We start from the raw sequence: 56,371 nt of genomic DNA, 5'->3' as shown, positions 1-56,371 counted from the left end.
TCGCATGGTCGGCGAACATGTTCTCGATGGTGGGCCAGGTGTGCCCGTAGCGCTCCACGGTCCCGCGGACCGCGTCCTGGCGCAGCAGTGTCCTGCGGGTCAGCGAGTTTTCGATGGGAAGGATCAGCTGTTCGCCTTCAAAGGCCCACAGTTCAATCTGCACGCCGGCGGAGGCTCCGAACTCGAACCCGCCGACAGGCTCCACCCGTGGCCGGTACAGGCGGAAAATCCGGCCCTGACGGTTGGGGGACAGCTCACCGTCTGCCACCAGGACGGACGTCTTCTTCTTGGCGTCAACCGTCATGGAGTAGAAGGGCTCGTCCCGGCACGCCTCGACCAGGGCGGCCCGGAGCTTCTTCCGGTCCTTCCAGTCCAGGGCCAGCACCGGCCGGTCGTTGTTGCCGCGGACCAGCAGGTACGAGAGGCCTGCGTTGGCCAGGACATTGCGCAGGAACAGCAGGTCTTCCACCATCGCCTGGTAAGGGGTCCGGGTGTCATTGATCAGGGCATAGCGGCCCTTGTGCCGGACGACGTCCGGCCGGTGGCTGAGCCGCTGCTCCGCCGCCGCCGACGTTATCTCGGCGTGAAATTGTTCCTCCACGGACGCCTGGCCGCCGTAGTAGACCTCGTCCTGGACCGGTGCTTCTGTAATGGTTGTCTCCGCGCTGCTGGAAGTGGGCATTCTTACCTGCATGATAGTCCTGCCGGAGTAACAGCAGGTTTCGGGAGGCGCTGGTGCCCCCGGTGGACGTGCGACGGCGGTCCGGCAGGGACTCAGATGCCCAGCGCCTCCCGCCAGGCGCGCAGGAAGGCGCCGCCCGCGTCGTCGTGGATCACCGTGGCCGCCAGCCCCAGGTCCGCCGCCGTCAGCACCGGGTAGGGCTTGGTGGGCACGCCGTCGGCAGGACGCACGTCCACATGCTTCACGGGGTGGTCGTTGTGGTGCAGCCAGTCGGCCATGGCATAGTCCGTGCGCGAATCGCCCACCGTCCGCCACGCCTGCGGCGTGATGCCTTGGGCTGCAAGCAGTTCGACCGCGCGGCTGGCGCCAAGGTCCTTCCCCAGGCGCACCGACTCGATGTCCGTGGAGATGATGGTGGGGTCCACGCGGTAGTCCACCTCGTCGTCGGAATTCGGTACGTGGTGGTCCAGCCTGACGACGCCCAGTCCGTGGCGGCTCATGAGTTCCATGGCCTCTGCGTCGAACAGCTTCTGCTCGGCCAGGTAGTCGGCGTTGGGGACGTCGATGTGCTGCTCCACGGAAACCATGGCCCGCTTGGTCTCATCGAAGAACATATGGGCGGCATAGTCCTCTGCCACGAGCCGGCGGACGTCGTCGCCGTACGCCGCCGGAACCGCAAGCTCCCGGTCCACGTGGATGGGGCCCGGCCCGGCGGAGGTGTAGCTGAACCAGACAGCGCCCTTTTCGCAGATGGCGTGGATGACCGTGCCTGCCGGAATCCCGGCGGCGATCATCGGCTCCATGACCTGCTCCCGGATGAAGGCATCGGAACGGCCGGTGTTGAAGATGACCGGTATCCCGGCCGCAGCAAGGGCGACGAGGTCAAGGATGATGTCCGGCTTGACGTCGCGGGTCAGCGGGCTTGCCACCGGCCCGTCCACGTCCAGCAGGAGCGCCAGCGGCGGTGCGGACGGCAGGCGGATTCCGGGCGCGGGCACGGCGGGGGACTCGGATGCTGTCATGGGTCCATTGTCTCAGCAGGAAGGTCCAGCCACGTGCTGCGGGGAGGTGGGGGCGGCATATGGTCACTGTTTGGCTACAACCTGGCAGCGGCCAGCCCTGCCACTTTCGCTGCGCCACCGCGGTGCCTACTGTGGCATGGTGATATTCAAAGCTGTGGGCGAGGGCCGCCCTTACCCCGACCATGGTTACAACACACCCAAGCAGTGGGCGTCCCTGCCGCCGCGCCCGGTGCGCCTGGACGAACTGGTAACCACCAAGCGCACCCTGGACCTGGAAGCGCTGCTGGCCGAGGATTCCACGTTTTTCGGTGACCTGTTCCCGCACGTGGTGCAGTACAAGGGGACCCTCTACCTCGAGGACGGGCTGCACAGGGCGGTCCGGACCGCCCTGCACCAGCGCACCGCGATCCACGCCCGGGTCCTGGTGCTCGATGGCTAGGAACCGGGCCAAGGACCCCACCGTCCTTCACGGCCACCATGTTGTTTCCGGCGCCGAGCTGCGCGCCGCCATGGAGGCGGCCAGGGACGCCGACGAGACCGCCCGGGTGCGCCGCCGCGTACTGCACACAGTGGTGCTGGTCCTGCTGATCGGTCTGATCGGCGCGGGCATTATTACTGCGATGGCCATCATCAATGGCCGGCTGAGAATTCCCACGGCGGAGCCTGCCCCCACGCCGGTTGCCTCGTGCCCCGCCACAATGTTCGACTACACGCCCAACGACAAGGTCAGCCTCAACGTCTTCAACTCCACCGGCCGGCCGGGGCTGGCCAAGTCCGTGGCGGATGAGTTCGCGGCACGCAAGTTCGCGGTGGGGAACGTTTCGAACATCAATGCCGGCTACCGGGGCGTCGCCGAGGTAGTGTCAGGGCCTGCCGGGCAGCCGGCGGCATTCACCGTGCAGCGGAACCTTCAGGGTTCGGACTACTTCGAGGACGGCCGGAGCGACGCCAGCGTCGACGTGATCCTGTCACAGGACTACAAGGCGCTCGTCCCGCCGGAACTGGTGGACCAGACACCCGGCAAGCTCAGCTGCCCCCGGGAGAACCGGCGCGTAGCGGACCCGGACAAACTGCCCGTCAGTCCGGCGGCACCCTCCTGAGGTCGCTGGGCCCTCAGCCGGCTACTGCCGGAAGCTGGGCCACGCGGATGGGCCGGCCGCCGTCGTCGAACCTTGCGCCGGCGCCAAGCTGGATGAACCGCACGGTCCTGGCTACGCGGGCTTCCAGCTCCGCCGGCTCGTCGCTGCCCCTCGCCGCGCTGGAGGACAGGGTGCCCAGGATCAACTGGGACTGCTGCCCGACATCCGCGACCGGCAGGTAGCCCTGCTCCATGCCGTCGGCAAGGATGCCCTGCAGCAGGACGCTGAGCTCACCCACGTGGTCCGAAAGCTTGGCAAAGGACGACGGCGACAGGACCGCGCCCATGGCCGGTCCCGGCGGGAGGTGGCGGCGGGAGAGGTCCACCACCTGGGCGCGGACGTACAGCGCCAGGCGTTCCACCGGGTTCTCGAGGCGTTGGAGCGACTCGCGCAGATCGGAAAGGAACTTCTCGGTCTCATCCAGGGCGTAGGAGATCAGGAGTTCTTCAATGTCCGCGTAGTAGTTGTAAACGGCGGTCCGGCCGATGCCTGCGTGCCGGGCCACGTCCGTCATGGTCAGTCCCGGAAGCCCGTGGGTAAACAGGAGCTCGCCGAAAGCGGTGAGGATGCGGCGCTGGGTCTCTGCACGTTGTTCGGCATTGCTGGCCGCTGAAATCCTGGGCATGCAGACACTTTACCGCGATGTGTCAGTAAAAGCCGCTAAACCGTGCAGCCGTCCGGGCCGCAGGCTTCGGCCTCGGACGAGTTGACCAGCACCAGGGGGTTGGCGTCCTGCCATGCCTGGTTGAGCGCAGCGGTGAACGTTTCTGTCGGCTGGGCGCCGGACAGGCCGAACTTCCGGTCGATCACGAAGAAGGGAACGCCGCTGATGCCGAGGGCGCGGGCTTCCTGGAAGTCGAGCCGGACCTCGTCTGAGTACTTGTCCGTGGTGAAAAGCTGCTCCACCTCGTCGGCCGGCAGGCCCAGGTCGCCGGCCAGGGCGGAAAGGTACCCGCGGCTGCCGATGTCCTTGCCGTGTTCGAAGTGGTCGCTGAGCAGTCGTTCCTTGGCCGCATCCTGCTGTCCATGGGCCGCGGCAAGGTGGATCAGGCGGTGCGCGGTGAAGCTGTTGGCCACCACCACTTTGTCGAAGTGGTAGTCCAGGCCTTCGCCCTTTGCCTGCGCTGCCACATGGTCGAACATCTGGGAGACCTGCCCCGCCGGCATGCCCTTGCGGCTGCTCAGGTACTGCAGCTCGGTGCCGTCGTAGTGTTCGGGCAGCGTGGGGTCCAGCTGGTAGCTGCGCCACACCACGTCCACGGATTCACTGTGCGGGAAGGCTGCCAGGGCTGCCTCGAACCGGCGCTTGCCGATGAAGCACCACGGGCAGGCAACGTCGGACCAAATCTCAATCTTCATGCATTCCATAACCGCCTGCCTGGCGCGGCCATTCCGGAAGGCGTTATGACATGGGGCACATTAAGAAGCCCTTGTGGAGCGGGCCGGTCCTGGGCGATAGTTCTGAAGTAGGTGAAGCAGACGCCAAGGAAATATCTAACGCCGCAGACCGACATGGCCTGCGGAGCCATGTGCCTGGCGGCTGGGGAGCTCGGGCCTCGTCCTCTGGAGGCCAGTTATGCGTATTGGACTTATCGCGGGACCCTGGATTCCCATTCCACCGGTCACTTACGGCGGCATTGAAAGAGTTGTGGACACCCTGGCACGGGGGTTCGCTGCCGCCGGACACCAGGTCGTGTTGGCAGCGCCTTCCGAAAGTACCTGTCCCGTGCCGCTGGTGCCCGGAATGCGGCCGGCATCCCGGGATGAGCTCGGCTTCACGATGTCTGAGCTAAGCCACGTCATCCGCGCGTACAAGGGACTGCAGGACGTGGACATCATCCATGACCACACGCTGGCCGGCCCTCTTTATGCACACCGGCCTCCCAAGGTACCCGTGGTCACCACCATCCATGGGCCGCTCCACCAGGAAGCTGAGGACCTGTACCGCGCCATGGCACCGGACGTCGCCATCGTGGCGATTTCACGGGACCAGGCATCCCATGCCCCGGAGGTCCCAGTGACCCAGGTCATCCACCATGGGATGGACGTTTCCGCTGTCCCAGTGGGGAGCGGGCGCGGCGGCTATTTGTGCTTCGTGGGCCGGGCCTGCGAGGACAAGGGCCTGCTGGAGGCGATTACCATCGCCCGGGAGGCCGGCCTGCACCTCAAGATCGCGGTCAAGATGCGGGAGCAGGAAGAGGTCCGTTATTTCCGGGAGGTCATTGAACCAATGCTCGGCCCCAACGAAGACTTTGTGGGTGAGGTGGACGATGCCGCCAAGTACCGGCTGATGGGGGATGCCATCGCCTTTCTGAACCCCATCCAGTGGTCAGAACCCTTCGGCCTGGTGATGATCGAGGCCCTGGCCACCGGCACCCCTGTCATCGGCACCCGCATCGGTTCCGCGCCGGAGATCATCAAGCACGGGCGGACAGGCTTCCTGGGCAAAACTGAAGAGTTGGCAGGTTTTGTCCCCGCGGCCGCAGAACTGGACAGGGCTGTCTGCCGGAGATCGGTGGAGGACCTGTTCAGCGCTGAACGGATGGTCGCCGAACACCTGGAACTCTACAGCGACCTTATTGAGGGGAGGATGCCTCCGGGGGTTCCGCATGGCACCCGGTTGCACCAGAATCGATAAGGGCAGAACCGCTGTTCCCGATCCCCCGGGACAGTTTCCCGTCCAGAAGGGAGTCCTTTTATGACCGCCTGGAACGAAGACATCGAGGCGGCCGGGTCTGAATCGGGCTCGGTCACGGTGCTGGAGGGTTCCTCCTTTTGTATCTCGGCCGCGAGCGGGGATATCAATCCCGAGGCAGGCACGAATGGCACCTTCTACCAGGACACGCGGATCCTTTCACGCTGGGTGCTGAGGATCAATGGCGCGGTGCGCGAACCACTCTCGGCCCAGCGCCCGCAGCCGTTCGAGGCCACCTTCGTGGGCCGGGCAAAGTGGCCCGGCGGCAAGTTCGACAGCCCGCTGGTGGTGCGCCAGGTGCGGCACATCGGTCCGGGCCTGCAGGACGACATCTCGCTGGAGAACTACGCGTCCGAACCGGTTGAGTGTGACATCGAACTGCTGGTCGACGCCGACCAGGCCGACCTGTTCGATGTGAAGGGCGGCCGGGCCACGGGAGCAGATGACACCACGCGGACGGTGTCGGAAGGCCGGCTGGTCATCGAAGCCGAAAGGCACGGCCAGCAGCGAGGTTCGGCCATCGGGGCGCGGGAGGCTGATGTCAGCACGGATGGACTGCGCTTCCACGTGACCGTCCCTGCCAGGGGCAAATGGGCCACGAGCGTAATCGTGGTGCCGCTGGTGAACGGGGAGGCACCCGAAAAGCCCTTCAAGGAAGGACAGCTGCCGCACCACCGTGAGGGCGTGCGCCGGCACCTGGCCTGGGAGGAGGGAACCCCGCGGATCAGCATCCAGGACTCCAGCCTCCAGGACCTTCTCAACCGCAGCCAAAGTGATCTCGGTGCCCTGCGCATCTTTGATGCGCACCACCCGGAGCGGGCCGCCGTCGCTGCGGGCGCGCCATGGTTCATGGCACTGTTTGGCCGGGACTCCCTGTTGACCTCCTATATGAGCATGATGGTCAATCCCAACCTGGCGCTGGGAACGCTGCAGACCCTGGCTGGAATCCAAGGGAAGAAAGTGGATCCGGATTCGGAGGAGGAACCGGGACGCATCCCGCACGAGGTCCGGCTGGGGGTCACCGCGGGACTCTCCCTCGGGGGGAGCGCCTACTACGGCACAGCAGATGCAACCCCGCTTTTCGTGGCGGTCCTGGGCGAACTGAGCCGGTGGGGGCTTTCCCGTGACAAGATCCAGCCGCTCCTTCCGCACGCCGACCGCGCGCTTGAGTGGATTGAGAAGTACGGCGACCGGGACGGCGACGGATTCGTCGAATATCTCCGCGCCAACGAGCACGGCCTGGTCAACCAGGGCTGGAAAGACTCCTGGGACGGCATCAATTTCGCTGACGGCACCATCGCCGAGGCTCCGATCGCCCTCTGCGAGGTCCAGGCCTACGTGTACTCGGCCTACTTGGGCAGGTCGCTGCTGGCCCACTGGGGCGGTGACTCGGCCCTGGAAATGCATTGGGCGGACAAAGCCGCCAAGTTCAAAGAGGAGTTCAACAAGAAGTTCTGGTTGCCGGACAAGGGTTATTTTGCCGTGGCACTGGACAAGGACAAGCGTCCGGTCGACGCCCTGACCTCCAACATCGGGCACTGCCTGTGGACGGGCATCGTGGACCAGGACAAAGCGGTGTCCGTCATGGAGCACCTGATGTCACCCCAGATGTTCACCGGGTGGGGCATCCGTACACTGGCCTCCGACATGGGCGCCTACAACCCGGTGAGCTACCACAACGGCTCCGTCTGGCCGCACGATACGGCGCTGGTGGCCACCGGCCTGATGCGCTATGGGTTCGTGGACGAAGCCAAGCGGGTGGCCCTGGGGATCTTTGATGCCGCCGCGCATTTCAACGGCCGGCTTCCGGAACTGTTCTGCGGCTTTGACCGCGGCGAGTTCTCCAGCCCGGTGCCGTACCCAACGGCCTGTTCGCCGCAGGCGTGGGCTGCGGCCGCCCCTGTCCAGCTCGCGCGGATCCTCCTGCGGTTCGACCCCGTCTTCACCCGCGGGGTGGTGCATCTGGCACCGATCCTCCCCGAAGTCGTGGGAACGTTCCGCGCGGAGAACGTGCTGCTGGATACCAGCCGGGTCACCATCACCGCCACCGGCACCAAGGGTGGCATTGACGGACTTCCGCCGGGGCTCAGGCTGCTGACCGAGCCGCGGCCGCCCCTGGCCTACCCGCCGAACGGAGCGCCGGCCGACTCGCGCGTCCCCGGGCTTCAGCAATCCACCAACTGATCTTCAGGGAAGGGGCCGCTCCAGCACGAAGTCGTGTTCCACGGTGCTGCCAAGCCGGAAGGACTTGGTGCCCACCTTGCGGAAACCGGACTTTTCGTAGAACCGGATGGCGCGGGCATTCTGGCTGTTGACCCCCAGCCAGGCTCCGGCGCCCCCGGAGGCCGCTGCGGCCTGCAGGCTGGCATGCATGAGCTCGGCTGCTGCTCCCAGCCCGTGGTAGTCCGGGTGGACGTAGCATTTGCTGATTTCCACCGACGGCAGCACCGTCAGCACCGAAGCCACGTCCGGGTCTGCCGCGGGCCGGTCCACCAGCAGGCTGTAGCCGTTGAGCTGCCCGTCCGCGTCGATGACCAGGACGGTGGTGTCCGGGTCCGCGAGGTAGCCCGCGAAGTGTTCTTCGCTGAGCGTGTTGGCCAGGTGCGCGGCAATGTCGGAAGGTGACGACGACGGCGGGCAGGCCAGCGGAAAGGTGACGGCCGCCAGCGCCGCGAGCAGGCCGGCGTCGTCCGCTGTTGCCTTGCGGATGGTGTGGGTCATTGGGTGTGCTTCGGGGTGCGGGTCAGGCGGTGATGGTGCGGATGGGGGAGCCGGCCAGCCAGGCGGTGACGTCCTCAAGGGCGCCGCCGTAGAACTGCCGGTAGCTTTCCTGGGTGACATAGCCCAGATGGGGCGAAAGCACGGTGTTCGGGGCCGCCAGGAGCGGGTGCCCGGCCTGCAGCGGTTCCTGGTCGAAGACGTCCAGGGCCGCGCCGCGGATCCAGCCTTCGTTCAGCGCCCTGATCAGTGCCTCCTGGTCCACCAGTGGGCCGCGTGCGGTGTTGATCAGGATGCCTTCGGGGCCCAGCAGCCGCAGCTCGGCCTCGCCCACTGTGTTCTCGGTCCTGGGGGAGAGCCGCAGGTGGAGGGTGGCGACGTCGGCCACCGTGAAAAGTTCCTCCTTGGACACCAGCCGCGCGCCGGCGTCGGCAGCCGCCTGGGCGGTGAGGTTCTGGCTCCACGCCACCACGTTCATCCCGAACGCCTGTCCGTAGGCCGCTATCCGCCTGCCGATCTTGCCCAGCCCCACGATGCCAAGTGTCTTCCCGGCCAGCTCCAGGCCCACGGTCGATTGCCATGTGCCTGCCCGGAGTGAGTTCTCCTCTGCGGGAAGGTGACGGGCGATGGCCAGCAAAAGCGCCCACGTGAGTTCCGGCGCGGCTGTGGGCGACCCGGGGGTGCCGCACACCGTCACACCATGGTCGGCGGCGGCTGCCAGGTCGATGGCGGCGTTGGCCATGCCGGTGGTGACCAGCAGCTCAAGGGCCGGTAACTTCTCGAACACCTCCCGCGGGAACGCCGTCCGCTCACGCATGGCGATCACGATGGTGGTGTCCGCCAGGGCTGAGATGAGGGCGTCCCGGGACGTGAAGGCCTCGCGGTATGACGTCACAATAACGCCCTCCGCTTCCAGGGCTGTGAAGTCGGCGAAGCCGTGGGCCACGTCCTGGTAATCGTCGAGGATGGCTAGGCGGTGCGTCATGGTTGTCCTTCGCAGTGTCCTACGTCCCGGGGTCAGGTTCATCGTATGGCAGGGCCGCGCGGGCGGGTGCCTGAAACCCCGGCAATGCGGAGCGTGATAGCAATGGGAGTGATGAATCCACGCCCATTCCCGATTTTGCCCCTGTGAGCGGCCGCGTCCTTTCCCGTATGCCGAAAAGCTGGGTCCTGCTGGCCTGCATCGGCCTGCTGGCTCTGAACCTCCGCGGCCCCTTCGTTGCCGTCGCGCCCCTGGTGGGCCCGATGCAGGCCGAACTGCACTTTTCGCCGGTCATGCTGGGCCTGTTGACCAGCATCCCGGTGCTCTGCTTTTCGCTGGCGGCGCCGCTTGCCTCCCTGGCCGCCCGGAAGTTCGGTGCCGAGTTCGCCGTGACGCTCACCATCCTGGGCGTCCTGGCAGGCGTGGTGGTCCGTTCCGCGGGAGGACCGGCATTGGTGGTGGCCGGCACCGTGGTGATCGGGGTGGCCATCACCATCGGCAACATTGCGGTGCCGTTGATCATCCGCCGCGATTTTGCTCCCCGCAGGCAGGGGACGGCAATGGGAATCTACACCGCGGCGCTGAACATCGGCTCCTTCCTGACCTCGGTGATCATGGCCCCGCTGGCGGCCGTGACGGGGTGGCGGCTGGCGCTGGCCGCTGTCGCCGTCCTTGCGGTTGCCGCTGTGGTGGTCTGGGTCCTGGCGGTAGGGCCGAGGACGGCATTCCTTGCCCAGGGGGACGACGGCGGCGACAAGCCCCTGCCGCGCGTGGCGGGTTCCGGCTGGACCACGTTCGGGCTCACGGCTGGTTTCGGCGGCCAGGCCTTCTCCTACTACGGCGTCACGGCGTGGCTGCCCAGCTACCTGCACGATGAGTTGGGCATGAACGCCGCGCAGGCCGGCGCCGCGTCCTCGATCTTCCAGATACTGGCCATTGTGGGCGGACTCGGTGTGCCTTTTGCCGCCAAGTACATGAGTACGACGACGGTGGCCGTCACCTTGGGAACGTTGTGGCTTGCCGTTCCGGTGGGGCTGCTGTTCCTGCCGCAGCTGTGGTGGCTGTGGTCCACTTCCGGTGGCATTGCCCAGGGCGGCGGCATCACGCTGATCTTCATCGCCATCATTAAGCTGGCCCGCGACCAGGCCTCGGCCGGCCGGATGTCCGCAACGGTCCAGGGCCTCGGCTACTGCCTCGCGGCGGTGGCCCCGCCGCTGGTGGGCTTCGTCCACGACAGCTCGGAGTCGTGGACACCCGCCCTGCTGGTCATCCTGGTGTCGGTGCTGACCTTCTTCGCCAGCACCACCCTGTCCGTGCGCAAGGTGCCGAAGGGCCGCTGAGCCGGGCCCCCGCCGCCGGACGTGCCCAACGCCCGCTCACTTATGGCGGCAAATACGAGGATGCCCGCCACTTTCCTGGGGAAAGTGAGCGGGCATCCGTGTGGTGCTCCGTCGCCGGGCCGGCGACCCGGATTTCGGGGGGCCTGTTGCGGAGGGCGTGCCGGCCCGGCGGACGGAAGTCTGGTTAGGCCGCGGCCAGCTCCTCCACGGTGGCCTTTTCGCGGGCCTCCGTCAGGTAGCGGGCGTAGGCGGGCAGGGTGAGGAAGGAGGGGAACTCACGGCTGAGGGTGACTTCCTCGAAGATGTCGCGGGCGTCCTCGAAGCGGTCGCCGTCGAAGCGTTCCAGCCGGGCGAATTCCTCGTCCAGCAGCTCCTCCACCCACTCGTGGCTGATGATCTCGCCCTGGTCGGTGATGGCCCGGGCGTAGATCCACTGCCACAGCTGGGACCGGGAAATTTCCGCGGTGGCGGCGTCCTCCATGAGGTTGTGGATGGCCACCGCCCCGTTGCCGCGCAGCCAGGACTCGATGTAGCGGATGCCTACCTCGATGTTGTTCCGGATGCCCTGCTCGGTGATGTTACCGGTGGTGGCGGCAACGTCGATCAGGGCGCGGTCGTCCGGGGTGACGTCCTCGCGGAGCCGGTCCAGCTGGTTGCTCTTGTCCCCGAGGACGCCGTCGAAAACCTCGCGGCACACCGGCACCAGATCGGGGTGGGCCACCCAGGAGCCGTCAAACCCGTCGTTGGCCTCACGGGTCTTGTCGGCGCGGACCTTCTCCAGGGCGTTGGCGTTGGCTTCGGGGTCCTTGCGGTTGGGGACGGCCGCGGCCATGCCGCCGATGGCCATGGCGCCGCGCTTGTGGCAGGCACGGACCAGCTGTTCGGTGTAGGCGCGCATGAAGGGCTGGGTCATGGTTACCTGGCCGCGGTCCGGCAGGACGAAGCGGGGGCCGCGGGTGCGGAAGTTCTTGATCAGGGAGAAGATGTAGTCCCAGCGGCCGGCGTTCAGGCCTGCGGCGTGGTCGCGCAGTTCGTAGAGGATCTCCTCCATTTCGAACGCTGCGGTGATGGTCTCGATCAGCACGGTGGCGCGGATGGTGCCCTGCGGGATGCCGAGCAGGTCCTGGGCCAGGATGAAGATGTCGTTCCACAGCCGGGCTTCGAGGTGGTTCTCGATCTTGGGCAGGTAGAAGTACGGTCCCTTGCCCTGGGCCAGCAGGCGGCGGGCGTTGTGGAAGAAGTACAGGCCGAAGTCCACGATGCCGCCGGCGATCGGCTGGCCGTCGATGAGCATGTGCTTTTCCGGCAGGTGCCAGCCGCGGGGCCGGACCACGATGGTGGGCAGGTCGCCGGCCGCCTTCAGCTTGTATTCCTTGCCCTCTTCGCTGGTGAAGTCGATCCGGCGTTCCAGGGCGTCGGTCAGGTTCAGCTGGCCCTTGATGACGTTCCGCCACGTGGGGGTGGAGGAGTCCTCCATGTCGGCCAGCCACACCTTGGCGCCGGAGTTCAGGGCGTTGATGGTCATTTTCTTGTCCACCGGCCCCGTGATTTCCACGCGGCGGTCCTCCAGCCCGGGGGCCGGGGGAGCGACGCGCCAGGATGGATCGTTGCGGATGTGCTCGGTCTCCCGCAGGAACCGGGGGTCGGCGCCGGCGGCGATGTCAGCCCGCCGCGCACGCCGTGCCTGCAGCAGCTCCTGCCTCCGCTCCGCGGTGGCCCGGTGCAGCTTCGCGATGAACGTCAGTGCGTCCGGCGTGAGCACCTGGTCCTGCCGGCAGATCGGCTGAGCGGTCAGGGTAATGCCATTGAGCGTAAAGCTATCGGTGAAGCTGTTCATTTCAGTCTCCTTAAAGACGAAAGGGAAGTTCGACGGCGGGTAGCGGCAGGTGGGTGAGCAAGGCACAAGGCCGAAGGAGCCGGGAACGCGGCAGCCTGCGTAAAGGGGCCCTATGCCCGCCCCCGACCGAGTTCTACGAGGTCATGGGGCGGGCGTGGGTATAGCAGGCAGAGCATTGCCGCTCCGAAGGCGAAGGTGACCGGTCCGCCGTCGAACGCTAAGCGTTAGTGGAACTGGCCCTCTTCGGTGGATCCCACGAGGGCGAGGGTCGACGCGTTCGGGTTGAGCGCCGTGGAGATGGTGTCGAAGTAGCCGGTGCCGACTTCGCGCTGGTGCTTGGTTGCGGTGTAGCCGCGGGACTCGGAGGCGAATTCCTTTTCCTGGAGTTCGACGTAGGCGCTCATGCCTTCACGGGCGTAGCCGTGGGCGAGGTCGAACATCGAGTAGTTCAGGGCGTGGAAGCCGGCCAGGGTGATGAACTGGAACGTGAAGCCCATGGCGCCGAGTTCACGCTGGAACTTGGCGATGGTGTCGTCGTCCAGGTGCTTGCGCCAGTTGAAGGACGGCGAGCAGTTGTAGGAAAGCATCTGGTCCGGGAACTCGGCCTTGACGGCTTCGGCGAACTTGCGGGCCAGGGCGAGGTCCGGGGTGCCGGTCTCCATCCAGATGAGGTCGGAGTACGGGGCGTAGGCCTTGGCGCGGGCGATGCAGGGTTCGATGCCGTTGCGGACCTTGTAGAAGCCCTCGGGGGTGCGCTCGCCGGTGATGAATTCCTGGTCCCGCTCGTCGACGTCGGAGGTGATCAGGGTGGCGGCCTCGGCGTCGGTGCGGGCGATGACGACGGTGGGGGTCCCGGCGACGTCTGCTGCCAGGCGGGCCGCGTTCAGGGTGCGGACGTGCTGCTGGGTGGGGATCAGCACCTTGCCGCCCAGGTGGCCGCACTTCTTTTCGGAGGCGAGCTGGTCCTCCCAGTGAACGCCAGAGGCGCCGGCCTGGATCATGGACTTCATGAGCTCGTACGCGTTCAGCGGGCCGCCGAAGCCGGCCTCGGCATCGGCAACGATGGGGACCAGCCAGTCCTCGACGGACTGGATGCCTTCGGAGAATTCGATCTGGTCGGCGCGGAGCAGGGCGTTGTTGATGCGGCGGACCACGGTGGGGACCGAGTTGGCGGGGTAGAGCGACTGGTCCGGGTAGGTGTGGCCGGAATTGTTGGCGTCCGCAGCGACCTGCCAGCCGGAGAGGTAGATGGCGCGGAGTCCGGCCTTGACCTGCTGGACGGCCTGGTTGCCGGTGAGGGCGCCGAGGGCGTTGGTGTAGCCGCCCGTTTTGTGCTCCTCGGTAAGCTGCTTCCACAGCTTTTCCGATCCGCGCCGGGCCAGGGTGTGCTCTTCGGAGACGCGGCCGCGGAGGCGGACGACGTCGGAAGCTGAGTAGTCCCGGGTCACACCTTCCCAGCGGGGGTTGGCGGCCCACTCGAGCTCCAGGGCGGCGGCCTGCTCTTCGGGCGTCTGCTGGGTGGGCTCAAATGCTGCAGTCATCGTTGATCTCCTTGATTGAGCTCCGGATGGAGTAGGTGGGAACCGCGCCGTTGAGGCTCCCACCGGCTTATCCGGTGCGGTGTTTCTTTCCGTGATCACTACTTTTCAGCACTTTCAACCCCCTTTCTAGATGAAAAGTATGGAAAGAAATGCGTTTCTTCACGTATTCTTCAGAAATGTCGCCTTCAAGCTGGAACAGGGACGTTTCCCAGCCACCGTCCACCGCCGCCGCGCCCGAACTCGACGTCTTCGCACTGGGCCGGCGCGTCCGCCACCTGCGCAAGCAAGCCGGTTTCACGCTCGATGACCTGAGCGCCGCCGTCGGGACCGCCCCCAGCCAGCTCAGTCTGATCGAGAACGGCAAGCGCGAGCCAAAACTGACACTGCTGCAGCACCTGGCGGGCGCCCTGAATGTCAGCATCGACCAGCTGCTAGGGGCCGAGCCGCCCAGCCGCCGCGCTGCCCTGGAAATTGAGCTGGAACGGTACCAGCGCGGGCCTCTGTACGAGTCGCTGAACCTGCCCAAAATCCGCATCAGTTCGCGGCTCCCGCTGGATGTCCTGGAGGCCCAGGTGGGCCTGCTGCACGAGCTCGAACGGAAGATGAACGAGCAGGTGGCCACCCCGGAGGAAGCCCGCCGCGCCAATGGTGAACTGCGGGCCATGATGCGGGAGCGCGGGAACTATTTCCCGGAGTACGAGGCCGAGGCCCAAAAGGTCCTCAAGGAGGTGGGCTACACCACCGGTCCGCTGAGCCAGCACGTCATCGCGGACATCGCGGCGCACCTCGGTTTCACCCTGCACCACGTGGGGGATTTGCCGCACTCCACCCGCTCCGTGACCGACTTGAAGAACCGCAAAATTTATCTGACGCAGAGCCAGCGGCAGGACCACGACCCCCGCTCGGTGCTGCTGCAGGCCCTGGGGCACTACGTCCTGGGCCACGAAACGCCAAAGAACTACGGCGACTTCCTGGCCCAGCGGGTGGCCACCAACTATTTCGCCGCCGCCCTGCTCCTGCCCGAGCAGGCCACCGTCGAATTTCTGCAAAAAGCCAAAGCGGCCAAGGAAATCGCGGTGGAGGACATCCGGGATGCCTTCGCCGTCTCCTACGAGACCGCGGCGCACCGCTTCACCAACCTGGCCACCAAGCACCTGGGCATCACGACGCATTTCCAGAAGACCCACCAGAGCGGCATCATCTACAAGGCCTATGAGAACGACGGCGTGAACTTTCCCCAGGACCACACCGGCGCCATCGAAGGCCAGCCGTCGTGCAAGGCGTGGACGTCCCGGGCCGTGTTCGATGTGCCGGACAAGTTCAGCGCCTACAGCCAGTACACGGATACGCCGTCGGGCACGTACTGGTGCACTGCCCGGACCGAGCGGTCCGCCAGCGGAGAGTTCTCCCTGAGCATTGGCGTGCCATACCAGCATGTGAAGTGGTTCCGCGGGCGGGAGACCAGCGCGCGGGCCACCTCCAACTGCCCCGATCCCACCTGCTGCAAGCGGCCGCCTGCCGAGTTGACCAAACAGTGGGCCGGCAACGCCTGGCCCTCGGCCCGCGCCCACTCGCACCTGCTCGCCGCCATGCCGCCGGGAGCCTTCCCCGGCGTGGACGAGACCGAGGTGTACAGCTTCCTGCAGGCACACTCCGGCTCCTAGGCGTTTGGGTTCATGCCGCCAAAGGTGGTGGGCCGTTGGGACGTTGAAGGGGCGTTTGTCAGCCGTGCAGTGTGCGGTACGCATCCGCGGCAGCGGGGTGCAGGGGGACTCCGGCGGTGTTGATGAGGCTTTCCGCGCTGAGGAACTGGACGCCGAGGCTGGACTGCGGAATGAGTTCGCCGGCGTTGTGCACCAGCAACTGGACCGTCCGCTCCACAGTGGCGTTGTCCAAATCCCGGCGGCACAGGAGCAGGTTGGGCGCGCCCACCGTCCACACTGCCGGAACGCCAGGGTAGCTCCCTTCGGGAATCAGGACCCGGTCATACATCCCGCCGTACCGCCGGCGCAGTTCCGGCAGCAGGCCGGCCAAATCCAGGAGTCCCAGCTCCACGTCCTGCTGGGCGGCCGCGATGGCGGCGGTGGGAACACCGCCGGACCAGAACAGGGCATCCACGATCCCGGCCCTCAGGGCTGCGATGCCGTCGTTCAGGCCCAGGTTTTCGACGGCGGCAGTTCCGGCGGATGGTGCGGCGGCAGCCGCTGAGGTGCCAAGCCCGGCGGCTTCCAGGAGCCGGGGCGTGGTCAGGGACGTGCCCGAGCCGGGCTGTCCCACGGCAACCCGGCGGCCCGCCAGCCCGGTGATGTCCCGGATGCCGCTGTCCTTCCGCACCACGCAGTGGACGTAGTTTTCGTAGACCTTCCCGATCGCGGCGATTTCCGCGGTGCCCGCATCCGGCTGGACTGCAGCGTCTGCCAGGGCTACGGCAAAGGCGGCCTGCCCGGACCGCAGTTCCGCGAGGTTGTCCAGGCTTCCGCCGGTGGCCACGGCGCTTGCATGGTGCGCCACGCCGTGCCGTTCCAGGGCCGCCGCCAGGAGCGTGGAGAATTCAAGGTAGAAGCCGCCCGGCTCCCCACCGGCCACGACAAGGTTTTCCGGCCGGTCACCCGCGGTGCAGGCGCTGAGGGCAGGCGGCAGGAACGCTGCGAGTCCGACGGCGAACGCTGACTTGAGCACGGTACGCCGCGGCGGTTGCGCGGCAGGACGGCCGGGGGCAGGTGATTCAGGCACGGGCACCCCCTTGGGCTGCACCCGGAGTCATCCGGTTATCAGGCGCGGGGAACTCGATCCGGGCGGACAGCCCTTGCGGGGCTGCTTCGGCCAGCACCAGACGGCCACCGTTGGCGGCGGCAAGCTCACCCGCGATGGTCATGCCCAGCCCGGTCCCCGGAACGGAAGAATGCCGTGGGGACCGCCAGAACCTGGTGGCAGCTGAGGCGCGCTCTGACGCGGAAAGTCCTGGGCCGTCGTCGTAAATGTCCACAACCACCGCCCCTGCCTCCGGCCGCACCGCCGCGGTAACCGTGGCCCCGGGTGCGTACTTGATGGCGTTGTTGAGGAGTTCACCGGCCATCTGGGCCAGCTCCGCCGGGTGGCAGGGCACCAGCACAGGCGGCTGCGGCGGCGGGGCCAGGACCAGCCGGCAGCCGGCCTGTTCCGCCAAGGGTGCTGCCCGTTCAATCTCCCCCTCAAGGATGGGGAGGGGATCCACCGGTTCCGCAGGCGAAAGGTCACCGGGACTTCCGGCCGCCCGCAGGTACCCCTCGGACGCCCGGTGCTCGGCCGCCGCGAGCTTCAGCACTCCGTCCAGGATCTCCTCCACCCGGTCGAGCTCCGCCATGGCCCGTTCCGCGGCATCGTGCTCGCGGGCGGTCTTCAGCTCCAGCTGGAGCAGGTCCAGCCGGAGCCGGAGTGCCCCCACGGGGTTCCGCAGCTGGTGCGAGGTGTCCGCGATCAGCTGCCGCTGCGCCGCCATGCTGGCGCTCACGGTGGCCGCCATCGCAGTGAAGGAGCGGCTCAGTTGCCGCAGCTCCGGCGGGCCCTGTTCGGGGAGGCGTTCCGTGCGCCCGCTCGCCTCCAGTTCGTGCACGGCCGCATCCAGCCGCAGGACGGGGCGCAGGACCCAGCCGGTGACCCGTGCGGCCCCCACCAGCAGGAACGCGGCCAAGGCAAGGGCGGCGAGACCCACGGCGAGCCAGCGTTCACGGAGCTTCTGCTGTGCTGCGTCGGCGTGGACGTCCAGCACCACGGCGCCCAGGACCTGGCTGGCGCTGCCGAACGGCCGGAAGATGACGCGGGAACCAGACCCAAAGGGCTCCACGGGTTCCAGGGACGTGCCGCTGACGTTCAGCCTGGCGAGGGACAATGCGTTCTGCACGTCCCCCCGGTTCACGTCCAGGCCGCCGGACGCCAGGGTTTGCTGCTGCACCCGGACCACGATGCCCTCGCCGTAGAGACCGGAATAGGTATCCATCTCCCGCTGCAGCCGGGCGGTGTCCCCGTCCCCGTTGGCGTCAAAGGCCACCTGGGCCAGCCGGTTCAGGGAGGCCGCCCGGTTGATCTGGAGTTCCTGGGTCAGCTCGCGGGACGCGGAACCCAGGATGGTTCCGGAGATCAGGAAGACCACCACCAGGCACAGCACGCTGAGGACGCCCAGCACCCGCAGCCTCATGCGGAAGCCGCCTCCACCCGGTAGCCCACCCCGCGGACGTTGATGATGAAACCCGGCTTCTGCAGCTTCGCCCGCAGGCCCGTCAGGTGGACGTCCAGTGACCGCGATGATGCCAGGAAGGCGTCGCCCCACAGCGCATCCAGGATCTGCTCGCGGGTCACCACCGAGCCTGCGTGGCGCGCCAGGAGCGCAAGGAGCTCAAACTCCGTGGCGGTCAGGGGAAGGGGCACGCCTGCCCTGGAGGCCGTGCGCCGACTCAGGTCAACGGCAACGTCCCCCAGCGTGATGGTGTCCCCGTGCGGAACGCCGGCGGCGCGACCGGCCCGCCGCGTCACCGCTTCGATCCGGGCCAGCAACTCCACCAGCTTCACCGGCTTGACAAGGTAGTCGTCGGCGCCGGAGCGGAGCCCGAGCACCACGCTGCGTTCGTCGTCGCGCGCGGTGAGGATAAGGATGGGGACATCCGTCACCTGGCGGAGCTTGCGCAGCACCTCCAGCCCGTCCATGTCCGGCAGCCCCAGGTCCAGGAGGACCACCTGGAAGTTGCGGTGGGAGAGCAGTGCGTCAGCGCCCCGGGAGAGGCGCTTCGGGTGGTGCCCGGCGCTTTCGACGGCGGCTGTCAGGGCACCGGCCATGGCGTCGTCGTCCTCGACGATCAGCACGTCCATTGCCATCTTCCCTGCCGCGTTTCCTGTGGTGCCCGGTTCATCCCCGCCTTTGGAGACTACCGCCTGCAGGGAGCTTTTGCCCGACGGCGGTGGGCCGGGAAGTGGCGCCCGGATGCCCGGGGCATTTCCTAAGGAAGTGTTAGGAATGTGCCGCGCGCGTTGGCTGTGCGGTGGATCACCCATACCGTGGTTGAGGCCCTCCGGCGTTGGAGGCCGCTGTCACCACAAGGAGGAACTCACCGATGAGCACCCAACAAACCGCGCCCCTCTCGGAGGCCGCCCAGACCCGGCGGGCCGTGGGCAACATCCTGAAAGGTTCGGCCGGCAACCTTGTGGAGTGGTACGACCTCTACGTCTACACCGTCTTCGCCGCCTATTTCCAGGCGCATTTCTTCAACTCCAAGGACGACCTGCAGGCGGGCCTTGAGGCCATGGCTGTCTTCTCCACCTCGTTCCTCATGCGGCCCATCGGCGCCTGGTTCTTCGGCCGGTACGCGGACCGCAAGGGCCGCAAGGCTGCCCTGACGCTGAGCGTGACAATGATGTCCGCCGGCTCGTTCGCCATTGCCGTGCTGCCGACGCAGGATGTCATCGGTCTCTGGGCCATGATCCTGCTGGTGATCATCCGTGTGATCCAGGGCTTCTCGGTGGGTGGCGAGTACGGAACCAGCGCCACCTACATGTCCGAGGCCGCCACCAGCAAGCGCCGCGGCTTCTTCTCCAGCTTCCAATACGTCACCCTGATCGGCGGCCAGATGCTGGCCCTGCTGGTTTTGGTGGTCCTGCAGAACGTCATGCCCAAGGGCGACCTGGGCGAGTGGGGCTGGCGCATCCCGTTCGCGATCGGTGGCGTGGCCGCCCTGGTAGTGCTGTGGCTGCGCCGCTCCATGGAGGAAACCGTCTCCGCCGAGCAGATTGAGGCTGCCAAGACTCCCGCCGTCGCCGGCCAGGCCCAGCCGGGCACCATGAAGCTGCTGTTCACCAGCTACTGGAAGCCGCTGCTGGTCTGCATCGGCATCACCCTGGGCGGCACCGTGGCGTTCTACACCTACACCAACTTCATCCTGAAGTTCATGAACGATACCTCCGGCATCGCCAAGACCGACACCTCCGGGATCAACTTCTGGGCCCTGTTCATCTTCATGCTGCTGCAGCCTGTCTACGGCATCATCTCGGACAAGGTGGGCCGCAAGCCGCTGCTGCTGTGGTTCGGCATTACCGGCGTGCTTTTCACCTGGCCCCTGCTTTCCACGCTTGCCGGCACCAAGGATCCGTTCACCGCGTTCCTGCTGATGATGGGCGGACTGGTGATCGTGGGAGGCTACACCTCCATCAACGCCCTGGTGAAGGCTGAACTCTTCCCCGCCTCCATCCGCGCTCTCGGCGTCGGCTTGGGCTACGCGATTGCCAATTCCCTCTTCGGCGGCACGGTTCCGCTGATCGGCGCCGCGTTCCAGAAGGCGGAGCGGGAGGACCTCTTCTTCACCTACGTGACCATCTCCATTGCCATCTCCCTGGTGGTCTACATCTTCGCCCTGAAGAACAAGAAGGCCACGCACCTCGACGCCGAGCAGGGCCACGCCTGGTCCCAGGCGCCGCAGGCCAACGGCAAGGACAAGGACGCGCTGGGCGTCTAGTCCGCACGGCGCCTCGGTGCCTGTAAAGCAAAGGAGGCGTTCGACGCCGGCTGCCGGGCCGCCGTCGAACGCCTCCTTTTCCCTCAAAAGGGAGACCCTAGCGGCGGGTACTCCGCCGGACGGCCAGGAAACCGTGGATGGCGAACAAGCGCGGGAGCACCAGGTACACCGCCGTGGGAACCACCACCATGGTCAGCCCCATGGCGCGGAAAATGGGGTGCCAGTTTTCCGTCAAGGGAGCGGAGGCCATCATGCCGATAGCGACAAGCGGGAAAATCGCCAGCCAGGTGATAGCGGCCCGGACGTGGATCGACGGCGGAGCGGGCGGCGCAGGCAGCGCTGCGGGCTCCGACGCGGCTGGTGCGGCCGGCTGGGCGATTAAGGGGGCTGCAGGCTGTGAAACCGTGTCCATGAAAAACTCCAACTAGTTAGTTGCTTTTGCTTGCATCGACAATAAACGGAGGTTTCTGCGATTGCAACTACCTGGTTGGAATTGCGTAGACTTATGTCATGGCATGGAACACGGAGCGGACCAGGGAGCTGCTGCTGGCTGCTGCCACCGAGGAGTTCAGCGCCAAGGGCCTGGCAGGCGCCCGCGTGGACCGGATCGCCGCCGCGGCAGGCGTGAACAAGGAACGCATCTACCAGTACTTCGGCAAGAAGGATGAGCTGTTCGACGCCGTCCTGGCTGCCGAGATGGTCCGGGTGATGACCGAGGTGCCCATTACCGGGAGCGGACCGGAGGCGTTCGGGGAATACGCCGGCCGGCTCTTCGACCGGCACACCACGGACGGCGTCCTGCCCAGGCTCCTGTTCTGGGAGGGCCTGGAGCGGGGCGGGGAAACCGTCAGCCGGGCCACCCGGTCCGATCACTGCGCCATCAAGGTGGGGCAGGTCCTGGACGTCCTGCCCGGGATCGACCGCACGGACGCCGCGGACCTGCTGATCACCGTCATTACCCTTTGTGACGGCTGGCCCGTGCTGCCCCAGATCGACACCCTCCTGGCCGGCAGCAGCGCGGACCGCACCACCCGGCGTCGTGCGTTCATTGTGCGGACCGCAACCCTGCTCGCTGAAGCCGTGGCCGCTGAAGCCAAGCCGGCGCCTGAGGCCGCCCTGAACTAGCGGACTATATTGGGCCATGTCAGCACACCACCACAATCGCGGGAGTCTGCACCCATGGCCAAGGAACTTGCCACCCAGCTCATCGAACAACTCCACGCTGCCGGCGTGCAGCGGATCTACGGGATTGTGGGCGACAGCCTCAACCCGATCGTGGACGCCGTCCGCCAGACTGGAGGCTCCGCGAAGGGCGGTATCGACTGGGTGCACGTCCGCCACGAGGAAGCCGCCGCCTTTGCCGCTGCTGCCGAAGCCCAGCTCACCGGCAAGCTCGCGGTCTGCGCGGGATCCTGCGGGCCGGGCAACCTGCACCTGATCAACGGGCTGTATGACGCCAATCGTTCCGGAGCCCCAGTGCTGGCCATCGCCTCTCACATTCCCAGCAAGCAAATCGGCAGCACCTTCTTCCAGGAAACCCACCCGGACCGGCTCTTCAATGAATGCTCGGTCTACTCGGAGCTCGTCAGCACCGCCGAGCAGGCGCCGCGCGTCATGCACAGCGCCATCCAGCACGCGCTGGGGCTTGGGGGAGTCGCCGTCGTGACCCTCCCCGGCGACATCGCCGGGCTTGAGGCCACGGCGCCCACGCCCCTGCCCGCCACCTTCCGGCGTGCGAGCCTGGTCCCGGACCCTGCCAGCGTCCAGGCCCTCGCAGATGCCATTAACGACGCCGGCAAGGTCGCCATTTTCGCCGGCGCAGGCGTTGAGGGGGCCCACAGTGAACTGATGGCGCTGGCCGACCTGGCCAAGGCGCCGGTGGGGCACTCACTGCGGGGCAAGGACTTTGTCCAGTACGACAACCCGTTCGATATCGGCATGACCGGCCTGCTGGGCTACGGGGCCGCGGCGGAGGGCATCGAGGACGCTGACCTGCTGATCCTCCTGGGTACCGACTTCCCCTACGACCAGTTCCTCCCGGACACCCGCACAGCACAGGTGGACCGGGCGGCGGAGCGCCTGGGCCGGCGGACCGACGTCGATATTTCCGTCCACGGTGACGTGCTGCCCACGCTGCGGGCCCTGCTGCCGCTGGTGAAGGCCAAGAAGAGCCGGCGGTTCCTGGACCAGATGCTGAAGAAGCACGACAGGCTCATGAACAAGGCCGTGGGCGCCTACACGCGAAAGGTGGAAAAGAAGCAGCCCATCCACCCGGAGTATGCGGCGTCGCTGCTGGACCAGGTGGCCGCGGAGGACGCGATCTTCACCGCGGATACCGGCATGTGCAACGTCTGGACCGCGCGCTACATCAACCCGCTGGGCACCCGCCGGCTGATCGGGTCCTTCCTGCACGGTTCCATGGCCAACGCCCTCCCGCATGCCATCGGCGCGCAGCTGGCCTACCCCGGGCGCCAGGTCATCTCGGTGTCCGGCGACGGCGGCCTGTCCATGCTGCTGGGGGAGCTCATCACCGCGGCCGCCTATAAGCTGCCGCTCAACGTGGTGGTGTTCAACAACTCCACCCTGGGCATGGTCAAGCTGGAGATGCTGGTGGACGGGCTGCCCGACTTCGGCGTGGACGTGCCCGACGCCAACTACGCGCAGGTTGCCAAAGCCTTGGGTTTCCATGCCGTCCGGGTCACGGATCCGACGCAGATCGAGGCGGCATACCGGGAGGCGTTCGCCCACCCCGGCCCGTCCCTGGTGGAGCTCATCACCGATCCCAAGGCCCTGTCCATTCCGCCCAAAATCTCCGGCTCCCAGGTCATCGGGTTCGCCACCGCGATGTCCAAGGTGGTCCTCAACCGCGGCGCAGGCGAGGCCGTGAGCATGGCGCGGAGCAACCTGCGCAACATCCCCCGCCGCTAGGCCCTCCACACGCGCCATCACCTGCCGCCCATAAAACCGGAACGCGTCTGCAGTAAGTGCAGGCGCGTTCCGGTTTCAGGTGCTGACAGTGATGGGGCGTTGTTCCGGCGAATGCGACGGCGGGCGGCGGCTTAGCCCTTCAGCGCGCCATCCAGCAACGCCCGCAGCTCCTCGAAGTGCCGCTCGGTGGCCTCAGGGTGGAAGGCCGAGGTGTCGGCCATGGTGTAGCCGTGCGGGGCGCCTTCGTAGATTTCGTTGGACGCCTCAAGCCCCGCCTCACTGAGTGTTTCGCCCAGGCGGGCGACCGCCGCGGGGGCCATGCTCGGGTCATGGTCTGCGTGGCCGAACACGAACCGCGCCTTCGCATTAGCAAGGCCCAGGTGCGGGCTGTCCGGATCGTCCGTGACAAGGCCGCCGGCGTGGAAGCCGCCGCAGGCTGCCACCACGTCAGGGTGGGAGGTGGCAGTGCGGACGGCGAGCCGGGCGCCCATGCAGTAACCGGTGGTGCCGATGGGACCCGGGGCCACATCGTCGAGCCCCCGCAGCGCGGACACCCACGCATCAATGTCCGGCAGCGCCTTGTCGGACGTGAGGCGGCCAACGCGCGGGAAGGCAGCCTTGCCCGCGGCTTCCCGGCCTTCCTGCGTGGACATGTCTACGGCAGGGGCGAGCTCGGCCGCCTTGCCTTCACGGTAGAAAACGTTCGGTGCCAGTACTACGTAACCCCAGTCGGCGATGCGCTGCGCCATCTCCTGGATGCGGGGGCGCAAGCCGAAGGCGTCCATGTAGAGGATGACGCCGGGAAAAGGGCCGGTTCCGGTGGACGGGCGGGCTACAAGGGCTTCTGCGGTGCCGTCTGCGGCAGGGATCTCGATGGACATGGGGACACCCTACCGGAGCCGCCCGGGAGCCATACTCAGGAGTAGTAACGGCCCAAGGTGTCGGCCTTGAAGTCGAAGAAGCTGCCGGACTCGATGGCCAACCGGGCGTCATCCACCATCTTCACAACGAACCGCTCGTTGTGGATGGAGATCAGGGTGGCGGAGACCATCTCCTTGGCCTTATAGAGGTGGTGGATGTACGCCCTGGAATAGTTGGCGCACGCATAGCAGTCGCAGCCTTCCTGCAGCGGACCGAAATCGCGCTTGTACTTGGCGCCGGAGAGGTTGAACCGGCCGTACGGGGTGTAAAAGGCGGAGTTGCGGGCAACCCGGGTGGGGGAGACACAGTCGAAAGTGTCGGCGCCGTTTTCGATGGCCGTGAAGATGTCGTCCGGCTCGGAGATGCCCAGCAGGTGGCGCGGCTTGTCCTCCGGCAGCTCTTCGTTGCACCAACGGACGATGGTGCCCAGGTTTTCCTTCTCCAGCGCCCCGCCGATGCCGAACCCGTCGAACGGCATGGCTCCCAGGTCGCGGCAGGCCTTCCGGCGCAGGTCCTCGTACTGGGCGCCCTGGATCACGCCGAACAGCGCCTGGTAAGGCTTCCCGGCGCGTTCCTCCGTCAGGCGGAAGTGTTCCTCGATGCATCGCTCCGCCCACAGCCGGGTGCGTTCCAGCGATTCCTCCTGGTACCGCCGGGAGTTCTGCAGCGTGGTCAGCTCATCGAACGCGAACATGATGTCCGCACCGATCCGGTGCTGGACCTGCATGGAGATCTCGGGGGAGAAGCGGTGGCGGTCCCCGTTCCGGTGGGACTTGAACCAAACGCCGTCGTCATCGATGTGGGCCAGCCGCTCCTTGCCGGGGGCCACAGCATCATCCGGTCCGGACGCGTCCACGGACTTCATGTCGATGACCTTCTTGAACCCCGAGCCCAGGCTCATCACCTGGAATCCGCCGGAGTCCGTGAACGTCGGACCGGACCAGTTCATGAACGCTCCCAGGCCGCCTGCTTCGTCCAAAACGTCCGGGCCCGGCTGCAGGTACAGGTGGTAGGCGTTGGCCAGCAGGGCCTGGGCGCCCAGGTCCGCCATGGACTCCGGGAGCACGGCCTTGACTGTCGCCTTGGTCCCGACCGCGATGAACGCCGGCGTCTGGATCTCACCATGCGGGGTGGCGATGGTGCCGGTGCGGCCCAGGAATTCCCCGCCGTTGTCGGCTACCTGGGCGTCCGTGGGCGGGCAGGAGTCTGCCAGGCGCGTGCCTACCGTGAAGGAAAACTGGGACCGGGTTTCAGGCAGGGCGAAGGCAGGGTTGGCTGGCACCGTATAAGTCTGCCAGCAATCAGTGTGGCCCTAACAAACGGGCATGCGCTGTCAGCTGGCCGGTTCCGAGGCGGGGTAGTTCCTGGACCGCCATGAATCCCAGGCGGACCGGACGGCCTCGAAGGCGGCCGCGCCAAGGTCGTACGTGGAAGCAATGACCAGCGACCCTTCGCCCTCCGCGCGGACGTCCTTGAGGGCAGGGTGGTCGGCCACCACCAACAGTCCTTCGCCGTGCTCCGCGTAGCTGTGCACCGTTAGTCCCACCTGGTGGCTGGTCCGGTACCAGACCTTGCCGCTGATCTCCTCGCCGGTATCCAGGGTCACCTGGTACGGCTCGCCGGGGGCAGGAAGATCGGCGAGGCCCAGCTTCCCGATCGCGGAGCCTTCGCCCTCGGTCAGGTGCAGGAACAGGGTGTGCCGCTTGCCGTGCGGGTGCCGCTCCAGGGCGAAGCGGAGCTGCTGCAGGAAGGTCAGCCAGCCCTGGGTGATGTCCTCGTCCCAGGCGGCCCACTCGGAGTCGTGGTCCACGGCCCCGCGGGTCACGCTGACCTGGGTCCCGCCGGCCACCGGATGCAGTTCAAAGGTGTCCCCGCCGTGGACGGTCAGGCTGGTGTGGTCTGCGGATTCCTCCACGTCGCTGGAAAAGTAGATCTCCTTGATCTCGGATTCCAGGTCCTCGGCCTGCCATCCGTGCCACTGCGCCACCTTGGACGGCTCGCGCAGCATGGTCCAGACCTGCGGAGCGTCGGCGTTGATCACTACGCTGAGATTGTTCGTCATAGCCCCGAATGTACGCCCCGGACACCGCCCCGGGTAGGGGTCATTTCCCCGCCCGGAAGATCATCCCGGGGTCAGGAGCGGACGGCCTCCAGCTCGTTGCTGATGCGCCGCTCCAGCTCGGACATCCCAATGGTTTCGGAGCCGCCGTGGGCCCGCAGGAAGAGCAGGGATTCCAGCCGCAGCAGCCGCCATTCACGCTCGGCGTCATGGTTGGAGTTGTCGATGGAGCGGAAAATCTCTTTGTCATACAGGTTGGGTTCGTTGAGCGAGCGCTGCCGCACCTTGGCCGCCATCCTCGCCTTGAACGGATCCGTTTCCTGGTTTTCCGGGGTGCGGATCAGTTTCTCGTAGACTCCCGCGCGCTCGTCCTGGCCGTCCTGCCGGCAAATGTAGCTGGCCAGCGCCAGTGCTGCCTCAATGGAGCTCCACCGGCCCGGGTTCCCGTCATAGGGCAGCACGGTGAGCAGGTCCGCCACTGACAGTGCGCCCTCGGCGTCCTTGAGCGTGACGAACAGTTCGTGGGCGAGGTCGCTGAGGTCCTTCAGGCAGCTTCCGGACTTGAAATTGACGCCCTTGGACAGCCGGTCGGCCAGGAGCAGGACGCCCTCGGCATCCGCGTGCGCCTCAGCTGCCGCTTCCACGACGGATTCGGGGGTGCCGTCCGGCACCGGGATGAGCGCCAGTTCCTCCTCGCTGGGCCCGGTCACCGCGGGCGGTACCGGGGGCAGGGGAGGTACGACGACGGCGGGAGCCACCGCGACGGGACCGGTCCCCGCGCCGGGCTGCTCCTTCGTGCCACTGCCGGGTGCACCGGCTTCCCCTGGTGGTATGGCCTCCGGAAGGGCTGCCGGCAACGGAAGCTGCGTGACGTCGTCGTGCGTTCCGTCCACGACGGTGACCATGGTGCCGATGGCGATCCTCAGGGTTCCGCCGCCCGAGAGGCTGGCCAGTACCAGTGCCGGGGAGCCGAAGTCGTCGTGCTCAAGCTCCACCTGGTCGATTTCGGCGGTGCGCCGGCCGTCGGGGAGGAGGATGTGGCTGCCGGTGGTCAGAGATCCAGCCTGCTGTTCACGGTGGTGCCTGGCGGCTGGTGATTCGGTCATGGGAGTCCTTAAGTTCTCTTGCGGTCCGCCCTACAGTCTACAAAGGCGGGCACTCAAAACCGGGGACCCCCACGTCCCGGCGGGGTGGTTAGAAGCCCACGCCCGCGAATGCCAGGGCCTGCCGGATGAGCCCGCCGCGGCCGCCGGAAAACTCCATCTGGACGCCCGGGCTGAGGACTTCCTCCGGGGTCATCCACGTCAGTTCCAGGGCGTCCTGGCGGGGCTCGCACTCGCCCGTCACGGGGATGACGTAGGCCAGGGACACGGCGTGTTGCCGCTCGTCGGTGAAGCCGGTCTGGGACGGGGCGGGGAAGTATTCGGCCACTGTGAACGGGACGGGGCTGAGAGGAAGCTGCGGGAACGCCAGGGGGCCAAGGTCTTTTTCCATGTGCCGGAGGAGGGCGGCACGGATGGTTTCGCGGTAGATGACGCGGCCGGACACCAGGGAGCGCACCATGGTTCCATCCGCGTCCGCCTGCAGCAGCGTGCCCACTTCGTTGACGTACCCCAGCGGGTCCAGCCGCACCGGAACGGCCTCCACGTACACCATTGGCAGCCGCCCCCGCGCCTCAAAGAGGTCTTCTTCGGAGAGCCAGCCGGGATTCGGGTCAGGTGTGCGCACGTTCATGCTTAAGTTCTACCCCATGGGGCGCCGCTGGGAGATCCACACCGTGGCGGGCGCGTTGGGGCTGAGGGCATCCGGATTGGCCACGTGGAGGGTGCTGCCGAAGGCCTCCTCGGTCACGCTGGCTGGGAACCCCGCAGCGGTGAGCCGCTCCTGCAACGGCCCCAGGCCGCCGTCGTACTCAAACCCCAATCCGGACCGCGACGGTCCGGACGCCGGCCGCACCAGGAGGACGCCGCCGTTCTTGGCCGTGAAGTCGGCCGTTTCGTCATTGTCCGGGACGGGGCGGGGCCGGGCGCCGACATGCAGCAGCGTGCGGACGGCACCCTCCGGGTCGGGCGTGTACCAGACCGCGACGACGGCCAGGGCGGGATCGGCGTCGGCGCACTGCGCGGTGTGGGAGGCCTTGTCCGCCAGGAAGCTGAACCCGTCCGGGGCGCTGATCCGGCAGGCTTCGCCGTGGTCGGCGGTGACCAGCTCCGCCGGCTGCGTTCCTTCCGCCGGCGCCCCCTCGTGCCGTGCCCCGTCCTCCCGGGACCCCTCTTCAAGCGCCGACAGGTTGGTGCGGCGGGCAAACTCGGCCACGTCTCCCACCTCCACGCCAAGCACCGTCCGGCCGTCCTGCGCCGAGCCCGCCTCCGTGCCGTGCAGCGCCAGGCGGCCTGACGCCGAGTCGAACACCTGCCACCCGCCGTCGTCCTCTGTCTGGACCATCCCCAGCGCGGTGAGGAGCTGCTTCCAGGACCCGGTACGGGACGTGAAATGGACGGGACGGGCTCGGAGCATGGCGTTGTCCTTGGTGTGGGGGACGGCGGTCTGTAGGGCCATGATGCCATCTGGAGCCTCAACCCACATGGGGCTTGTGGCCTGTGATCTTCCGGGCAGAATGGGGCCATGGCCGTTGAACTCGAGGAACTGCTGGTGCCTGATGCCGCTGCCTGGCGTGCCTGGCTGGAGGAGAACGCCGCTACCCGTCCCGGCGTCTGGCTTGTCCTTTCCAAAAAGGGCGGCACAGCGACCGGCCTTGACTACCAGGCGGCCCTGGACGAGGCGCTGTGCTTTGGCTGGATTGACGGCCAGGGCCGGCGCCGCGACGCGGAAACGATGTTCGTGCGCATGACGCCCCGGCGCCCCAGGAGCATGTGGTCCGCCCGGAACGTGGGACACATCGCCCGGCTGGAGACGGAGGGAAAGATGACCGACGCCGGCAGGGCGGCTGTGGAGGCAGCAAAGGCTGATGGGCGCTGGGACGCAGCCTACGGCGGCCAGGCGGACGTGGAGGTCCCGGCAGACCTGGCGGCGGCGGTCGCCGCGGACGCCGCGGCGCAGGCGACGTTCGACGTCCTCACCAAGACCAACCTGTTCTCCCTGGTCTACCGCACCAATTCGGCGAAGCAGGCAGCAACCCGGGAGCGGCGGATCCGGGAGTTCGTGGCCATGCTGGCGCGAGGGGAAACGCCGTATCCGCAAAAGAGGCGGCCCGCAGCCATGGACCAGGAAACCGCTCCATGACGTGCCGGGTTGGGCGCCGCGGGCCGGGCGGGTAAAATTGACGGTTCACTTGCGCTGGTGCCGTTCCCCAACCCGGGGGACGGCACTTGTGCGTTCAGCAACGGATGGACGCCGCCATGCCCCCACGCCTTCCCGATACCCTGACCGCCGCACTGCGGCGCCGCCCCTTCTTCTGGCTGGCGGCTGCCCTGGCCGTGCTGGCGATGGCGGTTTCGCTGGTGCTGGGGGGCAACCTCCGGCAGGGCAACGGACCGGCCGGACCGGCTCAGGGCACCGGCGAACCCGGCGCCGGGGCCACCGGGCCGTCGACGGCTGAGGCGCCATCTGCTGACGGCCCGGACTACCGGCCCGCCTACCACCTGACTCCGGACCAGCGCTGGATGAATGATCCCCAGCGGCCGTTCTTCCTGGACGGGGTCTGGCACTACTACTACCTCTACAACGCCGACTACCCGGAGGGGAATGGCACCGAGTGGTTCCACGCCACCAGCACGGATTTGGTGCACTGGAAGAACGAGGGAGTTGCCATTCCCAAGTTCCGCAACGGCCTGGGCGACGTCGAGACCGGATCCGCAGTGGTGGACACGGAGGGGACCGCCGGATTCGGGAAGGGAGCCGTGATTGCGGTCCTCACCCAGCAGCACGACGGCGTCCAGCGGCAGTCCCTGTTCTACTCCATGGACAAGGGCTACAGCTTCGAAAGCTATGGACAGAACCCGGTGATGGAGAATCCCGGTGCCAGGGACTGGCGGGACCCCCGCATCGTGCGGGATGAGGCAAACAACCAGTGGCTGATGCTGCTGGCCGAGGACCACAAGATCGGCTTCTACACGTCCAGGGACCTGAAACAGTGGTCCTACGTTTCCGGGTTTGAGCAGGATGGCCTGGGCACCCTGGAGTGCCCCGATTTCTTCCAGATGGACGTCGACGGCGACCCTGCCAGGCGCACCTGGGTCCTGGCCGCCAGCGCCAACGGTTCGGCCGAGGGCCGCACCACTGGCCTGGCGTACTGGACGGGCAGCTTTGACGGCAAGGCCTTCACGCCGGACGGCGGCCACCAGTGGCTCGACGGCGGCGCGGACTTCTATGCGGCGGTCACCTGGGACGACCCCCGGCTGTCCGACGGGCAGCGCAAGGCATCCCGGCATGCGATTGGCTGGCTGAACAACTGGGCCTACGCCCGGCAGTTGCCTACTGAGGGCTGGTTCGGCGCGGCGTCCGTGGTGCGGGACATCCGGCTGGCGTCCGACGGCGGCCGGCCCGCCCTGAAGTCCACCCCCACCTCCGCGCTGCAGTCGCTGGAAGGGGAACCGTCCCAGGTGCCGGGCGGCGGGCTGTCTGACGGGAGGGCACTTCCCGTGCCGGACAGCGGGGCTTTCAAGGCCGACGTCGAATTCGAAAAGCCTGCCGAGGGCACCGGCGAGGCCCGGCTGCTCCTGCAGAACGGCGGTACAACGTACGCAACGGTCGGCTATGACTTCAGCTCCGGCCGGGCGTTCGTGCTCCGGGACGGCGACGCCGCCGCCACTGGCGCGGCCCAAGGCGGCGGCCAGGCGGTGGATGGGGCTTACCGGCAGGCACGTTCCGTAGACGTGCAGCCCGGCGGGGACAGCGTCCGCCTCACCGTGTACGTGGACCGGTCCTCCGTGGAAGTCTTCGTGGACGGACACACGCTGACCTCCCTGGTGTTTCCGCCTGCCGGGCATCGGGAAGCGCGGCTGGCCGCGGACGGTCCGGTCAGGCTCAAGGGCGGGACCATCACCCCGCTCGCCGGCATCCGCTAAAGCGTTGGGGGAGCGTCGGCAGGAGGGCGTGAGGCGCTGACCGACGCCGCCGCTTCCAGCGTCGTCCATGCCTGGATCTGGGTCGCGAGCTCCACCGATGCGCCCGGCGGATAAGTTGCGCCCGCAGGCTGGGCCGCGTGCATGGAGAAGATGCTTTTACCCGCTTTCCGGGCGCCCGCTTCGCCGCTGCCCACGGCGCGGCGGCCGGACCAGAACGCCTCCGCCGTGTCTGTCACCAGGCGTGCAGCAGCAGCCCGGGTGGCTTCCGGGAGCCGGGTATCCGCTGCGGCGAGCGCCAGGTAACGGCACAGGATGCCGGTGAAGAGGCCGCCGTCGCCCGTACCCTCGCAGCGGAGCATGCTTCCCTGCACTCCGCTTCCAGCCTGCACCGTCAACAGCCGCTGCACGGCCTCCACCAGCACCGCCGCCCGGGCCAGGTTCGCCTCCCCGCCCACTTCGAGGAGCGCACCCAGCACGGGTCCCTGGTTGTAGGTGTATACGGCCCGCTCGATCACCACGTCGCCGGCCTGGTCCAGGCGCGCACCGTCCAGGTACAGCCCCTGCTCGGGGTCGAAGAGGGTGGCGTCCAGCCAGTCCAGGAGTGCCTGCGCCCTGTCGCGCCGGCCGGTGCGGGCATAGAACAGGGCCACCGGAGCGGTGGCAGGAGTGTTCTTGAAGTCCCGCTTTTTGTTCCAGAACGTGCCGCCCCCAAGATCGTCGGTGCAGGCGGCGTCGAACTGCAGCGCCAGGGATGCGCGGACCGCAGCGTTGCGGCGGCGGCCCGGGCGCCGCGTCTCCTCAGCCAGCCTGTCCAGCCGGAGGGTTGCCAGCGCCAGCCAGGCCATGTCGTCGTAGTAGCTGTTCACGAACCTGAGGGCGTTGCGGAGCCTGATGCCGGTGACCAGCCGGGAGGCCAGGTGCCCCGCGCTGGGGTGGTCCGGACCGTTGAACCGGGCTGCGGGTGTGGCTCCGCCGCCAAGCTCCCGCCGGCCGGTGTCCACCAGGCAGTCCACGTAGTGCGCCTGCCACCAATAGTGCCAGGGCAGGACCAGGCCGGCGGCCGGCCGGGCGCGCCGGAGCGCTGCGTGCCACTTTCCCGGCAGCTGGGCCATGGCCTCTGCATCCTGCCCTGCGGGAGGCGCGCCCTGTACCGGGGGACGTTTCCCCTGCCACAGCACGGCGCCCAGGTGGGTTCCCGGCAGGAACACCAGTTTCCGGCCGAACAGTGCGGTTACCGACTGGGCGGCGTGGTCCGCCCTGTGCTGCCAGGTGGTCAGTGGAGTGCCCGTGGACGTCATGCCGTCCACCCTAACCGGGGCGCTGCTGTCCGGCGTGGGGCCGAAGGCGCGGCACCGTGCAGGTTCCCCTTATTTCAGTTAACATTCATTAACTGTTGCTCGAGGCCGCGCCGCGGCATGGGGACACGCATCAAGGAGGATGTATGGAGATCAAAGGCAGCGTCGCACTGGTGACGGGCGGCGCCTCGGGACTGGGCGCGGCCACCGCACGGAAGTTGTTCGACGGCGGCGCCTCGGTGGTGCTGGTTGACCTGCCTTCCTCCAACGGGCAGGCGCTGGCGGATGAACTCAACGGCCGTGCCAAAGCCGGCCAGTCCGCCGTCTTCGCCCCCGCTGACGTAACCAGCGAGACCGACGTACGGGCCGCCGTCGGAACCGCCGCGGGCCTCGGGCCGCTGCGCATCGTGGTGAACTGCGCCGGGATCGCCACCCCCGGCAAGGTGTTGGGACGCGACGGCGTGCTGTCCCTGGATGCGTTCAGCCGTGTCGTCCAGGTCAACCTGATAGGGACTTTCAATGTCCTGCGGCTGGCGGCCGAGTCCATGGTGGCCACCGAGCCCGCCGCTACACCGCTGGGCGGCCCCGAACGCGGCGTCATCATCAACACGGCCTCCGTGGCGGCCTTCGACGGCCAGATCGGCCAGCCCGCATACTCCGCCTCCAAGGGCGCCGTGGCCGCCATGACGCTGCCCATCGCCCGCGAGCTGGCGCGCTCGCTGGTCCGCGTGGTCACCATCGCGCCGGGCATTTTCGAGACGCCCATGATGGCCGGACTGCCGCAGGAGGCGCAGGATTCGCTGGGCGCGCAGGTGCCGCACCCCTCCCGGCTGGGCAAACCCGAGGAGTATGCCAACCTGGTGGCACACATCGTGGACAACGCCATGCTGAACGGCGAAACCATCCGCCTCGACGGCGCCATCCGGATGGGACCGAAATGAGCGTGCCTGACCTGTCGCAGCTGCCGGCGGCGGATTTTTTCGCCGTCGAATCGATGCTGGGCCAGGATGAGCGGAACAAGCTGGCCGAACTCCGGGATTTCCTTGCCGCGGAGGTGGCACCATATGCCGCGGACTGGTGGAACAAGGCCGAGTTCCCGGCCCACATCCTGCCCAAGCTGGCCGCACTGGAGCTGAGCACGCCGGTCCACCGCGGCTACAGCCACCTCTTCGCCGGGCTGGTCATCGCGGAGATAACCCGGGTGGACACGTCCCTTGCCACGTTCTTCCTGGTCCACCACGATCTCTTCGTCGAGTCCCTGCATACCTTCGGCACGGACGACCAGAAGCAGCGGCTGCTCGCCGACGCCTCGGAGCTGCGCACCACCGGCGCCTTCGCCCTCACCGAACCCCTGCATGGATCGGACGTGGCCGGCGGCATGGAGACGCGGGCCCGGCGGATCTCGTCCAGCACCGGGGAAGCGGACGACGGCGGCGACACCTGGGTGCTCAACGGCGCCAAGCGGTGGATCGGCAACGGGACGTTCTGCGACTACATGCTGGTGTGGGCCCGGGACGAGGCGGACGGCTCCGTGCGCGGCTTCATTGTCGACGCCACGCTGCCGGGCGTCAGCCGGAGCAAAATCGAAAACAAGATCGCGCTGCGCACCGTCCAGAACGCAGACATCACGTTCAAGGACGTCAGGGTCCGTGAAGCGGACCGGTTCGGCGGGATCAACAGCTTCGAGGACACCAAGGAACTGCTCCGCAGCTCACGGATCATGGTGGCCTGGCAGGCGGTGGGGCAGCAGATGGCGGCGTTCGACGTCGCCCGCCAATACGCCGTGGAACGCCACCAGTTCGGCCGCCCGCTGGCGCACTTCCAGCTGATCCAGCAGCAGCTGGTGACCATGCTGGGCAACGCCGTGGCCAGCATGGCCATGATGGCCGGGCTCGCCAGGCTCCAGGAGCAAGGCGCCGCCGACATGCCGCAGGTGGCCCTGGCCAAGTCCTACCTCAGCGCCCGGATGCGGGAAACCGTGGCGCTGGGCCGGTCCATCCTGGGCGGGAACGGCATCGTGACGGATTACCGGATGGCCAAGATTTTCGCCGACGCCGAGGCCATCTACACCTATGAGGGCTCGTTCGAGGTGAACTCCCTGATCGTGGGCCGCGCCGTCACCGGGATATCAGCCATTTCCTAACCTTCCGGGACGCTAAGCGGGGTAGGGCTCTTTCTCGCCGGCCTCCACCCGGATATCCAGGCTGTTGTTCTTCACCGGCATGGGGCAGGTTCCGTAGGGGGTGAAGGCGCTGGGGTAGTTGATGGCGCGGTTGAAGTCCAGGACCACGGAGCCGTCCGGGCGGGGCCTGGGGACGGAAAGTTTGCGCCAGTCGTCGGTGGTGTCGCCGTTGGTCTCGTCGTGGAAGGTAATGGTCAGGGCACCCAGTTTCTCCTCCTCCGCCTGCAGCCGGAACTCGTGGCTGCTGTCGGGGAGGCGGAACACCACCTCGCCCACGCTACGGTGCACGCCGTCCACCAGCGGGTTCGCGGTGCCGATCGGCACGTCCATCGGCTCCGGATAGGCCTCGAACCGGCCCGTCACTTCCCAGTCCGGGTTGTAGGGGTAGGTGGGAACGCCGTCGAAGCCGGTGACAACCGGTGACGCAGCGTCCCGGGTGCGGATCGCGTACCGGCCGCCGCGCATCGCCAGTTCCACCACCACCTGGTCCCCGTCCGGGCCGCCGAACTGCACCCACATCAGCGATTCCTCATCCGCCAGGGCGGCGGCTACGGTGCCGTCCACCTTTTCGCCCGTTGCCACCAGCGTGAGGCCGTCGGACGGGACTGCGGTGAGGAACGCCGTCGTGCCTGTTGCGTCCGTGGACCACAGGCCCGGGGCAAGCTCCAGGGCGGCAGGTGAGTCCGCAAGCCACTGGAAGGAGGTGAGGGTCAGCCAGCCGTGCCGGGCCGCGAGGGCCTTGTCCCGATTGGCGCGGAAGCGCTGCCAGCGCTCAACTTTGGCGGCCGTGGTGGTGGTCATGGTTCCTTCCGGTTACGTTGTGCCCACGCTACAACCGCCCCCGGGGTGTGTTCATTCCGCCCGGGCCCGACATCTTTTGAGACGGATTCGGTACTGCACGGCACCGGGGGTAGCATCTTTAGCTAGTAACGTGGCTCACAGTATCCAGCGCAGTGTACGAGCCAAGTCCGAACCCCTCGAAAGATTGTTTCAATGGCTCACACTGCAACACCTCCCGAAACCGATCTTGCCTCCGAACTGCGCGCGGATGTCCGGCGCGTCTCCACCCTGCTGGGCGAGTCCCTGGTCCGCCAGCATGGACCGGAACTCCTTGACCTTGTAGAGCAGGTCCGGCTCCTGACGAAGGAATCCAAGGAAGCTGCCCGCGGCGGCGCCCATGCCACGGGGCCCTGGAGCGCGCACGACGTCGTTGCCCAGGTCCGCGAACTCCTCGGCTCCCTGCCCATCGAGCAGGCAACCGACCTGGTGCGCGCCTTTGCGTTCTACTTCCACCTCGCCAACGCAGCCGAACAGGTCCACCGCGTCCGCGGCCTGCGCACCCGCGCCGAGAAGGACGGCTGGTTGGCGAAGACCGTGGCGGACATTGCCGCGCAGGCCGGGCCGGATGTGCTGCAGGAAGTGGTCAACGGCCTGGACGTGCGGCCCATTTTCACCGCGCATCCCACCGAAGCTTCCCGCCGGTCCGTCCTGGACAAGATCCGCAAGCTCTCCGATGTCCTCTCCCAGCCGTCGGCCGAGGGATCCACGGCGCGGCGCCGCCAGGACCGGCAGCTGGCCGAAATCATCGACCAGATGTGGCAGACCGATGAGCTGCGCCAGGTCCGGCCCACCCCTGTGGACGAGGCCCGGAACGCCATCTACTACCTGGGCGGCATCCTCACCGACGCCATGCCGCAAATGCTGTCCGAGCTCTCCGAGCTGCTGGGCGAGCACGGCGTCACCCTGGCCTCCAAGGACGCGCCCATCCGTTTCGGCTCCTGGATTGGCGGCGACCGCGACGGCAACCCGAACGTCACCGCCGCCGTCACGCGGGAAATCCTGCAGATCCAGAACCAGAGCGCCATCCGGATCAGCATCGGCATGATCGACGAGCTGATCTCCATCCTGTCCAACTCCACGGCCCTCGCCGGGGCGGATGAAGGTCTGCTGCAGTCCATTGACGAGGACCTTAAGAAGCTGCCGGGCCTGGACAAGCGCGTCCTGGAGCTGAACGCCCAGGAGCCCTACCGCCTGAAGCTCACCTGCATCAAGGCAAAGTTGATCAACACCGGCAAGCGCGTGGCGGTGAACTCCAACCACGAGCATGGCCGCGACTACAGCGGGACCGATGAGCTCCTGGCGGACCTGCACCTGCTGGAACTGTCGCTTCGCAACCACTCCGCAGCCCTGGCCGCGGACGGCTCCCTGGCCCGAGTGCGCCGCGCCATCGCCTCGTTCGGCCTGCACCTCGCCACCCTGGACATCCGCGAACACGCAGACCACCACCACGATGCCGTGGGCCAGCTGATGGACCGGATCGGCGGTCCCGGACTGCGCTACGCCGAGCTGAGCCGCCGGGAACGTTTCGAGGTGCTGGGCTCCGAGCTCGCCTCACGCCGTCCGCTGTCCGGCCACCCGATCAAGCTCGACGGCGCCGCCGACGGCACGTACGACGTCTTCCGTGAAATCCGCCGGGCCCTGCGCATGTACGGCCCGGACGTCATCGAGACCTACATCATCTCCATGACCCGCGGCGCCGACGACGTCCTGGCAGCAGCCGTGCTGGCCCGCGAAGCCGGCCTCATCAACCTGTTCGGCGACAAGCCCTACGCCAAGCTCGGGTTCGCGCCGCTGCTGGAAACGGTGGAGGAGCTCCGGGCCTCCGCCGAGATCATTGACCAGCTGCTGTCCGATCCCTCCTACCGCGAACTGGTGCGGCTGCGCGGGGACATCCAGGAAGTCATGCTGGGTTATTCGGACTCCAACAAGGAATCCGGCGTGATGACCAGCCAGTGGGAGATCCACAAGACCCAGCGCAAGCTGCGCGACGTTGCCGCCAAGCACGGCGTGCGCGTCCGCCTCTTCCACGGCCGCGGCGGTTCCGTGGGCCGCGGCGGCGGTCCCACCTACGACGCCATCCTGGCCCAGCCCAACGGCGTCCTGGAAGGCGAGATCAAGTTCACCGAGCAGGGCGAGGTCATCTCGGACAAGTACTCCCTGCCCGAGCTGGCGCGCGAAAACCTGGAGCTGTCGCTGGCCGCGGTGCTCCAGGGGTCGGCCCTGCACCGGGACCCGCGGACCTCCGAGGACCAGCGGGAACGCTACGGCCACGTCATGGAGGCCATCTCCGATGCCGCCTTCGACCGGTACCGGAAACTGATCGACCACCCGGACCTGCCTGCCTACTTCATGGCCTCCACTCCCGTGGAGCAGCTCGGTTCCCTGAACATCGGCTCCCGCCCGTCCAAGCGCCCGGATTCCGGCGCGGGACTGGGTGGCCTGCGCGCCATCCCGTGGGTGTTCGGCTGGACCCAGTCCCGGCAGATCGTGCCCGGCTGGTTCGGCGTGGGCTCCGGGCTCAAGGCCGCACGCGAGGCAGGCCATTCCGCCCAGTTGGTGGAGATGATGGACCACTGGCACTTCTTCCGCTCCGTGCTGTCAAACGTGGAAATGACGCTCGCCAAGACGGACATGGACATCGCCGGCTACTACGTGTCCACCCTGGTCCCGGAGGAACTGCACCACCTGTTCCGCACCATCCGGGAAGAGTATGAGCTCACGGTGGCGGAGGTCCGGAAGCTCACCGGCGAGAACATCCTCCTGGACGCGCAGCCAACCCTGAAGCGCTCCCTGGAAATCCGCGACCAGTACCTGGACCCCATCAGCTACCTGCAGGTGGAACTCCTTCGCCGCATCCGCACTGAAGCCGGCATCAGCGGGGCGGAAATCGACGAACGCCTCCAGCGCGCCATGCTCATCACCGTCAACGGCGTGGCGGCCGGCCTCCGCAACACCGGCTAATTCCTCCTGTTGCCCTATCACTTATGGTCCCTAACAGCCCCTGTTAGGGACCATAAGTGATGGCGCATCGCGGTTTGGATAGGGTTGGGGGCATGCCTTCCTTCCAGACCCGCCTCAAGATCACCGGGCTGCGGCCGGGCAATCCGCCCGAAGCCGTCATGGATACTGCAGTGGAGGTGTTGGGTACCCGGCACCACGTGGAGGCGCACCAGCTCCAGATTGCCGGCGGCGTGCCGCAGCTGAACCTGCGCTTCCTCGTCGAAGCCAGCGAGTACAGCGGCGAGAACAGGCAGGCGGTGGAATCGGCAGCAATGATGCGCGACGCCGTCGAACGCGTTGCGCTGACGGGAACCCTCAGTGTGCTGCGGCGCAGCCGGGGCAAGTGGCTGCCCGTCTAGCCTGCGTCCGGGATGGGCTCATCCTCCACCGGAGAGCGGTCGCCGCGGCGCCGGGTGACAAGGATGCCCACCAGTGCTCCGATCACGAGCCCCACGGCCACGCCGATCAGGGAGCTGGCCCAGAACGGCAACTTGGTGGTTGAGCCTGTGAAGTAGCCCAGCCCCACCAGCCAGCACGACCACAGCACCGCCCCCAGGCCGGCGCACAGGCTGAAGCCGGGAACGGAGACGTTGGCGATGCCGGACGCCGCCGAGGTGGCAAGCCGGCCGCCGGGAATGAACCGGGCACCGATGATGGTCCCGTAGGTGGACGAGCGTCCCGCCTTGGCCAGGGCCGCATGGATCCCGGCATGGACCCGGCGCCCCCACTTCCAACGGTCCAGGACATGGCTTAGCCGCCTGCGGAACAGGTGGAACACCACCATGTCGCCCAGCCAGGACGCCAAAGCCGCGAGCACCAGCACCAGGAAGACGTTGGCCTTGCCGTCCGCGGAGAGCGCGCCGCCGGTAATCACCACCATTTCGGACGGGATGGGCGGGAAGATCGCGTCGCCGATGACCAGCGGGATGACCCAGAAATAGAGGGCCGTCCCCCAGCTGTCAACGCCGCCGAAGTCCATTGCCACAAGGTACCGCACTTGGGAAACTGGCGGCATGCGGATCACGGTTCTGCACGGTGACATTACGCAGCGGCGGGTGGATGCGGTGGTAAACGCCGCGAACGCCTCGCTGCTGGGTGGCGGGGGAGTCGACGGGGCGCTGCACAGGGCCGCCGGGCCGGAGCTGCTGGCCGCGTGCCGGGAGCTGCGCGCCACCGGGCTGCCGCATGGGCTCCAGACCGGTGCGGCGGTGGCAACACCCGCATTCGGGCTTCCGGCCCGCTGGGTGATCCATACGGTGGGTCCCAACCGCCATGCCGGGCAGACCAACCGCGCGCTCCTGGTGTCCTGCTTCAGCGAAAGCCTGCGGCTGGCCGACGCTCTGGGTGCGCAGGATGTGGCGTTTCCCGCGGTGGGCGGCGGGGCGTACGGGTGGAGTGCGATGCACGTGGCGCAGGCAGCGCTCGACGCGTTGACGGGCTTCCGGGCCTCGCATCCGTCCACGGGGCTGGAGCTGGTGGAGTTCGTGCTGCATACCGCAGAGATGGAGTCGGTGTTCAGGGACGTGCTCGGGCCGCTTCGCTGAGTTCCAGGCTGCTGCGGTACTCCACGGGCTTACCCGAAATCGGGTCCACGAACCGGATACCCCGGGCCAGCAACTGGAGCGGTTTGGCATAGTCGTCCGGGGCCTTGTCCAGCAGGTCAGGGTAAAAGGCGTCGTTCACGATCCCCAGGCCCAGCGAGGCCATATGGACCCGTAGTTGGTGGGTCTTGCCGGTGTGGGGTTCCAGCCGGTACCTGGCGAGGCGCTGCCCCGTACCATCGGCTCCGGTGTCGATCGCACCGGTACCGTTGGCGCCCGCCGGTGTGCCGCCGTCGAACGTTTCCAGCCGTTCAATCCTGGTTTCCGCGTTCGGCTCCCCGTCCACCACTTCCGCCAGCAGATAGCTGCGCGACTTGGTCATCCGGTTCCGGACCACAACGGGAAAGTCGACGGCGGGGTGCCCCGGCGCAGGCTCGGCCGCCGAGACGCATTCGTATTCCTTCTGCACCTGCCGCTTCTCGAACAGGACCTGGTACTTGCCGCGCGTCTGCGGATTGGTGGAGAAGAGCAGGACGCCGGCCGTCATGCGGTCCAGCCGGTGCATGGGGATCAGGTCCGGCAGGTCCAGCTGGTTCCGCAGGCGCACCAGGGCCGATTCCTGGATGTACGTTCCGCCCGGCGTGGTGGGCAGGAAGTGCGGCTTATCCACCACCAGCAGGTGCTCGTCCCGGTGCAGGATGCGGAGCTCTACCGGCAGCCGGGTCTCCGCCGGCAGCGTGCGGTAGTACCAGATGAAGGTGTGGTCCTGCAGCGGGGTGCTGCGGTCGAGGGGGACGCCGCCCTCTCCAACGATCTCGCCGGCGTCGAACCTGTCCTCGATGCCCCGCGGATCAATGTGCCCCCAGCGGTGCATCATGTAGTCCATGGCGGTGTCCCAGGGACCCTCATCCGGAAGCCGCAGCCGGGTGGCGTTGACCCCGTCGCGGACGGGGAGGGGGGATTGCATCACCGGTCCATTCTACCGGCGGTGCATCCGCCGCCTCCCGCCGCCCGCACGCGCCCAGCATCCGACGATTAAAAAGTTCTTGACAATAAAAGTTGTCGGTGGGCAGACTGGAAGCATGCAGGACATCGCAGTGATCGAGGACCCGGCCGCCGCCGAGGCAACGCTGGACCCCATCCGCACCCGGATTCTGCGCGAACTGGTCCAGCCGGCTTCGGCCACACAGCTGGCCGTGCGGGTCGGCCTGCCGCGGCAGAAGGTCAACTACCACCTCAAAGCGCTGGAGCGGCACGGGCTGGTGGAATTAGTGGAAGAGCGGCGCAAGGGCAACGTGACCGAGCGGGTCCTGCAGGCCACGGCCGCCTCCTACCTCATCTCACCTGCAGCGCTGGCGTCAGTGTCCCCCGACCCGCGGCGGTTCGCGGACCGGTTCTCGGCCTTTTGGCTGCTGGCGCTCGCGGGCCGGATGGTCCAGGAGGTGGGCAAGCTCATCGCCGGCGCCGCCGTTGCCCGGCAGAAGCTGGCCACCTTCGCCATCGACGGCGACATCACCTTCCGCACGGCCGCCGACCGGGCCGCGTTCGCCGAGGAACTTGGCGTGGAAATCACCCGGCTGGTGGACAAGTACCACGACGGCGCCCCGTCCCCAGGCGGGCGGCGGCACCGGCTCGTGGTGGCGCTGCATCCCGCCCTCAAGGAAACCGGCGCCCCCAAGGCAACCAAGGAATCAGAACCAGGCAAGGAGCAGGACACATGAGCGACAAGCGAAACTTTGAGATCGTCTACGACACCGAGCTGCCCGGCACCCCGGAGCGGGCATGGGAGGCTGTGACCAACGGAACGCCCGCCTGGATGTTCCCCACTGACCAGTGGCCGGCCGTCAGGACGGTGGAGGAATACCCCACCCACCTGGTATCGCGGATGGAGGGGCCGGACGGCTGGTTCAACCAGTTGGAGCACGTCCTGGAGCCGTTGGACGGCGGCCGTGCCCGGCTCCATTACGTCCACAGCGGGATCTTCGCGGACAACTGGGACCAGCAATACGACGGCGCCAGCCGCCACACCGCGTTCTACCTGCACACGCTGGGCCAGTACCTGGAGTACTTTGACGGCCGGCCCGTGGTGTTCACCGACGTCCAGGCTCCTGCCGCTTCCCAGGCCCCGGACGGTTTCACCCGGCTGCGGGAGGCGCTGGGTGCCGGCTCTGCCGATGAGGGTGCCGCGGTTGATGTGGAGCTCGACGGCGTGGGGCGGCTGACGGGCGTCGTGGACTTCTCGAACGGGAATTTCCTCGGCGTGCGCACCGCGGACGCGATGTACCGGTTCTTCGGCCGCAACGCCTTCGGTGCTCCCGTGGGCATGACGGTGCACGATTTCAGCGGCTCCGGGGACTCCGAAACCACGGCCAAGGCCTGGGGCGGCTTCCTGGAGCGCGTGTACGCATAGGTCTCCCTTCCCCTTTCGCGCCCCGCTCGCCGAAACGCTGCGGCCCGCTGTAGTTTTCCGGCGGGTACGCACTGTTCCGGCATCTCGGGTGGTGGCGGGTCAGGCGATTGCGACGGCGGGCGCCCGGGTCAGTGAGCGCCGGAGCTGGGGTGCGGCGTCCAGTTTGTCCTGGGCCGCCCGCAGCGCCAGAACCGCCGTCTCCAGCTTGTCCGGCGGGAGCGTGAAGGGCAGCCGCAGGTTGCGTTCAAACGCCCCGCCGATCCCGAAGCGGGGTCCGGCCGCAAGCCTGATGCCGAAGTCCGGTGCCAGCACGGTCAGCGCCGTACTGATGGGACCGGGAAGCCGGCACCAGACGGAAAGACCGCCGGCGGGTTGGGTGGTCTCCCATGTGGGCAGATGCTCGGCCAAAAGACTGAGCAGGACTGACCGGTTGCCGCGCAGCCTGTTGAGCAGGGCGGGAAGTGGTGCCTCCCAGGCCCGGACCAGATGGGCTGCGGCCAACTGCTCCATGACGGGTCCGCCCAGGTCCAGGGTGGTGCGCGCAGCGGCGAACCTCTGGATCATGGACTCCGAAGCCCGGATCCAGCCGGTGCGCAGCCCGCCCCAATGCGACTTGCTCAGCGATCCGATGGACACCACGGAGCTGCTGAAGCCAGCCAGTGGAGTGGTGGCAACGCCGTCGAGGTTGAGGTCACGGAGTGTCTCGTCCGCCACCAGGACGGTTCCGGCCGCGGCGGCAGCACGGGCCAGCCGGCGGCGCTGGGCGTCAGGCATGATCATGCCCGTGGGATTGTGGAAATCCGGAACCATGTAGGCGAGCCTGGGCTGCTGCTGGGCCAGTGCGGACTCCAATGCGGGCAGGTCCCAGCCCGAATCGGTGAAGGGCACCGGAACGGGGCGGCACTTTGCAGCGCGGACCGCGTCCAGCGCGTGGGGGTAGCTGGGGTGTTCCACCAGGATCCGGTCCTGCCGGTCCGTCAGCGTGCGGATGATGATGGTCAGCGCATGCTGGGCCCCCGAGGTCACCATGATCTGTTCCGGCTGCGTTGGTACCCCGGCGGCGGAATACCGGTCAGCGATCGCCTGGCGCAACGGCGGCAGCCCCAGGGCGTCGTAGCCAAACCCCGGCAGGAGGGCCGGCAGTTCGGTCAGGGCGGAGGCAAAGGCCCGGTGCACCACCTCGCCGCTGGCGGGGAGCGCCGAGTAGGCAAGGTCGATGAGTCCGCCGGGTGCGGAGAGGCCAGGTGCTGCCGGGGAACCGGCGCCCGATGGCTGGGGGCCGAAGAGCGCGGGACCGAACGGCGTAAGTTGCGGGATGCGGGTTCTGCCGCGGCTGCCCTGGCCGCTGCTCAGGAACCCCTGGTCCCGCAGGCTGGAGTACGCCCCGGTGACAGTAGTCCGGCTGACCCCCAGCGCGGTGCACAGGGAACGCTCGCTGGGCAATGCCGTATCCAGCGGGATGCGGCCGTCGAGGATGAGGAGCCGCACCACGTCGGCCAGTTCCCGGTAAGCAGGCCCGGTCCCGCTGTTCCACGGTCCAAGGAGGCGGGACAAAGCGAGGGCGGTAAGACTGGCAGCCATGTAGCCAGTATTTCAGACTGGCTATGCAATTGGATGCCAGTTGGCTGGGAGCATGGTTGCATGATGACCCGCAGACTGATCCAGCTCTTCACCGGCCTCGCCATGTACGGCATCTCCCTGGCCATGTTCATCCGCGCCGGCCTGGGCCTGGACCCCTGGGACGTCTTCCACCAGGGACTGGCCAACCGGTCCGGGCTGAGCATCGGCGTGGTGGTCATCATCGTGAGTTTCCTGGTGTTGCTGCTCTGGATCCCCCTGCGGCAAATGCCTGGCTTCGGAACACTGTGCAACGCCGTCCTGGTGGGGGTCTTCGCCGACATTGGTCTGGCTCTGCTCCCGCCGGTGTCCCACCTGGCCCTGCAGATTGTGCTCCTCGCCGGCGCAGTGCTGGTGAACGCCGTCGCCTCGGCCTGTTACATCGGCGCAGGCTTTGGACCCGGCGCCCGCGACGGCCTGATGACCGGGCTGGCCCGGCGCACGGGATGGTCGGTCAGGTTGTCGCGCACGCTCATTGAGGTGACGGTCCTGGCCGCCGGCTGGCTGCTGGGAGGGTCGGTAGGAGTGGGGACGGTGGTCTACGCTTTGGCGATCGGCCCCCTGGTCCACATCCTGCTGCCGCGCTTCATGGTGCAGGCCGCCGCTCCGAAGACTGCCAGCGAATCCGCTCCCGCCACCTGCTAAAGCACAGGCAGCCCGGAGCTCAGGACGGCGCTGGCTGGCATTTCGGGCAGAAGTAGATGTCCCGTTCCTCCTCGCCGTTCGGCTTGCCCAGCAGCCCGCGCTGGATGGGAGTGCCGCATTTCAGGCATGGCTGGCGTTCCCGGCCGTAGACCCAGTAGCCCGGCCGGCCTGCCATCCTGCCTACCGGCATGCCCCGTGCGTTGAGGATGGTGACGCGGCGCCCCGGACCAAGGTTGACCTCCAGGAGCTGCTTGGCGTCCGTCATCATGGTCCGGACGTCGGCAACGCCGGAGACAGGGGTCCCGGGATGGACCCCGGACAGGAAGCACGCTTCGCAGCGGTAGATGTTGCCGATGCCGGCGAGGTTCCGCTGGTCCAGCAGCGCCACTCCCACCGGGACCTCGGGGCGGGCTCTGATGCGCCGTTCCGCCTCGTCCAGGTCCCAGTCCGGGCCCAGGAGGTCCGGGCCAAGGAAACCGACGATTGAGTCTTCGTCGGCTGTTGCCACCACTTCCACAATGCCAAGGGAAAAGCCGACGGCGTCAGCAACGGCCGTGCGCAGCACGCACCGGGCGGTGAAGCCCGGCTTGCGCCATCGTCCGCCGGGCGGATACACCTGCCACGCGCCCTCCATCTTGAGGTGCGAGTGGATGGTCAGTCGTTTGTCCTCCGGGCTGACCACCCGCATGAGCAGGTGCTTGCCCCGTGGGACTACCTCGGCCATCGTCCACCCGGCGAGATTCAGGGTGGCAAACCGGGGCACCCTGAAGTCCGAGGCGGTCAGGGTCTGCCCTGCCAAAGCCTCGTGCAGTTGGTGCGCTGCCCGCCAGACGGAATCCCCCTCAGGCACGGATCCTCAGTCCCTTCGGGGTGGAGTAGGCGCCGGCTGAGCTGAGCGCTGCGGCCACGGGCGTGTCCAGGATGCCGTGCCCGTTGACCTTCTCCATGATCAGCTTGTCCACGGCCCCGCGGGTGACAACACCCACCAGTGCGGCCCCTGCCGCCGCCAGGACGGCTTCGTCATCGCTGAAGGCCAGCAGCGTCTTTCCTCCGCGCTCCACGTAAAGGACCAGAGCGCCGTCCACCAGCACAACCAGCGCACCCGCTTTCCGCCCGGGCCGGTGGCCCGTACCGGCGTCGTCCTGCTGGGCGGGCCAAGGCAGGGCCGCCCCGTAGGGGTTGGCGGGATCGGTTGCTGCCAGCGCCAGTGCCACGGGTTCGGCCTTGGCCAACTGCGTGTCCTCTGAGTAGGAACGGAGCCGGTCCACGGTGGCTGGAACGGCGAACTGGGCGGCTCCAAGGTGCTCGATGAAGTACCCGCGGCGGCACCGTCCGGCTTCTTCCAACCGGGCCAGGACCTTGTACATGAGCCCGAAACCGCCCATGATCTGCTCTGCCATGACCGAGCCCCTGGTGACCACGCCGTAACGGTCCAGCAGGAGTTCGGCGGTGGCGCGGGCGTGGATGGTGGGATCGAGCTCAGGTTCGGGAAGGGCGGACCAGCGTCCGGCCGCTGTGGGCGGCGTGCCCGCACCCTGCGTCCCGTACCGGCCGCCCGCGAGCCCGGGGGAGCCCATCAGCCCGGTGCCGTGGGAGCGGCCCAGCCGGCTCAGCCGCGGTGCCCTGGCACGCGGCGCGCGGGCCACCTGCCGGTGCGCCGTGTGGCCGCCGGCAATCAGCGCCCGCACCGGTGCGAAGGTGTCCCCGGTGATCCTGCCGGCCCATGCGAGGTCCCACAGGGCAGTCACCACTTCCTGGTCGCTGAGGACGGCATCCATTCCGCCGGCCACGTCGGTCAGCTGACGGAAGAAATATCCGCCGCCGTTGTTCCGCAGGTGGTCAAGGAGCCGCCGGCCGGCGTCGCCCGGTTCGAACTCGGGCGACGGGTTAAGCGTCAGTTCCACCGAGTCGGCCAGGTGGAGGCTGATCCAGCCGTCGTTGCCTGGCAGTGCGCCGGCGCCGGACCAGAGAACCTCGCCGGTGGCCATGAGCTCATCCAGCATGGCGGGCTGGTAGTTGGATACCCGCGTGGCCAGCACCAGGGGCTCCCACGCCGAGGCGGGGACCGGGACACCGGAGAGCTGGTCGATCGCGGTGATAATGCCGTCCAGCCCCCGCAGCGACGGCTGGCCGCGGCCTCCGCCGGGAGTCCGGACGTGCTGCCATGCGGGCAGGAAGCGGCCGTAGGCGGCGGCGTCCACGGGTTCCACTTCCGCACGCAGGGCGGCGAGGGAGCGACGGCGGAGCTTGCGCAGCACCTCTGCGTCACACCATTCGCTGGCGATGGTGTGCGGGACATCAGATGCGGGGACCACAGCGGGGGACGCCAGCCCATCTGTTGGCTCTTCTTCGGCGGCCTGAGCTTCCGCGGCGAGGGCTTCGACGGACGGGGCTTCGACGGGTTGCCCGGCTTCGTGCGGGCCCGGCCCCGCCAGGGCGGCATCGGCCGCTGTGGAATCAAATACTGGTGCTTCGGGAGGCGTGGCATGGGGCCGGAACTCACCTTCCACCACGCGGCCGTCCGCTGCCAGGCGCTTCAGCGCGGTGCCCACCACCGCCACGCCAAGGCCCAGGCGGGCTGCCGCCTCGGCAGCAGTGAAGGGCCCGTGCGTACGTGCATACCGGGAGACGAGGTCGCCGAGGGGGTCCGCGACCGGTTCGATGAAGGCCAGGGGAACACCCATGGGCAGCGGGACGCCGATGGCGTCGCGCAGCCTGGCTGCGTCCTCCACGGCGGCGTAGCGTTCCACTCCACCGATGTTGACCTTGATGGCGCGGTTGGCGCGCTGAAGGGATGCCAGGTGGGCTGCCGCTTCCGCAACCGTGGCGCTGATTGCGGTTTCGACGGGCTCAACCACCTTGGTGGTTTCGCTTTCGGCCCGCTCAACCACCGGGGTGCCCTCGAGCCGGGCTCCCGCTTCCTCCGGGGTCAGCGGTCCGAGCAGCCGCAGGAGGTCGGCAACGCCTTCCATTCCCCGGGCCCGGCGGTCCGGGGCCAGGCGCTGCAGCTCGCGTTCGGTGTCGTCGATGACCTTGGCGTCCAGAAGCTCGCGCAGTTCAACCCGGCCCAGCAGCTCGTTGAGGAGAGTGGAGTCCAGGGCCAGGGCTGCGGCACGCCGTTCCGCGAGGGGGGAATCGCCCTCGTAGAGGAACTGGGCCACGTATCCGAACAGAAGGGATTTGGCGAACGGCGAGGGCTGCTGGGTGGTGGTCTGTACTATCCGCAGTTCGCGACGCTCAACCGATGCGGCAATGTCCTTCAATGCGGGAAGATCGTAGACGTCCTGCAGGCATTCGCGAACGGTTTCCAGCACGATGGGGAACGTGGGGTACTTCCTGGCCACGTCCAGCAGCTGCGCCGACCGCTGCCGCTGCTGCCACAGTGGCTGGCGCTTGCCGGGTGTCTGCCGGGGCAGCAGGAGCGCACGGGCGGCGCACTCCCGGAAACGCGAAGCGAACAGGGCGCTGCCACCCACCTCGGCCGTGACAATCTGCTCCAGTTCCTCGGGATCGAAGAGGAACAGCTCGGCGCCTGGTGGTTCGTCCTCCATCATGGGCACCCGCAGCACGATACCGTCGTCGGCCGCCATGGCCGAGCCGTCCAGCCCGTAGCGCTGGTGGAGCCGCTGCCCCACGGCGAGGGCCCATGGCGCGTGCACCGGCATGCCGAACGGGCTGTGCAGGATGACCCGCCAGTCGCCCAGTTCGTCGTGGAACCGCTCCACCACCAGCGTGGTGTCGCTGGGCACCACTTCCGTGGCCTGCTTCTGCTCGGTGAGGTACTGGACGAGGTTGTTGGCGGCGAAGTCGTCCAGGCCGCTGGCCTTGCAGCGCTCGGCGGCCGGTCCGGCGTCGGACGCCGAGAGTTCACGGACGAACGCGCCCAGGGCGCGGCCCAGGTCCACCGGCCGCCCCAGGGAATCGCCCTTCCAGAAGGGCAGCTTGCCGGGCTGGCCGAACGCGGGGGAGACCAGGACGCGGTCGTGGGTGATGTCCTCGATCTTCCAGCTGGTGGCGCCGAGGGCAAAGATGTCGCCCACGCGGGACTCGTAAACCATTTCCTCATCGAGCTCGCCAACCCGGCGCCCGCCCTTGGGCGCACGCGCCGGCTTTCCGTCCTCGGAGGGTGAGGCGGAACCTTCCTGTTCGGTGCCGATGATGTACACGCCGAACAGGCCGCGGTCCGGGATGGTGCCGCCGGACGTGACTGCCAGGCGCTGGGCTCCGGGCCTGCCCTCGATGGTGCCCGCGTTCCGGTCCCAGATGATCCTGGGGCGGAGCTCGGCGAATTCGTCGGAGGGGTAGCGTCCCGCCAGCAGGTCGAGGGTGGCTTCGAATGCGGAGCGGGGCAGGGACGCGAACGGCGCGGAGCGCCGGACGGTACTGAACCATTCCTCCACGTCGATGCTGCCCAGCGCGGTTGCCGCAACGGTCTGCTGGGCCAGGATGTCCAGCGGATTGGCCGGAATGCTGAGCCGCTCGATCTTGCCGTCCAGCATCCGCTCCACGGTGATGGCGGTGTGGACCAGGTCTGCCCGGTGCTTGGGGAAGAGGACGCCCTGGGAGACTTCACCCACCTGGTGCCCTGCCCGGCCCACCCGCTGCAGCCCGCTGGCCACGGACGGCGGCGACTCCACCTGCACCACCAGGTCAACGGCGCCCATGTCGATGCCCAGTTCCAGGGAGGACGTGGCCACCACGCACCGCAGCCGGCCGGATTTGAGGTCGTCCTCGATCAGGGCGCGCTGGTCCTTCGACACTGAACCGTGGTGGGCGCGGGCCAGCACCGGGTCAGTCCCGGCCGAGCTTCCCGCCTGCGCCATCATGTGTGCCGGCGTGGCGGTTGAGGAGGGAACGCCCGACGCCGGTCCCCCCGGGGTGCCTGCCCCACCCGACTGCCCTTCCGGAGCGGGGTCATCCCAGCCACCGCCCACGGCAACCAGTTGGCGTTCGGCGTAGATCTCGTTGAGCCGGGCGGTAAGGCGTTCGGCCAGGCGGCGGGAATTCGCGAACACAATGGTGGACTGGTTGGCCAGCACCAGGTCAACGATCTTCTCTTCCACATGGGGCCAGATGGACGCCTGCGGCTGGAGCCCGGATGCCGGGCCGGAGTCGAAGGCGCCGGCGGCGGCCTGCAGGTCCGACATGTCCTCCACCGGCACGGATACCGTGAGGTCCCAGTTCTTCCTTGCCGGTGGCGCCACGATCTCCACGGGGGCCGAACCGGCAAGGAACTGGGCCACGAGTTCCTTGGGCTCCACGGTGGCGGAAAGCCCGATGCGCTGTGCAGGTTTGGGCAGCAGGGCATCCAGCCGTTCGAGGGAAACGGCGAGGTGCGCCCCGCGCTTGGTCCCGGCCACGGCATGGACCTCGTCGATGATGATGGTGTCCACCTCGGTGAGGGTCTCGCGCGCCTTCGAGGTCAGCATGAGGAACAGCGACTCGGGGGTGGTGATGAGGATGTCCGGCGGGCTGCTCAGGAGCGCACGCCGGTCTGCGGCGGGAGTATCGCCGGACCGGACACCAACGGTAATGAGCGGCGCGGGAAGTCCCAGCCGCTTTGCCGTTTGCGTGATGCCGATCAGGGGCGCCCGCAGGTTCCGTTCCACGTCCACGCCCAGGGCCTTCAGGGGTGAAATGTAGAGGACTCGGGTCTTCCTCTTGGGCGCCCGGGTGCGCTTGCCTTTGGCGGGCGCAGTGTCAGCGGATTCCGGTGCTTTCGGCGCAGACCCCAGGAGCCGGTCCAGGGCCCAGAGAAAGGCTGCGAGCGTTTTTCCTGAACCGGTGGGGGCCACCACCAGCGCATGCGAACCCGAGGAGATGGCGTTCCAGGCCCCTGCCTGCGCAGGCGTTGGCTCGGAAAATGCGCCCAGGAACCAGTCCCGGGTAGGCCGGCTGAACCGCCCCATGGGCGCGGCCGCGCCGGAAGCAGCACTGCCGGCAGGACCCTGTTCCTGGTTCATGCCTCCATCATGCACCAAGGCACCGACACCCTCTCCTGCCGGGGCTCCACGTTCCGCCGGAAGCCGAATGCGGCCGGAACCGGGCGGACTCCATGCCGCAGGCTTCCGGCCTTGATGAGGGTTGCTCAGTCAGTTCGAGCCTCCGGCAGGTCCCTGGTGGCTGGACCCTCGAGCAGCTTGCCCTCATTGGTGAACCGGGAGCCGTGCAGCGGACAGTCCCACGTTTGTTCGTTGTCGTTCCAGTGGAGGATTCCGCCGAGGTGGGTGCAGACGGCGGATAGCCTGCAGGTTCTTCCGCCCACCGTGGACACTGCCACCGGACGGTTGCCCTGGCGGTACACCTTGCCCTGCCCTTCCTGGGGGACTGCGCCGGCCTGCCCTTCCACGGTGGTGGCGGAAGGGCCGGCCGCCGCAGGGACAGGGGGCTGCCGGGTGTCCCGTTTCAGGCCCTCGATCTTCCGTCCTTCGGTGGCCACCTTTCCCCAATCGGAGGCCATCCTCGCGGCCACGCCGGCGTTGAGCGTTACGGCGGACAAGGCCCCCGCCGGTGAAGTGATGCGGTGGTGGATGGTGTCCGCCCACGGCACCTGGCCGCCCAGGATGTCAGCCGAAATCCCCAGGGCGGCGGCCATGGCGTTGGTCATTCCCCACTTGTTGTAGCCGGTGCCGAAGTAGATCTGGCCCTTGCCCCGCGGGAGCTTGCCAAAGAACGGCATGAGGTTGGTTGGCAGGTAATCCTGCGCGGACCACGTGTGCGTAGTGCGGGCTCCCGGGTAATGCTTCCCGGCCCAGTCGAGCAGGCCGGTGAGGTGCGCCTTCTCCGAGTCTGTCCGGCCCACGTGGTGCCCGTGCCCGCCCACCAACAGCAGCTTCCTGCCGTCCACCTCGTAGTCCCGAAGGGAGTGCGTGGGCTGCTCCACCGAGATGTACATGCCTGGAGGGGGCGCCTGGTCCTCCTGCAGGTCCAGTGCCGCCGCGTAGGAGCGGCTGGGCTTGAGCTTGGCGAAATAGAGGCCGCGGTCAAGGACGGGGATGCCGGTAGCCAGCACCACCTTGTCCGCCCTGACACTGCCGCGGTCGGTCTGGACCGCGGACGGCGAATCCCCGGTCACGTCGCGGACCCGGACCCCGCTGACGATTCGTCCGCCACGGCTGCGGATGTCCGCCACCAGTGCATCGAGGACGTCCATGGGATTGATTTGCGCCTGGCCCCGCATGCGTATGGCACCGTGCACCGGGAACGGCAGGCCGGCGTCGCGCACGTAATCCACGTCCAGCCCCGCAGTGGTGGCGGCGCTGATCTCCTCCCGGAGTTTTTCGGTGCCTTGGGCGGACGCGGCATAGGTGTAGGCATCGCGGCGTTGGAACGGAACCTTGTGTTCCTCCAGGTAGCGCAGCAGCCAGGCCTGCCCTTCCCGGTTCCCGTCCACGTAGGCCTGCACCTGTTTCCGTGAATACTGGCGGCCCAGCTGGGAGAGGAACGTCCCCTGGAGGAGGCTGACTTTGGCGGTGGTATTGCCGGTGGTCACGGCACCGGGATAGCGGGCCTCCAGCACCAGCACCCTTTGCCCGGAACGGGCCAGGAGCAGTGCGGCGACAAGTCCGGTGAGGCCGGCGCCGGCCACCACTGTGTCGTAGGACGAATCCGGCTCGAACGGATCAGATGCAAAGGGCTCCCTGCGGTCCAACCAAATCGACGTCATGCCAGTTCAACCTGCCTCCGGTCCAAGGCCATGCCAGGCCACTTTGTGATGCGTCCGGAACGGCGACTGCTATCCGTGGCGGATTTACTAAGTCTACTTAGCATGGGGGCGTCCAAGTCCATGGTCAGGCATCGTGTACCTGCTTTTCGGCGCTGCCGGCCGCATCAGCACGGCAGCGCGCTGACCGGGGAAACCGGTCGGCGAACAGGAGCGTCCGACGGCGGTCCAACAGAACTGACGGCGGCCCGGCTTAACAGCCGGGCCGCCTTCAGTCCTTGGGGAGTGGGTGCCTTATGTTATGAGGGCTGGAACGCTCCGATGGAGAGCAGGGCGATGTCCGCGTTGCTGCAGGCCGTGGTGGGCTGCGGAATGAACAGCGAGTCCGTGTCCTCCGGCGGGTAGACCCGGTATCCGGCGGCATCCACGGGTGAGCAACCCTGGTAGTTACGTGCCTGCGTGTAGCGCAGCACCGCTGTGCCGGTCTGGCCAGGGGCCAGCAGGACATCCACCACGCCCGCGGATTCATCCCGTGTGGCAGGTGCGCCGATTGGGGCGCCGGCAGCGTCCGCCACCAGCGAGACACCGGGGAAGCCTCGAAGGATGCAGGGCTCGGTGCCGCTGTTGGTGAGGTTCAGCTTCATGTAGACGCTGCCCGCCGCGCCGCCGCCGGATGCGTCGGTGGCTGCGGTGAGCCCGGCTGCTTTGCACAGCCCTGGTGCGCCGGCCGCCGTGGTGCCCGGGGCAGGCGATGCCGGGGTGGACGTGGCTGGCGCCGGAGACGTTGGCAACGGCGTGGACGCCGATGCCGAGGCGGAGGCGGAGGGGCTGGCCTGGCCGCCGGCCGAGGACGTGGTCTGGGACTGCGGCTGGCCTGGACCGCACGCGGTGAGCATCAGCGCTGCTGCCGCAGCCGCCGTCGTCATAACGAAACCCTGGCAAATTTTGTGAGACCTCATGGCATTACCTTCGCTGTACCCGTTGCCCGCGTCAACGACGCCACATGCAGTGGCAGCAATTTGATGCCCGGATCGTGATGATCCGGGCATCAAAAGTGGGGTCATGGGATTCCGGTGGCTCCTCAGTCCGTCTCCGGACCGGTGCAGTAGTGGCAATCCTCCGGGCAGTCGGTCATGCCGGCACCCCTGCCAGGTCGAAGCCGTCTGCGATGTGGAACATGCGCCGGGCACCGGCGGGCGCGGTCACCCACACCACGTCCCCGCCCGCTGTCCTGGCGTCCACCAGGCCGCCGAAGACGGTGCGTCCATTGATCCTGATCTTCACTGCGCCGCCGATGTCGACGGCGTCCCAGCGGAGGGGGCTGTTGGCAGGGGGTCTTGCGCGGTTCGTCGTTGAAGTCACGGTTAGTCCTTTGAAAGGGGCCCGTCCGGAGCGGCCCTTGCAGCTCCGGTGCTGCCATCAAACAGGTGGGCCAGTGGTGGGCTCAATGGCAGAATGGCCACGTGTGGGCATACTTCTTTGTGCAGCGCTCCAGCGGGCGGCCGGTGACGCCGTTGAGGGGCAGGGTTAGACTGCCTGCGTACGTGTTGGCGATCTAAGGAGAAGTTCATGGACTACACCGGAAGCCAGTCGGAAAAGGCGGTCCCCGCCGGCGAACTGGGACGCAGCCACATAGGACAGACCATCAGCTTCCAGCCCAACGAATTTACCGTGGTCTTCGGCAAGCTCGCCGGCATTGCCCGGACTGAGGCCATGGTCTACCTGTCCCTGACGGGGGTGGGCAACGGCACGCACCTCAAGGATGAGTACGACCTTCCGGTGACCCATGAGGTCTACGTTCCGGTGGACGTCATTTCCAACGCCGAGTCCACCATCAAGGACTTGTTCGGCAAGGTCCAGGAAAACCTCCGCGGGGGCGTCCACAAGGGCCCGGACCGAACCGACCAGGTATAGCGGACGAGCCCAGGGGAAGGCCGGCCAACAGGCGCCGGCCTTCCCCTTTCTTGCGCTAGTAAGCCTTGACCCGTTGCTCCACCACGAGGTGGATGAGCGCAAACACGCCGTCGCCGTCGATGGCCGCCAGCGCGGCGTCCAGGGCAGCCGGCACGTCACGGTCTTCTGTGACGGTGATGCCGAAACCGCCGAAGGCCCTGGCCATCAGGGCAAAATCCGGGTTCTTCAGCTGCGTTCCGGAAACCCGCTGCGGGTAGTGCCTTTCCTGGTGTGTCCGGATGGTGCCGTATTCCTGGTTGTCCATGACCACCACCAGGGGCGTTGCACCGTACTGGGTGGCGGTGGCAAGTTCCTGCCCGTTCATGAGGAATTCGCCGTCCCCCGCGATGGTCACCACCCGCCGTCCGGGCTCGGCCAGCGATGCGGCGATCGCGGACGGTACCGAGTACCCCATGGAGCCGTTGCGGGCGCTGATCATGGAGGCGTAGCGGCGGGTGGGGAAATACCGGTGTGCCCAGTTGGTGTGTTCGCCCGCCCCGAACGTCACCATCGCATCCCCGGGAAGACGCGGCACGAGGTTGGCCATCAGGGTGTCCATCCTCGCCTGGCCGGGAGCGGGCGCGGCCGGAGGGAGCGCCGCGAAGCTCTCCTGCTCGCCCCGCATCCTTGCCGTCCAGGCCTTCCACTCCTCCTTGACCGGCAGGTCGATGTCCTCAAGGTCGCGGACGAAAGCGTCCGGTTTGGCCAGGATCTGCCGCGACACCGGCCCGGACCGTCCGCGCAGCGACGGGTCCACCGTGACCAGGAAGTTCTGCTTGCTCCAGTCCTGCCGACACACGAACCCGTCGGTGATCACGTCTCCGGGCACCGTCCCGACAAACACCAGGAGGTCGGTCTCCTCAAGGAGGTCATACGTGGGCCTGGGCCGGCCGTATCCGATGGGACCTACATAGGACGGCGAATCGAAGGACACCGTCCCCTGCGTGCGCCATTCGGCCGCGGCCGGGATGTGGTGCCGCTCCAGCCAGGTCGTGAGCCGTTCGGCTGCCTCCTGTGTCCAGTCGTTGCCGCCCGTGACGAAGAGCGGCTTGCTGGACCCGGCCAGGGCAGTCTTCAGTGCCGCGGAATCGGTACCGCTCATGCCGCCTGCCGCTACCGGTATTGCGGGGTGCAGTACAGGACTGATCTGCTGCCGGATGACGTCCTCGGGCAGGCCGACAACTACAGGTCCGGGCCGTCCGCTCATCGCGGCGAACATGGCTTCGGCAACGATCTCCGAGGCGCGTTCCGGGTGGTCCAGGACCATGACGCGCTTGGCCCCGGTATCGAACCAGGACTTGATGTCGAATTCCTGGAACGCCTCCCGGTCCCGGTGGGCAAACGGGATCAGGCCCACGAAGAGCAGCATCGGGGTGGAGTCCTGCCAGGCGGTATGAAGTCCCACATGCGCGTTCGCGGCGCCCGGCCCTCGGGTGACCATCGCGACGCCCGGGCGCTGCTGCATCTTGCCGTCCGCCTCCGCCATGTATGCGGCCCCGCCCTCATGCCGGCACACGATGGTTTCGATGTCGGATTGGTGCAGGCCGTCCAGCACGTCAAGGAAGCTCTCGCCGGGAACCACGTAGGTGCGCTCCAAGCCGTGGGCCACCAGCGAATCGACGATGACGTGCCCGGCGGATTTCAGGGCGGGCACCACGGGGTCCCGGTGGTCGGCGACGGCGGCGGACTGGGTAGGGGATGCGGTCAGGGTGGGCTGCGGTTCTGGTGTCATGGTCTTTCTTAGCTCGGAGGGTGGCGGAAGATGCTTGGTCAGGAGATGGGCGTCCGGTTGGCGATCACGGGTGATTTTCCGGTGAAGCCTTCGCGGGTTTCGGCGATTTCGCGGATGCGGTGG

49 protein-coding genes (1 of these 49 cut by a window edge) are annotated in these 56,371 nt (G+C 67.6%); 20 read left to right on the top strand and 29 right to left on the bottom strand.

The features are described 5' to 3' along the window. Positions 1-682, bottom strand: partial view of a stealth family protein gene (locus tag VXJ37_RS14040; protein WP_440589813.1) — the 5' end (the start) only. The gene continues 944 nt to the left of window position 1, outside the view; only the first 682 of its 1,626 coding nucleotides appear in the window; the start codon lies at positions 680-682; its stop codon lies off the left edge, out of view. Positions 683-774: 92 nt separating this feature from the next. Then, positions 775-1,704 (bottom strand): hypothetical protein, encoded by a 930-nt coding sequence (locus VXJ37_RS14035; protein WP_331323651.1) that lies wholly within the window; start codon positions 1,702-1,704, stop codon positions 775-777. Positions 1,705-1,843: 139 nt separating this feature from the next. On the opposite strand from VXJ37_RS14035, the gene VXJ37_RS14030 reads away from it, so the two are divergent. Both VXJ37_RS14030 and VXJ37_RS14025 read left to right on the top strand, forming a co-directional pair. After that, positions 1,844-2,143: a type II toxin-antitoxin system VapB family antitoxin gene (locus tag VXJ37_RS14030; protein WP_174237612.1), complete on the top strand. Its 300-nt coding sequence runs from the start codon at positions 1,844-1,846 to the stop codon at positions 2,141-2,143. Then, positions 2,136-2,804 carry a LytR C-terminal domain-containing protein gene (locus VXJ37_RS14025; protein WP_331323650.1) on the top strand — a complete coding sequence of 223 codons (669 nt, stop codon included), beginning with the start codon at positions 2,136-2,138 and terminating at the stop codon, positions 2,802-2,804. The genes VXJ37_RS14030 and VXJ37_RS14025 overlap by 8 nt, the downstream gene beginning before the upstream one ends. 13 nt (positions 2,805-2,817) lie before the next feature. Here the strand turns inward: VXJ37_RS14025 and VXJ37_RS14020 are convergent, their stop codons facing one another. Both VXJ37_RS14020 and VXJ37_RS14015 read right to left on the bottom strand, forming a co-directional pair. Further along, a complete protein-coding gene (locus tag VXJ37_RS14020; RefSeq protein ID WP_331323649.1) occupies positions 2,818-3,468 on the bottom strand; it encodes a TetR/AcrR family transcriptional regulator in 651 nt (216 codons plus the stop codon). A 35-nt stretch (positions 3,469-3,503) separates the two neighbouring features. Further along, positions 3,504-4,202 (bottom strand): DsbA family oxidoreductase, encoded by a 699-nt coding sequence (locus VXJ37_RS14015; RefSeq protein ID WP_331323648.1) that lies wholly within the window; start codon positions 4,200-4,202, stop codon positions 3,504-3,506. Between the two features lie 217 nt (positions 4,203-4,419). Here VXJ37_RS14015 and VXJ37_RS14010 point away from each other — a divergent pair, with 217 nt between their 5' ends. Then, positions 4,420-5,481, top strand: a complete 1,062-nt coding sequence (locus VXJ37_RS14010) for a glycosyltransferase family 4 protein (RefSeq protein WP_331323647.1) — start codon at positions 4,420-4,422, stop codon at positions 5,479-5,481. Between the two features lie 60 nt (positions 5,482-5,541). Next, positions 5,542-7,722, top strand: a complete 2,181-nt coding sequence (locus VXJ37_RS14005; RefSeq protein ID WP_331323646.1) for an amylo-alpha-1,6-glucosidase — start codon at positions 5,542-5,544, stop codon at positions 7,720-7,722. 3 nt (positions 7,723-7,725) lie between these two features. Here VXJ37_RS14005 and VXJ37_RS14000 read toward each other — a convergent pair whose 3' ends face one another. Together VXJ37_RS14000 and VXJ37_RS13995 are read right to left on the bottom strand one after the other, a co-directional pair. Then, complete coding sequence (locus VXJ37_RS14000) at positions 7,726-8,259, bottom strand: GNAT family N-acetyltransferase (protein ID WP_331323645.1); 534 nt, start codon at positions 8,257-8,259, stop codon at positions 7,726-7,728. 22 nt (positions 8,260-8,281) lie between these two features. Next, positions 8,282-9,241: a D-2-hydroxyacid dehydrogenase family protein gene (locus tag VXJ37_RS13995; RefSeq protein WP_331323644.1), complete on the bottom strand. Its 960-nt coding sequence runs from the start codon at positions 9,239-9,241 to the stop codon at positions 8,282-8,284. Between the two features lie 167 nt (positions 9,242-9,408). On the opposite strand from VXJ37_RS13995, the gene VXJ37_RS13990 reads away from it, so the two are divergent. Beyond that, complete coding sequence (locus VXJ37_RS13990) at positions 9,409-10,578, top strand: MFS transporter (protein ID WP_331323643.1); 1,170 nt, start codon at positions 9,409-9,411, stop codon at positions 10,576-10,578. A 184-nt stretch (positions 10,579-10,762) separates the two neighbouring features. Here VXJ37_RS13990 and aceB read toward each other — a convergent pair whose 3' ends face one another. Continuing rightward, entirely contained in the window at positions 10,763-12,415 is a 1,653-nt protein-coding gene (gene aceB, locus VXJ37_RS13985) for a malate synthase A (RefSeq protein WP_331323642.1), read from the bottom strand. A gap of 224 nt (positions 12,416-12,639) precedes the next feature. Beyond that, entirely contained in the window at positions 12,640-13,956 is a 1,317-nt protein-coding gene (aceA, locus tag VXJ37_RS13980) for an isocitrate lyase (RefSeq protein ID WP_331323641.1), read from the bottom strand. 149 nt (positions 13,957-14,105) lie between these two features. Between aceA and VXJ37_RS13975 the strand changes: the two genes are divergently transcribed. Further along, positions 14,106-15,620 carry a helix-turn-helix domain-containing protein gene (locus VXJ37_RS13975; protein WP_331323640.1) on the top strand — a complete coding sequence of 505 codons (1,515 nt, stop codon included), beginning with the start codon at positions 14,106-14,108 and terminating at the stop codon, positions 15,618-15,620. A gap of 58 nt (positions 15,621-15,678) precedes the next feature. Here VXJ37_RS13975 and VXJ37_RS13970 read toward each other — a convergent pair whose 3' ends face one another. From VXJ37_RS13970 to VXJ37_RS13960, 3 genes are read right to left on the bottom strand one after another with little or no spacing between them, the layout of a single operon-like run. Further along, complete coding sequence (locus tag VXJ37_RS13970; protein WP_331323639.1) at positions 15,679-16,689, bottom strand: TAXI family TRAP transporter solute-binding subunit; 1,011 nt, start codon at positions 16,687-16,689, stop codon at positions 15,679-15,681. Beyond that, complete coding sequence (locus VXJ37_RS13965) at positions 16,682-18,130, bottom strand: sensor histidine kinase (protein WP_331323638.1); 1,449 nt, start codon at positions 18,128-18,130, stop codon at positions 16,682-16,684. The genes VXJ37_RS13970 and VXJ37_RS13965 overlap by 8 nt, the downstream gene beginning before the upstream one ends. Beyond that, positions 18,127-18,798 (bottom strand): response regulator transcription factor, encoded by a 672-nt coding sequence (locus VXJ37_RS13960; RefSeq protein WP_331323761.1) that lies wholly within the window; start codon positions 18,796-18,798, stop codon positions 18,127-18,129. Before VXJ37_RS13960 ends, VXJ37_RS13965 begins: the two co-directional genes overlap by 4 nt. Positions 18,799-19,040: 242 nt before the next feature. Here VXJ37_RS13960 and VXJ37_RS13955 point away from each other — a divergent pair, with 242 nt between their 5' ends. Next, on the top strand, positions 19,041-20,435 hold the full coding sequence (locus VXJ37_RS13955; RefSeq protein ID WP_331323637.1) for an MFS transporter: 1,395 nt from the start codon (positions 19,041-19,043) through the stop codon (positions 20,433-20,435). Positions 20,436-20,532: 97 nt separating this feature from the next. On the opposite strand, the gene VXJ37_RS13950 is transcribed toward VXJ37_RS13955, so the two are convergent. Beyond that, the gene (locus VXJ37_RS13950) at positions 20,533-20,847 is read right to left on the bottom strand and encodes a hypothetical protein (protein WP_331323636.1); all 315 of its coding nucleotides are present in this window, start codon (positions 20,845-20,847) and stop codon (positions 20,533-20,535) included. 98 nt (positions 20,848-20,945) lie between these two features. Between VXJ37_RS13950 and VXJ37_RS13945 the strand changes: the two genes are divergently transcribed. Beyond that, positions 20,946-21,560, top strand: a complete 615-nt coding sequence (locus VXJ37_RS13945; protein WP_331323635.1) for a TetR/AcrR family transcriptional regulator — start codon at positions 20,946-20,948, stop codon at positions 21,558-21,560. A gap of 54 nt (positions 21,561-21,614) precedes the next feature. After that, the gene (locus VXJ37_RS13940; protein WP_331323634.1) at positions 21,615-23,363 is read left to right on the top strand and encodes a pyruvate dehydrogenase; all 1,749 of its coding nucleotides are present in this window, start codon (positions 21,615-21,617) and stop codon (positions 23,361-23,363) included. A gap of 131 nt (positions 23,364-23,494) precedes the next feature. Here VXJ37_RS13940 and VXJ37_RS13935 read toward each other — a convergent pair whose 3' ends face one another. The 6 genes from VXJ37_RS13935 to VXJ37_RS13910 form a co-directional block, all read right to left on the bottom strand. Further along, positions 23,495-24,244 (bottom strand): dienelactone hydrolase family protein, encoded by a 750-nt coding sequence (locus VXJ37_RS13935; RefSeq protein ID WP_331323633.1) that lies wholly within the window; start codon positions 24,242-24,244, stop codon positions 23,495-23,497. A 35-nt stretch (positions 24,245-24,279) separates the two neighbouring features. Next, on the bottom strand, positions 24,280-25,566 hold the full coding sequence (gene tgt / locus VXJ37_RS13930) for a tRNA guanosine(34) transglycosylase Tgt (RefSeq protein ID WP_331323632.1): 1,287 nt from the start codon (positions 25,564-25,566) through the stop codon (positions 24,280-24,282). Between the two features lie 51 nt (positions 25,567-25,617). Beyond that, on the bottom strand, positions 25,618-26,346 hold the full coding sequence (locus VXJ37_RS13925; protein WP_331323631.1) for an SRPBCC domain-containing protein: 729 nt from the start codon (positions 26,344-26,346) through the stop codon (positions 25,618-25,620). Positions 26,347-26,417: 71 nt separating this feature from the next. After that, positions 26,418-27,449 (bottom strand): DUF6707 family protein, encoded by a 1,032-nt coding sequence (locus VXJ37_RS13920; RefSeq protein WP_331323630.1) that lies wholly within the window; start codon positions 27,447-27,449, stop codon positions 26,418-26,420. 88 nt (positions 27,450-27,537) lie between these two features. Beyond that, complete coding sequence (locus VXJ37_RS13915) at positions 27,538-28,077, bottom strand: NUDIX hydrolase family protein (RefSeq protein WP_141158190.1); 540 nt, start codon at positions 28,075-28,077, stop codon at positions 27,538-27,540. 9 nt (positions 28,078-28,086) lie between these two features. Then, a complete protein-coding gene (locus VXJ37_RS13910) occupies positions 28,087-28,860 on the bottom strand; it encodes a VOC family protein (RefSeq protein WP_331323760.1) in 774 nt (257 codons plus the stop codon). 108 nt (positions 28,861-28,968) lie between these two features. On the opposite strand from VXJ37_RS13910, the gene VXJ37_RS13905 reads away from it, so the two are divergent. Together VXJ37_RS13905 and VXJ37_RS13900 are read left to right on the top strand one after the other, a co-directional pair. Beyond that, complete coding sequence (locus VXJ37_RS13905; RefSeq protein WP_331323626.1) at positions 28,969-29,586, top strand: YdeI/OmpD-associated family protein; 618 nt, start codon at positions 28,969-28,971, stop codon at positions 29,584-29,586. Between the two features lie 116 nt (positions 29,587-29,702). Continuing rightward, positions 29,703-31,370, top strand: coding sequence for a glycoside hydrolase family 32 protein (locus VXJ37_RS13900; RefSeq protein ID WP_331323624.1), 1,668 nt, complete (start codon positions 29,703-29,705; stop codon positions 31,368-31,370). Here the strand turns inward: VXJ37_RS13900 and VXJ37_RS13895 are convergent. Continuing rightward, positions 31,367-32,668: a glycoside hydrolase family 76 protein gene (locus tag VXJ37_RS13895; RefSeq protein WP_331323623.1), complete on the bottom strand. Its 1,302-nt coding sequence runs from the start codon at positions 32,666-32,668 to the stop codon at positions 31,367-31,369. The genes VXJ37_RS13900 and VXJ37_RS13895 overlap by 4 nt on opposite strands. A gap of 143 nt (positions 32,669-32,811) precedes the next feature. Here VXJ37_RS13895 and VXJ37_RS13890 point away from each other — a divergent pair, with 143 nt between their 5' ends. Beyond that, positions 32,812-33,606 (top strand): 3-hydroxyacyl-CoA dehydrogenase, encoded by a 795-nt coding sequence (locus VXJ37_RS13890; RefSeq protein ID WP_331323622.1) that lies wholly within the window; start codon positions 32,812-32,814, stop codon positions 33,604-33,606. Further along, positions 33,603-34,808: an acyl-CoA dehydrogenase family protein gene (locus VXJ37_RS13885; protein ID WP_331323621.1), complete on the top strand. Its 1,206-nt coding sequence runs from the start codon at positions 33,603-33,605 to the stop codon at positions 34,806-34,808. The genes VXJ37_RS13890 and VXJ37_RS13885 overlap by 4 nt, the downstream gene beginning before the upstream one ends. 12 nt (positions 34,809-34,820) lie before the next feature. On the opposite strand, the gene VXJ37_RS13880 is transcribed toward VXJ37_RS13885, so the two are convergent. After that, on the bottom strand, positions 34,821-35,648 hold the full coding sequence (locus tag VXJ37_RS13880; protein ID WP_331323620.1) for a DUF1684 domain-containing protein: 828 nt from the start codon (positions 35,646-35,648) through the stop codon (positions 34,821-34,823). A gap of 192 nt (positions 35,649-35,840) precedes the next feature. Between VXJ37_RS13880 and ppc the strand changes: the two genes are divergently transcribed. Together ppc and VXJ37_RS13870 are read left to right on the top strand one after the other, a co-directional pair. Next, positions 35,841-38,648, top strand: coding sequence for a phosphoenolpyruvate carboxylase (gene ppc, locus VXJ37_RS13875; RefSeq protein ID WP_331323619.1), 2,808 nt, complete (start codon positions 35,841-35,843; stop codon positions 38,646-38,648). 92 nt (positions 38,649-38,740) lie between these two features. Continuing rightward, a complete protein-coding gene (locus VXJ37_RS13870) occupies positions 38,741-39,046 on the top strand; it encodes a hypothetical protein (protein ID WP_331323618.1) in 306 nt (101 codons plus the stop codon). Here the strand turns inward: VXJ37_RS13870 and VXJ37_RS13865 are convergent. Then, positions 39,043-39,702: a DedA family protein gene (locus VXJ37_RS13865; RefSeq protein ID WP_331323617.1), complete on the bottom strand. Its 660-nt coding sequence runs from the start codon at positions 39,700-39,702 to the stop codon at positions 39,043-39,045. The two genes, VXJ37_RS13870 and VXJ37_RS13865, sit on opposite strands and share 4 nt — an antisense overlap. Here VXJ37_RS13865 and VXJ37_RS13860 point away from each other — a divergent pair. Further along, positions 39,701-40,231 (top strand): O-acetyl-ADP-ribose deacetylase, encoded by a 531-nt coding sequence (locus VXJ37_RS13860; RefSeq protein WP_331323616.1) that lies wholly within the window; start codon positions 39,701-39,703, stop codon positions 40,229-40,231. The genes VXJ37_RS13865 and VXJ37_RS13860 overlap by 2 nt on opposite strands. On the opposite strand, the gene VXJ37_RS13855 is transcribed toward VXJ37_RS13860, so the two are convergent. After that, positions 40,203-41,195 carry an RluA family pseudouridine synthase gene (locus tag VXJ37_RS13855; protein WP_331323759.1) on the bottom strand — a complete coding sequence of 331 codons (993 nt, stop codon included), beginning with the start codon at positions 41,193-41,195 and terminating at the stop codon, positions 40,203-40,205. The genes VXJ37_RS13860 and VXJ37_RS13855 overlap by 29 nt on opposite strands. 115 nt (positions 41,196-41,310) lie before the next feature. On the opposite strand from VXJ37_RS13855, the gene VXJ37_RS13850 reads away from it, so the two are divergent. Both VXJ37_RS13850 and VXJ37_RS13845 read left to right on the top strand, forming a co-directional pair. Further along, positions 41,311-41,949 (top strand): helix-turn-helix domain-containing protein, encoded by a 639-nt coding sequence (locus tag VXJ37_RS13850; protein WP_331323615.1) that lies wholly within the window; start codon positions 41,311-41,313, stop codon positions 41,947-41,949. After that, positions 41,946-42,638 (top strand): SRPBCC domain-containing protein, encoded by a 693-nt coding sequence (locus VXJ37_RS13845; RefSeq protein ID WP_331323614.1) that lies wholly within the window; start codon positions 41,946-41,948, stop codon positions 42,636-42,638. The genes VXJ37_RS13850 and VXJ37_RS13845 overlap by 4 nt, the downstream gene beginning before the upstream one ends. A 99-nt stretch (positions 42,639-42,737) precedes the next feature. Here the strand turns inward: VXJ37_RS13845 and yczR are convergent, their stop codons facing one another. Then, on the bottom strand, positions 42,738-44,219 hold the full coding sequence (gene yczR, locus VXJ37_RS13840; protein WP_331323613.1) for a MocR-like transcription factor YczR: 1,482 nt from the start codon (positions 44,217-44,219) through the stop codon (positions 42,738-42,740). 60 nt (positions 44,220-44,279) lie between these two features. On the opposite strand from yczR, the gene yczE reads away from it, so the two are divergent. Beyond that, positions 44,280-44,900, top strand: coding sequence for a membrane protein YczE (gene yczE, locus VXJ37_RS13835; protein WP_331323612.1), 621 nt, complete (start codon positions 44,280-44,282; stop codon positions 44,898-44,900). A 19-nt stretch (positions 44,901-44,919) separates the two neighbouring features. Here yczE and VXJ37_RS13830 read toward each other — a convergent pair whose 3' ends face one another. The 5 genes from VXJ37_RS13830 to VXJ37_RS13810 all read right to left on the bottom strand — a co-directional run bounded on the left by VXJ37_RS13830 (position 44,920) and on the right by VXJ37_RS13810 (position 53,925). After that, a complete protein-coding gene (locus VXJ37_RS13830; RefSeq protein WP_331323611.1) occupies positions 44,920-45,750 on the bottom strand; it encodes an Fpg/Nei family DNA glycosylase in 831 nt (276 codons plus the stop codon). Continuing rightward, entirely contained in the window at positions 45,743-50,863 is a 5,121-nt protein-coding gene (locus VXJ37_RS13825) for an ATP-dependent helicase (protein ID WP_331323610.1), read from the bottom strand. Before VXJ37_RS13825 ends, VXJ37_RS13830 begins: the two co-directional genes overlap by 8 nt. A gap of 125 nt (positions 50,864-50,988) precedes the next feature. After that, positions 50,989-52,566, bottom strand: a complete 1,578-nt coding sequence (locus VXJ37_RS13820) for an FAD-dependent oxidoreductase (RefSeq protein ID WP_331323609.1) — start codon at positions 52,564-52,566, stop codon at positions 50,989-50,991. 296 nt (positions 52,567-52,862) lie between these two features. Continuing rightward, the gene (locus VXJ37_RS13815) at positions 52,863-53,489 is read right to left on the bottom strand and encodes a DUF4232 domain-containing protein (RefSeq protein WP_331323608.1); all 627 of its coding nucleotides are present in this window, start codon (positions 53,487-53,489) and stop codon (positions 52,863-52,865) included. Between the two features lie 205 nt (positions 53,490-53,694). Beyond that, positions 53,695-53,925, bottom strand: coding sequence for a hypothetical protein (locus VXJ37_RS13810; protein ID WP_331323607.1), 231 nt, complete (start codon positions 53,923-53,925; stop codon positions 53,695-53,697). Between the two features lie 207 nt (positions 53,926-54,132). Here VXJ37_RS13810 and VXJ37_RS13805 point away from each other — a divergent pair, with 207 nt between their 5' ends. After that, positions 54,133-54,477 carry a hypothetical protein gene (locus VXJ37_RS13805; protein WP_307307376.1) on the top strand — a complete coding sequence of 115 codons (345 nt, stop codon included), beginning with the start codon at positions 54,133-54,135 and terminating at the stop codon, positions 54,475-54,477. Between the two features lie 55 nt (positions 54,478-54,532). On the opposite strand, the gene VXJ37_RS13800 is transcribed toward VXJ37_RS13805, so the two are convergent. After that, entirely contained in the window at positions 54,533-56,248 is a 1,716-nt protein-coding gene (locus VXJ37_RS13800) for a thiamine pyrophosphate-dependent enzyme (protein WP_331323605.1), read from the bottom strand. Between the last annotated feature and the right edge of the window lie 123 nt (positions 56,249-56,371).

Source organism: Pseudarthrobacter phenanthrenivorans (genome assembly GCF_036455295.1).
Classification (GTDB): domain Bacteria; phylum Actinomycetota; class Actinomycetes; order Actinomycetales; family Micrococcaceae; genus Arthrobacter; species Arthrobacter phenanthrenivorans_C.
This window is presented reverse-complemented; position numbering and strand designations above follow the sequence as displayed.

Coding starts and splice junctions, on each gene's coding strand:
- VXJ37_RS13880 (WP_331323620.1), bottom strand. CDS start 35,648: ATGACCACCACCACGGCCGCCAAAGTTGAGCGCTGGCAGCGCTTCCGC.
- VXJ37_RS13845 (WP_331323614.1), top strand. CDS start 41,946: ATGAGCGACAAGCGAAACTTTGAGATCGTCTACGACACCGAGCTGCCC.
- VXJ37_RS13800 (WP_331323605.1), bottom strand. CDS start 56,248: ATGACACCAGAACCGCAGCCCACCCTGACCGCATCCCCTACCCAGTCC.
- VXJ37_RS14000 (WP_331323645.1), bottom strand. CDS start 8,259: ATGACCCACACCATCCGCAAGGCAACAGCGGACGACGCCGGCCTGCTC.
- yczR (WP_331323613.1), bottom strand. CDS start 44,219: ATGGCTGCCAGTCTTACCGCCCTCGCTTTGTCCCGCCTCCTTGGACCG.
- VXJ37_RS13870 (WP_331323618.1), top strand. CDS start 38,741: ATGCCTTCCTTCCAGACCCGCCTCAAGATCACCGGGCTGCGGCCGGGC.
- VXJ37_RS14020 (WP_331323649.1), bottom strand. CDS start 3,468: ATGCCCAGGATTTCAGCGGCCAGCAATGCCGAACAACGTGCAGAGACC.
- VXJ37_RS13805 (WP_307307376.1), top strand. CDS start 54,133: ATGGACTACACCGGAAGCCAGTCGGAAAAGGCGGTCCCCGCCGGCGAA.
- VXJ37_RS13965 (WP_331323638.1), bottom strand. CDS start 18,130: ATGAGGCTGCGGGTGCTGGGCGTCCTCAGCGTGCTGTGCCTGGTGGTG.
- VXJ37_RS13950 (WP_331323636.1), bottom strand. CDS start 20,847: ATGGACACGGTTTCACAGCCTGCAGCCCCCTTAATCGCCCAGCCGGCC.
- VXJ37_RS13825 (WP_331323610.1), bottom strand. CDS start 50,863: ATGAACCAGGAACAGGGTCCTGCCGGCAGTGCTGCTTCCGGCGCGGCC.
- VXJ37_RS13925 (WP_331323631.1), bottom strand. CDS start 26,346: ATGACGAACAATCTCAGCGTAGTGATCAACGCCGACGCTCCGCAGGTC.
- VXJ37_RS13820 (WP_331323609.1), bottom strand. CDS start 52,566: ATGACGTCGATTTGGTTGGACCGCAGGGAGCCCTTTGCATCTGATCCG.
- yczE (WP_331323612.1), top strand. CDS start 44,280: ATGATGACCCGCAGACTGATCCAGCTCTTCACCGGCCTCGCCATGTAC.
- VXJ37_RS13910 (WP_331323760.1), bottom strand. CDS start 28,860: ATGCTCCGAGCCCGTCCCGTCCATTTCACGTCCCGTACCGGGTCCTGG.
- VXJ37_RS13940 (WP_331323634.1), top strand. CDS start 21,615: ATGGCCAAGGAACTTGCCACCCAGCTCATCGAACAACTCCACGCTGCC.
- VXJ37_RS14005 (WP_331323646.1), top strand. CDS start 5,542: ATGACCGCCTGGAACGAAGACATCGAGGCGGCCGGGTCTGAATCGGGC.
- VXJ37_RS13920 (WP_331323630.1), bottom strand. CDS start 27,449: ATGACCGAATCACCAGCCGCCAGGCACCACCGTGAACAGCAGGCTGGA.
- VXJ37_RS13955 (WP_331323637.1), top strand. CDS start 19,041: ATGAGCACCCAACAAACCGCGCCCCTCTCGGAGGCCGCCCAGACCCGG.
- VXJ37_RS14035 (WP_331323651.1), bottom strand. CDS start 1,704: ATGACAGCATCCGAGTCCCCCGCCGTGCCCGCGCCCGGAATCCGCCTG.
- VXJ37_RS14025 (WP_331323650.1), top strand. CDS start 2,136: ATGGCTAGGAACCGGGCCAAGGACCCCACCGTCCTTCACGGCCACCAT.
- VXJ37_RS13850 (WP_331323615.1), top strand. CDS start 41,311: ATGCAGGACATCGCAGTGATCGAGGACCCGGCCGCCGCCGAGGCAACG.
- VXJ37_RS13905 (WP_331323626.1), top strand. CDS start 28,969: ATGGCCGTTGAACTCGAGGAACTGCTGGTGCCTGATGCCGCTGCCTGG.
- VXJ37_RS13885 (WP_331323621.1), top strand. CDS start 33,603: ATGAGCGTGCCTGACCTGTCGCAGCTGCCGGCGGCGGATTTTTTCGCC.
- VXJ37_RS13865 (WP_331323617.1), bottom strand. CDS start 39,702: ATGCCGCCAGTTTCCCAAGTGCGGTACCTTGTGGCAATGGACTTCGGC.
- VXJ37_RS13935 (WP_331323633.1), bottom strand. CDS start 24,244: ATGTCCATCGAGATCCCTGCCGCAGACGGCACCGCAGAAGCCCTTGTA.
- VXJ37_RS14015 (WP_331323648.1), bottom strand. CDS start 4,202: ATGAAGATTGAGATTTGGTCCGACGTTGCCTGCCCGTGGTGCTTCATC.
- VXJ37_RS13915 (WP_141158190.1), bottom strand. CDS start 28,077: ATGAACGTGCGCACACCTGACCCGAATCCCGGCTGGCTCTCCGAAGAA.
- aceA (WP_331323641.1), bottom strand. CDS start 13,956: ATGACTGCAGCATTTGAGCCCACCCAGCAGACGCCCGAAGAGCAGGCC.
- VXJ37_RS13895 (WP_331323623.1), bottom strand. CDS start 32,668: ATGACGTCCACGGGCACTCCACTGACCACCTGGCAGCACAGGGCGGAC.
- VXJ37_RS13890 (WP_331323622.1), top strand. CDS start 32,812: ATGGAGATCAAAGGCAGCGTCGCACTGGTGACGGGCGGCGCCTCGGGA.
- VXJ37_RS13900 (WP_331323624.1), top strand. CDS start 29,703: ATGCCCCCACGCCTTCCCGATACCCTGACCGCCGCACTGCGGCGCCGC.
- VXJ37_RS14010 (WP_331323647.1), top strand. CDS start 4,420: ATGCGTATTGGACTTATCGCGGGACCCTGGATTCCCATTCCACCGGTC.
- VXJ37_RS13960 (WP_331323761.1), bottom strand. CDS start 18,798: ATGGACGTGCTGATCGTCGAGGACGACGACGCCATGGCCGGTGCCCTG.
- VXJ37_RS13995 (WP_331323644.1), bottom strand. CDS start 9,241: ATGACGCACCGCCTAGCCATCCTCGACGATTACCAGGACGTGGCCCAC.
- VXJ37_RS13945 (WP_331323635.1), top strand. CDS start 20,946: ATGGCATGGAACACGGAGCGGACCAGGGAGCTGCTGCTGGCTGCTGCC.
- VXJ37_RS13855 (WP_331323759.1), bottom strand. CDS start 41,195: ATGCAATCCCCCCTCCCCGTCCGCGACGGGGTCAACGCCACCCGGCTG.
- ppc (WP_331323619.1), top strand. CDS start 35,841: ATGGCTCACACTGCAACACCTCCCGAAACCGATCTTGCCTCCGAACTG.
- VXJ37_RS13815 (WP_331323608.1), bottom strand. CDS start 53,489: ATGACGACGGCGGCTGCGGCAGCAGCGCTGATGCTCACCGCGTGCGGT.
- VXJ37_RS13860 (WP_331323616.1), top strand. CDS start 39,701: ATGCGGATCACGGTTCTGCACGGTGACATTACGCAGCGGCGGGTGGAT.
- aceB (WP_331323642.1), bottom strand. CDS start 12,415: ATGAACAGCTTCACCGATAGCTTTACGCTCAATGGCATTACCCTGACC.
- VXJ37_RS13990 (WP_331323643.1), top strand. CDS start 9,409: ATGCCGAAAAGCTGGGTCCTGCTGGCCTGCATCGGCCTGCTGGCTCTG.
- VXJ37_RS13975 (WP_331323640.1), top strand. CDS start 14,106: ATGCGTTTCTTCACGTATTCTTCAGAAATGTCGCCTTCAAGCTGGAAC.